49 protein-coding genes and 1 tRNA gene (1 of these 50 cut by a window edge) are annotated in these 56,548 nt (G+C 68.6%); 25 read left to right on the forward strand and 25 right to left on the reverse strand.

Annotated elements, in window-relative coordinates:
* Positions 1-98: 98 nt before the first annotated feature.
* Positions 99-1,892 carry a glycosyltransferase family 39 protein gene (locus U9J39_RS24215; protein WP_442784925.1) on the reverse strand — a complete coding sequence of 598 codons (1,794 nt, stop codon included), beginning with the start codon at positions 1,890-1,892 and terminating at the stop codon, positions 99-101.
* Positions 1,893-2,115: 223 nt separating this feature from the next.
* On the opposite strand from U9J39_RS24215, the gene U9J39_RS24220 reads away from it, so the two are divergent.
* Positions 2,116-2,787, forward strand: coding sequence for a response regulator (locus U9J39_RS24220; RefSeq protein WP_326348289.1), 672 nt, complete (start codon positions 2,116-2,118; stop codon positions 2,785-2,787).
* Positions 2,784-4,148, forward strand: a complete 1,365-nt coding sequence (locus U9J39_RS24225) for an ATP-binding protein (RefSeq protein WP_326348290.1) — start codon at positions 2,784-2,786, stop codon at positions 4,146-4,148. Before U9J39_RS24220 ends, U9J39_RS24225 begins: the two co-directional genes overlap by 4 nt.
* A gap of 57 nt (positions 4,149-4,205) precedes the next feature.
* Here the strand turns inward: U9J39_RS24225 and U9J39_RS24230 are convergent, their stop codons facing one another.
* Entirely contained in the window at positions 4,206-6,563 is a 2,358-nt protein-coding gene (locus U9J39_RS24230; protein WP_115709139.1) for a Tex family protein, read from the reverse strand.
* Positions 6,564-6,729: 166 nt separating this feature from the next.
* Here U9J39_RS24230 and U9J39_RS24235 point away from each other — a divergent pair, with 166 nt between their 5' ends.
* Genes U9J39_RS24235 through U9J39_RS24245 form a run of 3 tightly spaced genes read left to right on the forward strand, consistent with a single transcriptional unit; the run spans position 6,730 to position 10,021 of the window.
* Entirely contained in the window at positions 6,730-7,518 is a 789-nt protein-coding gene (locus U9J39_RS24235) for a hypothetical protein (RefSeq protein WP_115709141.1), read from the forward strand.
* A gap of 32 nt (positions 7,519-7,550) precedes the next feature.
* The gene (locus tag U9J39_RS24240; RefSeq protein ID WP_018004489.1) at positions 7,551-7,754 is read left to right on the forward strand and encodes a DUF465 domain-containing protein; all 204 of its coding nucleotides are present in this window, start codon (positions 7,551-7,553) and stop codon (positions 7,752-7,754) included.
* A 26-nt stretch (positions 7,755-7,780) separates the two neighbouring features.
* Positions 7,781-10,021, forward strand: a complete 2,241-nt coding sequence (locus U9J39_RS24245) for an ATP-dependent DNA helicase (RefSeq protein WP_373429499.1) — start codon at positions 7,781-7,783, stop codon at positions 10,019-10,021.
* 95 nt (positions 10,022-10,116) lie between these two features.
* Here U9J39_RS24245 and U9J39_RS24250 read toward each other — a convergent pair whose 3' ends face one another.
* On the reverse strand, positions 10,117-10,947 hold the full coding sequence (locus U9J39_RS24250) for an outer membrane protein assembly factor BamD (protein ID WP_115680050.1): 831 nt from the start codon (positions 10,945-10,947) through the stop codon (positions 10,117-10,119).
* A 17-nt stretch (positions 10,948-10,964) separates the two neighbouring features.
* On the opposite strand from U9J39_RS24250, the gene U9J39_RS24255 reads away from it, so the two are divergent.
* Positions 10,965-12,221: an RluA family pseudouridine synthase gene (locus U9J39_RS24255; protein WP_115709145.1), complete on the forward strand. Its 1,257-nt coding sequence runs from the start codon at positions 10,965-10,967 to the stop codon at positions 12,219-12,221.
* Positions 12,205-13,008 carry a peptidoglycan editing factor PgeF gene (pgeF, locus tag U9J39_RS24260; RefSeq protein WP_326348292.1) on the forward strand — a complete coding sequence of 268 codons (804 nt, stop codon included), beginning with the start codon at positions 12,205-12,207 and terminating at the stop codon, positions 13,006-13,008. The genes U9J39_RS24255 and pgeF overlap by 17 nt, the downstream gene beginning before the upstream one ends.
* A gap of 11 nt (positions 13,009-13,019) precedes the next feature.
* On the opposite strand, the gene U9J39_RS24265 is transcribed toward pgeF, so the two are convergent.
* A complete protein-coding gene (locus U9J39_RS24265; protein ID WP_115709149.1) occupies positions 13,020-13,247 on the reverse strand; it encodes a hypothetical protein in 228 nt (75 codons plus the stop codon).
* Positions 13,248-13,693: 446 nt separating this feature from the next.
* Between U9J39_RS24265 and phaC the strand changes: the two genes are divergently transcribed.
* The 4 genes from phaC to phaR all read left to right on the forward strand — a co-directional run bounded on the left by phaC (position 13,694) and on the right by phaR (position 18,520).
* Positions 13,694-15,475, forward strand: a complete 1,782-nt coding sequence (gene phaC / locus U9J39_RS24270; RefSeq protein ID WP_115709151.1) for a class I poly(R)-hydroxyalkanoic acid synthase — start codon at positions 13,694-13,696, stop codon at positions 15,473-15,475.
* 78 nt (positions 15,476-15,553) lie between these two features.
* A complete protein-coding gene (locus U9J39_RS24275) occupies positions 15,554-16,735 on the forward strand; it encodes an acetyl-CoA C-acetyltransferase (protein ID WP_115680055.1) in 1,182 nt (393 codons plus the stop codon).
* 71 nt (positions 16,736-16,806) lie between these two features.
* The gene (locus tag U9J39_RS24280; protein ID WP_115662314.1) at positions 16,807-17,547 is read left to right on the forward strand and encodes a 3-ketoacyl-ACP reductase; all 741 of its coding nucleotides are present in this window, start codon (positions 16,807-16,809) and stop codon (positions 17,545-17,547) included.
* A gap of 421 nt (positions 17,548-17,968) precedes the next feature.
* Positions 17,969-18,520, forward strand: a complete 552-nt coding sequence (gene phaR, locus U9J39_RS24285) for a polyhydroxyalkanoate synthesis repressor PhaR (protein ID WP_018004481.1) — start codon at positions 17,969-17,971, stop codon at positions 18,518-18,520.
* Between the two features lie 54 nt (positions 18,521-18,574).
* On the opposite strand, the gene U9J39_RS24290 is transcribed toward phaR, so the two are convergent.
* Entirely contained in the window at positions 18,575-18,865 is a 291-nt protein-coding gene (locus U9J39_RS24290) for an addiction module antidote protein (protein ID WP_326348294.1), read from the reverse strand.
* A gap of 3 nt (positions 18,866-18,868) precedes the next feature.
* Positions 18,869-19,168 carry a type II toxin-antitoxin system RelE/ParE family toxin gene (locus U9J39_RS24295; protein ID WP_326348295.1) on the reverse strand — a complete coding sequence of 100 codons (300 nt, stop codon included), beginning with the start codon at positions 19,166-19,168 and terminating at the stop codon, positions 18,869-18,871.
* 219 nt (positions 19,169-19,387) lie between these two features.
* Between U9J39_RS24295 and U9J39_RS24300 the strand changes: the two genes are divergently transcribed.
* The 5 genes from U9J39_RS24300 to U9J39_RS24320 all read left to right on the forward strand — a co-directional run bounded on the left by U9J39_RS24300 (position 19,388) and on the right by U9J39_RS24320 (position 25,198).
* Positions 19,388-20,332, forward strand: a complete 945-nt coding sequence (locus U9J39_RS24300) for a tRNA dihydrouridine synthase (RefSeq protein WP_326348296.1) — start codon at positions 19,388-19,390, stop codon at positions 20,330-20,332.
* Between the two features lie 170 nt (positions 20,333-20,502).
* On the forward strand, positions 20,503-21,882 hold the full coding sequence (gene rimO, locus U9J39_RS24305) for a 30S ribosomal protein S12 methylthiotransferase RimO (RefSeq protein ID WP_326348297.1): 1,380 nt from the start codon (positions 20,503-20,505) through the stop codon (positions 21,880-21,882).
* A gap of 115 nt (positions 21,883-21,997) precedes the next feature.
* Positions 21,998-23,182, forward strand: coding sequence for a beta-ketothiolase BktB (gene bktB, locus U9J39_RS24310; protein ID WP_115709161.1), 1,185 nt, complete (start codon positions 21,998-22,000; stop codon positions 23,180-23,182).
* Between the two features lie 8 nt (positions 23,183-23,190).
* Positions 23,191-23,814, forward strand: a complete 624-nt coding sequence (locus tag U9J39_RS24315; RefSeq protein WP_326348298.1) for a hypothetical protein — start codon at positions 23,191-23,193, stop codon at positions 23,812-23,814.
* A 166-nt stretch (positions 23,815-23,980) separates the two neighbouring features.
* Positions 23,981-25,198 (forward strand): cystathionine beta-lyase, encoded by a 1,218-nt coding sequence (locus U9J39_RS24320; protein ID WP_116312445.1) that lies wholly within the window; start codon positions 23,981-23,983, stop codon positions 25,196-25,198.
* A gap of 13 nt (positions 25,199-25,211) precedes the next feature.
* Here the strand turns inward: U9J39_RS24320 and U9J39_RS24325 are convergent, their stop codons facing one another.
* From U9J39_RS24325 to mfd, 8 genes are all read right to left on the reverse strand, one after another.
* The gene (locus U9J39_RS24325) at positions 25,212-25,451 is read right to left on the reverse strand and encodes a DUF2789 domain-containing protein (RefSeq protein ID WP_115709167.1); all 240 of its coding nucleotides are present in this window, start codon (positions 25,449-25,451) and stop codon (positions 25,212-25,214) included.
* A gap of 99 nt (positions 25,452-25,550) precedes the next feature.
* On the reverse strand, positions 25,551-27,200 hold the full coding sequence (locus U9J39_RS24330) for a PepSY-associated TM helix domain-containing protein (RefSeq protein ID WP_326348300.1): 1,650 nt from the start codon (positions 27,198-27,200) through the stop codon (positions 25,551-25,553).
* 10 nt (positions 27,201-27,210) lie between these two features.
* Positions 27,211-27,522 (reverse strand): hypothetical protein, encoded by a 312-nt coding sequence (locus tag U9J39_RS24335; RefSeq protein ID WP_116312447.1) that lies wholly within the window; start codon positions 27,520-27,522, stop codon positions 27,211-27,213.
* The gene (locus tag U9J39_RS24340; RefSeq protein WP_326348301.1) at positions 27,519-27,806 is read right to left on the reverse strand and encodes a hypothetical protein; all 288 of its coding nucleotides are present in this window, start codon (positions 27,804-27,806) and stop codon (positions 27,519-27,521) included. The genes U9J39_RS24335 and U9J39_RS24340 overlap by 4 nt, the downstream gene beginning before the upstream one ends.
* 278 nt (positions 27,807-28,084) lie before the next feature.
* Positions 28,085-28,939, reverse strand: coding sequence for a phosphoserine phosphatase SerB (serB, locus tag U9J39_RS24345; protein ID WP_326348302.1), 855 nt, complete (start codon positions 28,937-28,939; stop codon positions 28,085-28,087).
* A 107-nt stretch (positions 28,940-29,046) separates the two neighbouring features.
* Positions 29,047-30,426: an amidohydrolase gene (locus U9J39_RS24350; RefSeq protein ID WP_326348303.1), complete on the reverse strand. Its 1,380-nt coding sequence runs from the start codon at positions 30,424-30,426 to the stop codon at positions 29,047-29,049.
* Between the two features lie 139 nt (positions 30,427-30,565).
* Positions 30,566-31,801, reverse strand: a complete 1,236-nt coding sequence (argE, locus tag U9J39_RS24355) for an acetylornithine deacetylase (RefSeq protein ID WP_326348304.1) — start codon at positions 31,799-31,801, stop codon at positions 30,566-30,568.
* 79 nt (positions 31,802-31,880) lie between these two features.
* Positions 31,881-35,330: a transcription-repair coupling factor gene (mfd, locus tag U9J39_RS24360; protein WP_326348305.1), complete on the reverse strand. Its 3,450-nt coding sequence runs from the start codon at positions 35,328-35,330 to the stop codon at positions 31,881-31,883.
* A gap of 231 nt (positions 35,331-35,561) precedes the next feature.
* On the opposite strand from mfd, the gene ispD reads away from it, so the two are divergent.
* A complete protein-coding gene (ispD, locus tag U9J39_RS24365; protein WP_326348306.1) occupies positions 35,562-36,302 on the forward strand; it encodes a 2-C-methyl-D-erythritol 4-phosphate cytidylyltransferase in 741 nt (246 codons plus the stop codon).
* 4 nt (positions 36,303-36,306) lie between these two features.
* The gene (ispF, locus tag U9J39_RS24370) at positions 36,307-36,816 is read left to right on the forward strand and encodes a 2-C-methyl-D-erythritol 2,4-cyclodiphosphate synthase (protein ID WP_115706715.1); all 510 of its coding nucleotides are present in this window, start codon (positions 36,307-36,309) and stop codon (positions 36,814-36,816) included.
* A gap of 2 nt (positions 36,817-36,818) precedes the next feature.
* On the opposite strand, the gene U9J39_RS24375 is transcribed toward ispF, so the two are convergent.
* The 6 genes from U9J39_RS24375 to ompR form a co-directional block, all read right to left on the reverse strand.
* Positions 36,819-37,391 carry a GNAT family N-acetyltransferase gene (locus tag U9J39_RS24375; protein WP_115680074.1) on the reverse strand — a complete coding sequence of 191 codons (573 nt, stop codon included), beginning with the start codon at positions 37,389-37,391 and terminating at the stop codon, positions 36,819-36,821.
* Positions 37,392-37,571: 180 nt separating this feature from the next.
* The gene (locus tag U9J39_RS24380; protein WP_010810111.1) at positions 37,572-38,093 is read right to left on the reverse strand and encodes a carboxymuconolactone decarboxylase family protein; all 522 of its coding nucleotides are present in this window, start codon (positions 38,091-38,093) and stop codon (positions 37,572-37,574) included.
* 105 nt (positions 38,094-38,198) lie between these two features.
* On the reverse strand, positions 38,199-38,747 hold the full coding sequence (locus tag U9J39_RS24385) for a peroxiredoxin (protein WP_092317241.1): 549 nt from the start codon (positions 38,745-38,747) through the stop codon (positions 38,199-38,201).
* A 264-nt stretch (positions 38,748-39,011) separates the two neighbouring features.
* Positions 39,012-40,316, reverse strand: a complete 1,305-nt coding sequence (locus U9J39_RS24390) for an MFS transporter (RefSeq protein WP_115709176.1) — start codon at positions 40,314-40,316, stop codon at positions 39,012-39,014.
* A gap of 202 nt (positions 40,317-40,518) precedes the next feature.
* Positions 40,519-41,868, reverse strand: a complete 1,350-nt coding sequence (locus tag U9J39_RS24395) for an ATP-binding protein (protein ID WP_115709177.1) — start codon at positions 41,866-41,868, stop codon at positions 40,519-40,521.
* Positions 41,869-41,892: 24 nt separating this feature from the next.
* Entirely contained in the window at positions 41,893-42,615 is a 723-nt protein-coding gene (gene ompR, locus U9J39_RS24400; RefSeq protein WP_010810107.1) for an osmolarity response regulator transcription factor OmpR, read from the reverse strand.
* A 314-nt stretch (positions 42,616-42,929) separates the two neighbouring features.
* Between ompR and U9J39_RS24405 the strand changes: the two genes are divergently transcribed.
* A complete protein-coding gene (locus tag U9J39_RS24405; RefSeq protein WP_326348310.1) occupies positions 42,930-43,277 on the forward strand; it encodes a hypothetical protein in 348 nt (115 codons plus the stop codon).
* Here the strand turns inward: U9J39_RS24405 and U9J39_RS24410 are convergent.
* Positions 43,274-44,536 carry a Zn-dependent hydrolase gene (locus tag U9J39_RS24410; RefSeq protein ID WP_326348311.1) on the reverse strand — a complete coding sequence of 421 codons (1,263 nt, stop codon included), beginning with the start codon at positions 44,534-44,536 and terminating at the stop codon, positions 43,274-43,276. The two genes, U9J39_RS24405 and U9J39_RS24410, sit on opposite strands and share 4 nt — an antisense overlap.
* Before the next feature lie 51 nt (positions 44,537-44,587).
* A complete protein-coding gene (gene hpnD / locus U9J39_RS24415; RefSeq protein WP_111519829.1) occupies positions 44,588-45,424 on the reverse strand; it encodes a presqualene diphosphate synthase HpnD in 837 nt (278 codons plus the stop codon).
* Between the two features lie 414 nt (positions 45,425-45,838).
* Between hpnD and U9J39_RS24420 the strand changes: the two genes are divergently transcribed.
* Both U9J39_RS24420 and U9J39_RS24425 read left to right on the forward strand, forming a co-directional pair.
* A complete protein-coding gene (locus U9J39_RS24420; RefSeq protein WP_116312454.1) occupies positions 45,839-47,041 on the forward strand; it encodes an efflux RND transporter periplasmic adaptor subunit in 1,203 nt (400 codons plus the stop codon).
* Between the two features lie 4 nt (positions 47,042-47,045).
* A complete protein-coding gene (locus U9J39_RS24425) occupies positions 47,046-50,159 on the forward strand; it encodes an efflux RND transporter permease subunit (protein ID WP_326348312.1) in 3,114 nt (1,037 codons plus the stop codon).
* Between the two features lie 42 nt (positions 50,160-50,201).
* On the opposite strand, the gene U9J39_RS24430 is transcribed toward U9J39_RS24425, so the two are convergent.
* The gene (locus U9J39_RS24430; protein WP_115709184.1) at positions 50,202-50,642 is read right to left on the reverse strand and encodes a hypothetical protein; all 441 of its coding nucleotides are present in this window, start codon (positions 50,640-50,642) and stop codon (positions 50,202-50,204) included.
* 262 nt (positions 50,643-50,904) lie between these two features.
* Positions 50,905-50,991: transfer RNA gene (locus tag U9J39_RS24435), tRNA-Leu, on the reverse strand.
* Positions 50,992-51,235: 244 nt separating this feature from the next.
* Here U9J39_RS24435 and U9J39_RS24440 point away from each other — a divergent pair.
* On the forward strand, positions 51,236-51,604 hold the full coding sequence (locus tag U9J39_RS24440) for a VanZ family protein (RefSeq protein ID WP_115709186.1): 369 nt from the start codon (positions 51,236-51,238) through the stop codon (positions 51,602-51,604).
* Here U9J39_RS24440 and U9J39_RS24445 read toward each other — a convergent pair.
* On the reverse strand, positions 51,579-52,436 hold the full coding sequence (locus U9J39_RS24445; protein WP_115680083.1) for a 23S rRNA (adenine(2030)-N(6))-methyltransferase RlmJ: 858 nt from the start codon (positions 52,434-52,436) through the stop codon (positions 51,579-51,581). The genes U9J39_RS24440 and U9J39_RS24445 overlap by 26 nt on opposite strands.
* Positions 52,437-52,582: 146 nt before the next feature.
* Between U9J39_RS24445 and mnmC the strand changes: the two genes are divergently transcribed.
* From mnmC to clpP, 3 genes are all read left to right on the forward strand, one after another.
* A complete protein-coding gene (mnmC, locus tag U9J39_RS24450) occupies positions 52,583-54,556 on the forward strand; it encodes a bifunctional tRNA (5-methylaminomethyl-2-thiouridine)(34)-methyltransferase MnmD/FAD-dependent 5-carboxymethylaminomethyl-2-thiouridine(34) oxidoreductase MnmC (RefSeq protein WP_326348313.1) in 1,974 nt (657 codons plus the stop codon).
* Between the two features lie 230 nt (positions 54,557-54,786).
* On the forward strand, positions 54,787-56,142 hold the full coding sequence (gene tig, locus U9J39_RS24455) for a trigger factor (RefSeq protein WP_115709188.1): 1,356 nt from the start codon (positions 54,787-54,789) through the stop codon (positions 56,140-56,142).
* A gap of 99 nt (positions 56,143-56,241) precedes the next feature.
* Positions 56,242-56,548 carry the beginning of an ATP-dependent Clp endopeptidase proteolytic subunit ClpP gene (gene clpP, locus U9J39_RS24460; RefSeq protein ID WP_011615108.1) on the forward strand. Its footprint extends 344 nt past the window's final position, so only the first 307 of its 651 coding nucleotides appear in the window; its start codon is at positions 56,242-56,244; its stop codon lies off the right edge, out of view.

Below are 56,548 nucleotides of genomic sequence, written 5' to 3' on the forward strand. Positions count from 1 at the left end.
TAGACCTCCCACGGCGTGGTTTCCAGGATGCGGCGCGTCAGGTGGTGGCCGATGAAGCCGTTGACGCCGAGAATCAGTACTTTCTTGACTTGCATGCGTTAAGGAGTGGCAGGGGGAGTGGCAGGGAAATCGGAAACCAGCCGGCGCGTCTGGCGCTCGCCGGCCAGGGCAAAGTTGGCCACCGCAACGCGGCGCCAGTCGCGCGCGATGACATGCATCGGCACGCGCGCGCTCAGTTCGGCATACGCTTGCGGCGACAGCAGCGCGACGGCGCGCTGGCCATGCTGCCAGGCGTCGACGAAGGCATCGACGGTCGGCAGCCATTTTTGCGGCTCCTGCGCGGTGCCGAAGGCCAGCTCGTCGGCCTGCGCCACCATGGTCAGCGGATGGCGCAGGTAGAACGGCAGCGTGTGGTCGAGCATGCCGACACCGTACAGCGGCATGCCGGGCCGCAGCACGCGCCCGATCGGCGCGACCATGTCGATGCCGGAGGCGGACCGGCCGATGGCTTCGTGGCCGAGCAGCGCGACCGAAAACGCCAGCAGCATGCCGAACGCATAGCCCGTGACGCTGGCCATGCGCCCGTGGCGCCGAAGCAGCCACAAGGCCGCGGCGGCACTGGCCATCACCAGCGCGCAAGCCAGCGCCGCCCAGATCGCGTAGTGGCGGTACAGCGCATTGGGCGTGTTGTTGGCATCGAGGGAGGCCACCACCGGGCTGGCCAGCAGGCCGATGGCACCGAGGGCCAGCATGGCGCGCACTTGCCGGGTCCAGGCACGCTCTCCGGTGTGCGCCAGCGCCACGCCGCCCAGGATGCCGAGCGCGGGGAACATCGGCACGATGTAGCCCGGCAGCTTCGAACCCGACAGGCTGAAGAAGCCGAAGATGGCCAGTGCCCACAGGGCCGCCAGCAGCGCGGGCTGGAACGGCAGGTGATTGCCGGCTGTGTGCGCCACGCCGGCGCGCTGCGTGACCGCGCGCACCATGCCCGGCAGCAGGCCTAGCCATGGCAGGAAGCCGCCGGCCAGCAGTGGCACGAAGTACCACGGCGCGCCGGTGCGCGCGTGCGCGGTCGAGGTATAGCGCTGCCAGTGCTCATGGATAAAGAAGAAGCGCAGGAATTCCGGATTGCGCCGTGCCACCAGCCAGTACCACGGCACCGCCACCAGCAGCATCAGCGCGATCCCGGCCCGCGCATGCAGGCGCCGCCACAGGGCCAGGTCGCGCGTCACGGCGGTGTAGAGCATCAGCACCAGCCCCGGCAGCGCCACGCCGACCAGCCCCTTGGTCAGCACCGCCACGCCCATGGCCGCCCAGCACGCCTGCATCCAGCGGCGGCGCGCGGCCGGCGTCGCCGCCGGATGCTGCGCCAGCAGCAGGCTGGCCAGCACGCAGGCCATGGCGCCGGACAGCGTCATGTCGAGCGTGTTGAAATGCGCCGCGATATTCCACATCGGCGCACTGGCCAGCACCAGCCCGGCCATCAACCCGGCGCGCGCGCCGAACCAGCGCGCGGCCGCGAGCATCGATACCCCCATCCCCGCGGCGCCGGCCAGCGCCACGCACAGCCGCGCCTGCCAGTCGCCGATGCCGAACAGCGCATACGACACCGCCGTCATCCACATGTGGAACGGCGGCTTTTCAAAGTACTTCAGGCCGTCGTAGCGGATCGTGACCCAGTCGCCGCTGCGCAGCATCTCGCGCGCGATCTCGGCATAGCGGCCTTCGTCCGGACCCAGCAGGTGGCGCATGCCGAGCGTGCCGAACCACAGCAGCGCGAAGGCCAGCACCACCAGCATCGGCATCGCGGCGGCGCGCGCGGCATGCCCGGGCACGGCGGCCCGGGGGAGCAGCCCGGGCGCGGCGGCAAGGCGGTCGTAACGGTGCGGCATGCGGAAGCGGGACAGCATGGGCAGAGCAGGGTGGCGCGGCTCGCGGGACGCGGCGGGGGGCGGCCGGGCCGGCGCGGGCGCAGACGCCATGTCCACGCCGGCGAGGCGCGCCGCGTTGTACGGGCAGGCAATTGAAAGGTGAGCGGAGCATAATCCGCGAACCTTAATGGCACATTAAGCGGCGCGCGCACCGGGCCGTGATACCTCCGGGCCACTCCAGAGCATGAAACTCCTGATTGTTGAAGACGACCCGATGCTGGGCGACGGCTTGCGGCGAGGCCTGCAGCTGCTCGACTACGCGGTCGACTGGTTCCGCAACGGCACCGATGCCGAGCATGCGCTCGGCCTGGCCCACTACGATGCCGTGGTGCTGGACCTGGGCCTGCCGGGCGACGACGGCATGACGCTGCTGGCGCGCTGGCGCACGCGCGGCAGCCGCATCCCGGTGATCGTGCTGACCGCGCGCGACGCCGTCGACAGCCGCATCGGCGGGCTCGATGCCGGTGCCGACGACTACCTGGTCAAGCCGGTCGCGCTCGACGAGCTGGCGGCGCGGCTGCGGGCGGTCACGCGCCGCGCGGCGGGCATGTCGGCGCCGGTGTGGCAGCACGGCGCGCTGGCCTTCCACCCGGCCGCGCGCCAGGCGTACTGGCAGGGCAAGCCGGTCGAGCTGACCAGCCGCGAAGCCATGCTGCTGGAACTGCTGCTGGCGCATCCCAACCGGCTGCTGACGCGCGAGGTGCTGCGCGACAAGCTCTATGACTGGCAGGGCGGCATCGAGAGCAACGCGCTCGAAGTCCATATCCACCACCTGCGCCGCAAGATCCATCCGAAGATCGTGCGCACCTTCCGCGGCGCCGGCTACACGCTGGGCGCGGCCGAGGATTGCGCATGACGCTGCAGCGCAGGCTGGTGCTGGCGGTGCTGGTCGCCGCGCCGGTGGTATGGCTGTTGACGCTGGGGATGACCTATGTGCGCGCGCGGCACGAGATCAACGAGCTCTATGACACCGACATGGTGCGCATGGCGCTGCAGATGCAGTCGGTGGTGCCGCTGGTCGACATCGCCGCCGGCATGTCGCGCGCGCGCGTGCCGCGGCTCGACGAAGGCGACCTGGGCGATGCCGGCCTGGGCGACCTCGCCATCGCCGCCTGGCTGCCCGACGGCAAGCCGCTGCATATCGATCCCGACGGCGACAAGCTGCCGCGCGCCGAGGGCGTCAAGGGCTTTACCGACGTCACGCTGGATCAGCAGCGCTGGCGGCTCTATTACCTCGACGATCCCGACACCGGCTGGCGCGTGTGCGTGGGCCAGCAGCTGGGCGAGCGCAATGAGCTGATCCTGTCCTACATTGCCGCGCAGGTGCTGCCATGGGCGGTGGGCCTGCCGCTGCTGATCGGCCTGCTGATCGGCTTCATGCGCCGCGCGATGGCGCCGGTGCGCACGCTGTCCGCGGATATCGAGGCCCGCGCCGCGGACGATCGCCGCCCGCTCAGCCTCGATGCCGTGCCGGGCGAACTGGTGCCGCTGGTGCACGCGATGAACCGGCTGCTGGCGCGCGTTTCCGATTCGATCGAACATGAGCGGCGCCTGACCGCCGATGCCGCGCACGAGATGCGCACGCCGCTGGCGGCGCTCAAGGCGCAGTGGGAAATCGCCGAGCGCTCGCCCGACCGCGACGAACGCGCGCTGGCGCGGGCCAATGTCGCCGCCGGCATCGACCGTATTGGCCGGCTGGTATCGCAGTTGCTGACGCTGAGCCGGCTCGAAGATGCCGCCGGGCTGCCGTCGCGCCAGCCGGTCAACTGGGTGCCGGTGGCACAGCAGGCGCTGTCCGACTGCCTGCTGCTGGCGCAGCAGAAGCAGGTCGACGTGGAGCTGGCCTGGCCGCCGCCGGACCAGGCTGCGTTGCCGGTGGCGGGCGATCCCGCGCTGCTGTCGCTGCTGCTGCGCAACCTGCTCGACAATGCGATCCGCTACAGCCCGCCGGGCGCGCTGGTGCTGGTCGATTTCCGGCCCGACAGCATCACCGTGCGCGACCAGGGGCCCGGCGTCGCGCCGGCGCTGCTGGCGCGCCTCGGTGACCGCTTTTTCCGCGGCGGCGCCGGGCAGCACGAGCAGGGCCACGGCCTGGGCATTTCCATCGCGCGACGGGTGGCGCGGCTGCATGGGCTGGAGCTGGCGTTTGCCAACCGGGCCGGCAGTGGCGACGGTACAGACAGGGGCCTGTCCGTGCGCATCGCCCGCGGCGCCTGAAACGAAAACGCCCCGCACGGCAAACCGTGCGGGGCGTTGTACCCGGGGCAGGCGCGCTCAGCGCTTGAGCTTGGCGAACGCGGCGGCCATGGCGCCGGCCGGCTCCGGCTCGCGACGGCCGCCGCCGAAGCCCTTGCCGCCGCCATTGCGCTGGCCGCCACGGTCGTTGCGGTCGCCGCCCCCCGCGCGCGCCGCGGCCTGGCCGGGCTCGTCGTCTAGCCGCATCGACAGGCCGATGCGGTTGCGCTTGACGTCCACCTCCATCACCTTGACCTTGACGATCTGGCCGGCCTTGACCACTTCGTGCGCGTCCTTGACGAACTTGTTCGACAGCGCCGAGATATGGACCAGGCCGTCCTGGTGCACGCCGATATCGACGAACGCGCCGAACGCGGCCACGTTGGTGACCACGCCTTCGAGCACCATGCCGGGCTGCAGGTCCTTCACGTCCTCCACGCCATCCTGGAAGGTCGCGGTCTTGAACTCGGGACGCGGGTCGCGGCCGGGCTTTTCCAGCTCGGACAGGATGTCGCGCACCGTCGGCAGGCCGAACGATTCGTCGGTGAACTTCTCCGGCGCCAGGCCGCGCAGCGCCTCGCGGTTACCCATCACGTCGCGCAGGCCTTTCTTGACGTGGTCCAGGATGCGCTGCACCACCGGGTACGCTTCCGGGTGCACCGAGGAGCGGTCGAGCGGATTGTCGCCGTCGTTGATGCGCAGGAAGCCCGCGGCCTGCTCGAAGGTCTTGTCGCCCAGGCGCGGCACCTGCTTCAACGCGTTGCGGTTGGCGAAGGCGCCGTTGGCGTCGCGGAACTCGACGATATTGCGCGCCAGCACCGAATTCAGGCCCGACACGCGCGCCAGCAGCGGCGCCGAGGCAGTGTTGACGTCGACGCCCACGGCATTGACGCAGTCCTCGACCACCGCGTCGAGCGCGCGCGCCAGTTCGCGCTGGTTGACGTCGTGCTGGTACTGGCCCACGCCGATCGATTTCGGATCGATCTTGACCAGCTCGGCCAGCGGATCCTGCAGCCGCCGCGCGATCGACACCGCCCCGCGCAGCGACACGTCCAGGTCCGGGAATTCCTTGGCGGCCAGCTCCGACGCCGAATAGACCGACGCGCCGGCTTCGCTGACCACGATCTTGGTCAGCTTGAGCTCGGGCATCTGCTTCATCAGGTCCTGCACCAGCTTGTCGGTCTCGCGGCTGGCGGTGCCATTGCCGATCGAGACCAGCGCCACGTTGTGCTGCTTGGCCAGGCGCGCCAGCGCGGCGAGCGAGCCGTTCCAGTCGCGGCGCGGCTCGTGCGGATAGATGGTGGCGGTCTCCAGCAGCTTGCCGGTGCTGTCCACCACGGCCACCTTGCAGCCGGTGCGGATGCCCGGATCGATGCCCATCACCGACTTGGGACCGGCCGGCGCGGCCAGCAGCAGCTCATGCAGGTTGCGGCCGAACACCTTGATGGCCTCGCTCTCGGCGGTTTCGCGCAGCTGCGTCAGCAGCTCGGTCTCCAGGTGCGGCTGCACCTTGACGCGCCAGCACCAGCGGCACACGTCGCCCAGCCACTTGTCGGCGGGGCGGCCCAGCTGCTGGATGCCGACATGGCGCGCAATCATGCCTTCGCACGGGTGCGGCACCAGCGCGTCCTGCTCTTCGCCCAGGCCCAGCTTGACCATCAGCACGCCGGCATTGCGGCCGCGGAACAGCGCCAGCGCGCGATGCGACGGCACCGTGCGCAGGGTCTCGCTGTAGTTGTAGTAGTCGCGGAATTTCTCTTCCTCCGCGGTTTCCTTGCCTTCCATCACCGACGAGGCGACCACGCCGTGGTTCCACAGGTGCTCGCGCAGCTTGCCCAGCAGTTCGGCGGTTTCACCGAACTGTTCCGACAGGATGTCGCGCGCGCCGTCCAGGGCCGCCTTGACGTCGGGCACGCCGCCGTCGGCGGTGGGGTTGCCGTTGACGTACTTCGCCGCTTCGGCCTGCGGGTCGAGCGTAGGGTCTGCCAGCAAGGCCAGCGCCAGCGGCTCCAGCCCGCATTCGCGCGCGATCTGGGCGCGGGTGCGGCGCTTGGGCTTGTAGGGCAGGTAGAGGTCTTCCAGCGCCTGCTTGGTCTGCGCGGCTTCGATGGCGGCCTGCAGCTCGGGGGTGAGCTTGCCTTGCTCCTCGATCGACGCCAGGATCGCGGCGCGGCGGTCTTCCATGTCGCGCAGGTACAGCAGGCGCTCTTCCAGGTTGCGCAGCTGCGTGTCGTCGAGGTTGCCGGTCACTTCCTTGCGGTAGCGGGCGATGAAGGGGACGGTGGCGCCTTCATCGAGCAGCGCCACGGCCGCGGCCACCTGGCGGGGCTGCACGGACAGTTCGGCCGCGATGAGCGCGACGATCTTTTGCGAGACGGATGCGGGCAGGTTGGACATCTTGGAACGCAGCGTGAGACGCAGTCAGTCGAAAGCGGGGCATTTTGCCACAAGCGCGCGGGCGTCCGGTGGGGCCCGTGCCGCGGGTCGGGCGGGCGGCGTTGCGCGCACGTGCGCGGGCGCCCGGGGGCGGGCCGCGGTCCGGCCCGGATGCTAGAATCCGGACATGATCGTCAAGTCCCGCCCGGCCGTCGCCAAGGCCACCCTCCCGGCCATGCCAACCTTCGCCAACGTGCCCGATGTCTTCCTGATCCGCCGCGGCGCCCTGGCCGCCGTGGCCGTGGCGGCGTGCGCCGCGCTGATGCCGCTGCGCGCGGCGCAGGCGCAGGCCTCGGCGCCCGGCGCCGCACCCGCTGCCGCGCGCGATTTTGCCGCCGAGCGCAAGGCCATCGGCGATTCGCGCGCCTGGACCAACTACCGCTTTGCCGCCGCCGAGCGCGAGTGCTACAGCAAGTTCTTCGTCACCCGCTGCATCGACAACGCCAAGGAAATCCAGCGCGAGGAGCTGCAGGTGCTGCGCAAGCGCGAGCTGGAAGTGGGCGAGGCCGAGCGTGCCCACCGCGCCGCCGAGCGCGACCGCGAGCAGGCCCTGCGCCGCGCCGAGTTCGAGGCCAGCCAGCCGCGGCGCGCCGCCAGCGAGCAGTCCAGCCGCGAGGCGTACGACAAAAAGCAGCAGGAACAGCAGCTGCGCGACGCGCAGCGCCAGGCCGAGGCCCCGCAGCGCGCCGCCAACGCGCAGGCCTACGAGCAGAAGCAGTCCGACTTCGATGCCCGCATGCGCGAGGCGCAGCAGCAGGGCGCGGAACAGGCCCGCCAGCGCCAGGAGAACGTGAAGGCATACGAAGCCAAGCAGCGCGACCTCGAACAGCGCCAGAAGGCGCTGGAAGAGCGGCGCGCCAAGGCCAGGGAGCAGCAACAGGGCGCGGCGTCGGCGCCGCGCCCGTTCGGCTTCTGAGCCCCGGCACGGTGATGGCAGCGGAGGCATAGATGGACAGCAACCTCAATACCCTGGAACGGCGCATCATGGAGCTGCAGATCGAGCACCGCGATCTCGATTTCCTGATCGACCGGCTGGCCGGCGATGTGGTCCATGACGAATTGCAGCTGCGCCGGCTGAAGAAGCGCCGTCTCAAGCTGAAGGACGCCATCACGCTGCTGCAGCTCCAGCTCGAACCCGACGTGCCGGCCTGAGCGCCGACGCGCCCCGGGGCGCGGCGATGGCCGGCAATTGCTGCCGGTTTGCCGCAGCCCATACAACATTCCCCACCTTGTCCGATCTTCCCGATTCCCGCCAGTTGTCCCTGGACAGCGATTCCAGCGACCCCAGCGACGCCGCGGCGCCCGCCCATGCCGCGCAGGCCGATGCCGCCGCCAGCCGCGGCGCCGAGCTTGCCACCATCTTTGCCGATACCGGCACGCTGGCCCAGGCCATTCCCGGCTACCGCCCGCGTGCGTCGCAGCACAAGATGGCCGAGGCCGTCGCCGGTGCGATCGCGCAGTACGATTCCGTGATCGTCGAGGCCGGCACCGGCACCGGCAAGACCTACGCCTACCTGGTGCCGGCGATGCTGTGGGGCGGCAAGGTGATCCTGTCCACCGGCACCAAGAACCTGCAGGACCAGCTGTTCCTGCGCGACATCCCGACCGTGCGCCACGCGCTCAACGTGCCGGTCTCGGTGGCGCTGCTCAAGGGCCGCGCCAACTACGTCTGCCACTACCACCTGGAACGCGCGCAGGCCGGCGGGCGCCTGGCCTCGCGCCAGGATGCGGCGTGGCTGCGCGAGATCGGGCGCTTTATCAAGGAAACCGCCACCGGCGACAAGGCGGAACTGGCGTCGGTGCCCGAGAACGCCCCCGTGTGGCAGATGGTGACCTCCACGCGCGACAACTGCCTCGGTTCGGAATGCCCGTATTACAAGGACTGCTTCGTGATGCGCGCGCGCAAGGAAGCGCAGCAGGCCGACGTGGTGGTGGTCAACCACCACCTGTTCTTTGCCGACGTGGTGCTGCGCGACACCGGCATGGCCGAGCTGCTGCCCGCGGCCAATACGGTGATCTTCGACGAAGCGCACCAGCTGCCCGAGACCGCCACGCTGTTCTTCGGCGAGACCCTGTCGACCAGCCAGTTGCTGGAGATCGCGCGCGATACCGTGGCCGAGGGCCTGTCGCATGCGCGCGATGCGGTCGACTGGGTGGCGCTGGGCGCGCCGCTGGAACGCGCCGCGCGCGACCTGCGCCTGGCCTTCGGCAAGGACAACGCGCGCCTGGCGTTGGGCCAGATCGAGGCCGACCGTCGCATCGCCGAACCCTTCAACGAGACCCTCGATGCGCTCGACGCGGCGCTGTCCGACTTCGTCGAGATGCTCGAGAGCCAGGCCGAGCGCGCCGAATCGCTGCAGCAATGCCACCGCCGCGCGCTCGAGCTGGCCAACAAGCTGGCCGCCTGGCGCACCGATGCCCCGGCCGCGCCGGCACCGCAGCCAGCCGACGGCGAGGAGCAGGGGCAGGAGCAGGGCGGGGCCGCGCCATCCGCCGGCCCGGAAACCGTGCGCTGGGTCGAGGTGTTCTCGCACACCGTGCAGCTGCACCGTACGCCGCTGTCGATCGCGCCTATCTTCACGCGGCAGCGCGGCGGGCAGCCGCGCGCGTGGGTCTTCACCTCGGCGACGCTGTCGGTGAAGGGCAATTTCACCCACTACGCCGCGCAGCTGGGGCTCGATAAGGACCGTTCGCTGACGTTGCCCAGCCCGTTCGACTACGCGAAGCAGGGCCTGCTGTACGTGCCGCGCGACATGCCTGCGCCGCAGTCGCCGCAGTTCACCGATGCAGTGGTGCAGGCCGCGCTGCCGCTGATCGAGGCGGCCGGCGGGCGCACCTTCCTGCTGTGCACCACGCTGCGCGCGGTGCAGCGGGCCTCGGACCTGCTCTACGATGCCTTTGCCGAGCGCGGCCTGAACCTGCCGCTGCTGGTGCAGGGCCAGGCCAGCCGCACCGAGCTGCTGGACCGCTTCCGCGAGCTTGGCAATGCGGTGCTGGTCGGCAGCCAGAGCTTCTGGGAGGGCGTGGACGTGCGCGGCGAGGCGCTGTCGCTGGTGATCATCGACAAGCTGCCGTTCGCGCCGCCCGACGATCCGGTGCTGGCCGCGCGCATGGAAGTGCTGCAGAAGAAGGGCCTGAGCCCGTTTGCCGTGCACCAGCTGCCGCATGCGGTGATCACGCTCAAGCAGGGGGCGGGGCGGTTGATCCGTTCCGAATCGGACCGCGGCGTGCTGGCGATCTTCGACACGCGCCTGGTCGAGAAGCCCTATGGGCGCCAGATCTGGCAGAGCCTGCCGCCCTTCACGCGCACGCGCGAGGCGGCCACGGTGGTGCGCTTCCTGGAGTCGCTGCGCGGGGCCGGTAAGACAAGCGCGGGTGAGCCGGCTGAAACCGGTGACGAGGATCCGGCCGCCGACTGAGCACGACGGGCCGCAGGCAAAAGAAAAACGGGACGGTCATCCGACACGTCCCGTTTTTTATCGCTGCCGGCGCAGCGGCATCTGGTCACTTCCCGTCAGAACACTTCCCACCAGGACTTGTCCTTGCGGCGTGCGCCGTACTTGATGAAGTCGCTCTCCGGGAAGTTCTTCTCCATCACGCGTGCGGTGTCGTCGCGCAGGTCCTTCATGCCCATCGCGTCGTACGAGCGGATCATGATGTACAGCGCCTCTTCGTTGGCGGGTGCGCCGTCGTAGTCCTTCAGCGACTGCTGGGCGCGGTTGACCGCGGCCAGGTAGGCGCCGCGCCGGTAGTAGTAGCGCGCGGCGTGCACTTCATGCTGGGCCAGCGAGTTGACGATGTACTGCATGCGCAGCGTGGCGTCCGGCGTGTACTTGCTTTCCGGGTAGCGCGTGATCAGCGTATGGAAGGCATCGTAGGCGGCGCGCGCGGCCTTGGGATCGCGCTCGCTCAGGTCCTGCCCCGAGAAGCGGCCCAGCCAGCCGAGGTTGTCGTTGAAGTTGATCAGCCCCTTCAGGTAGTAGGCGTAATCGATGGTGGGATGGTTCGGGTGCAGCTGGATGAAGCGGTCCACTGCCGCCAGCGCGGCCGCGGTCTCGCCGTCCTTGTAGTTGGCGTAGGCGGTGTCGATCTGCGCCTGCTGCGCATAGCGCCCGAACGGATAGCGGCCCTCGAGCTTTTCATACAGCTTGACGGCGCGGGTGTAGTCGCCGCCATCCAGGGCATCCTTGGCTTCCGAATATAATTTGTTGGCCGACCAGCCGGCGGTCTCGTCGGGCTGGTCCGCTAGCAGGCCGCATGCCGACAGCATGACGCAGCCGCCTGCGAGCAGAACCGCTCCAATTGTCGTGCGCCAGCGCGCGCGTTTCATGCTCTGCAATTGCATGGGCAATCGTATCCCGGATGAAGAAAAATAGCGTCAAGCATTATAGCCCAAGCCCCCAGCCCAACCCGCAAGCCGGAGATGGCGTGGGAGGACTGCCACCCGAACGGGTGCGCGCCGCCGCGGTGGTGGCCGATTTCGAGGCCAGCGCGGAAGCATTCGACGATGCCGCCGACGCGCCGGCTGCCGCGGCCGACCCGGCCGTGACCCTGTCGCTGGAGGTGGACAGCGCCTCGCATGGCGAGCGTCTCGACAAATTGCTGGCGCGTCACTTCAGCGAGTTTTCGCGCAGCCGCCTGCAGCAATGGATCGAAAGCGGCGCGGTGCGCGTCGACGGGCAGGTGCGCCGTCCGCGCGACGCGGTGCAGATGGGCAACCGGATCGAGGTCCGGCCGCAGGCCGCGCCGGAATCGTCGGCGTTCGCCCCCGAGGACGTGCCGCTCGACGTGGTCTACGAGGACGACACCCTGCTGGTGATCAACAAGCCCGCCGGGCTGGTGGTGCATCCTGCCGCCGGCAACTGGAGCGGCACCGTGCTCAATGGCCTGCTGCATCGCGACCCCGGCGCCGCGTCGCTGCCGCGCGCGGGCATCGTGCACCGGCTCGACAAGGAGACCTCGGGGCTGATGGTGGTGGCGCGCACGCTCACCGCGCAGACCGACCTGGTGCGGCAGCTGCAGGCGCGCACGGTCAAGCGCACCTATATCGCGCTGGTGTGGGGCCGCACCTATGACGAGGGCACCATCGACGCGCCCATCGGCCGCGACCCGCGCGAGCGCACGCGCATGGCGATCGTGCAGACCGCCAGCGGCAAGCCGTCGCGCACGCATTTCCGCACGCTGGCGACGGTGCCGCTGGGGCGGGGTTTCGTGTCGATGGTGATGTGCAAGCTCGAGACCGGCCGCACCCACCAGATCCGCGTGCATTTCGAATCGATCGGCCATCCGCTGGTGGGCGACCCGGTCTATTTCCGCGCCACCCAGCGCGGCCAGCGTCCCGCCATCCGCGTGCCGCTGCCGGTGCCGTACGAGCGCCAGGCGCTGCATGCGTACAAGCTCGGCCTGGTGCATCCGGCCACCGGCAAGCACATGTCGTGGACCGCGCAGCCGCCCGAGGACCTGCAGGCACTGATCGATGCGCTCGACTTTGAAAGCGCGCAGGCCGACGACGAAGACGACGCCTGGGACGAAGTGTGGGAAGGCGGCGAAGCCCACTGGGAATACGCCGGCGATGATGACGATGACGACGACGGTGACGGCGATGAGCGCGACGCCTGATCCCGCCTGGCTGGTGCCGGACTGGCCGGCGCCGGCGCGCGTGCGCGCGCTGTCGACCACGCGCCAGGGCGGGGTCAGCCAGGGGCCGTACGGACTCGCCGGCGGCATGCCCGGCGGCCTGAACCTGGGCACCCACGTCGGCGACGATCCGGCCGACGTCGCGCGCAACCGCGCGCGGCTGGCCGCGTGCCTGCCGTCGATGCCGCAATGGCTGGAACAGGTGCATGGTTGCGCGGTTGCCACCGTCGACCATGTGGGCGCACCGGGCGATCCCGTGCCGCAGGCCGATGCGAGCCTGGCGCTGGCGCCGGGCCACGTCTGCGCCGTGATGACGGCCGACTGCCTGCCGGTGCTGCTGTGCGATACGCAGGGGACGGTGGTGGGCGCCGCGCATGCGGGCTGGCGCGGCCTGTGCAATGGCGTGATCGAGGCCACGCTGGCGCGGATGCAGGCGGCCGCCGGCGGCGCTGCCACGCGCTGGCTGGCATGGCTGGGTCCGGCGATCGGCCCCGAGTCCTTCGAGGTCGGCGCCGAGGTGCGCGAGGCCTTCCTCGCGCAGGCACGCCCGGACGAGCAGGCTGCGGTGGCCGCGGCGTTTCGCGCCGGCGCTCCGGGCAAGTACTTCGCCGACATCTATGCGCTGGCGCGCACACGCCTGGCCCGCGCCGGCTGCGTCGACATCCACGGCGGCGCTGCCTGCACCGTTACCGATGCCGAACGCTTCTACTCCTACCGGCGCGACGGCGTGACCGGGCGCATGGCCAGCCTGGTCTGGCTGGCCGACTGAGCGGCGCTGCCTTACTCGTCCGCGCGCTTCGCCGCCTCGCCGGCCGGGGCGCTTTGCTCCAGCGCGCGTTCGGCCTCGGCCTTGCGCCGGCGCCGGCCGGGCGTGCCCATGATGTAGAGCACCAGCGCCACCGGCGCGACCCCATACATCAGGAAGGTGGCGATCCCCGCCACCACGTTGTGCTCGGTGATCGCCATCATCAGCGCCACGTAGAGCCAGCCAATGGCCACGATGTACATCAGAATTTCATCCTTCTCGACTATGCTCGATGGCCTCGGCAGGTGCGTGTGCTGCATTACCGTCCGGTAGGTCGGGCAGCGCGCGGCGCCGGGGCGGATTTCCGCATTGACAGCGCGCGCGTTGCAAGGCAACAATGGCCTCGAATGTCTCGGAATCGCTGACGATTCCCAGGTTTTTCCGGCAAGCATAACGCATGGCGCTGGCAACCAAGGCGCCGCGCCCGCCGGATAAAAGGGAGCCGCTATCGGAATGGATGCAAGCCCTGGCCGCAGCTTGTGCGAGCCTGGGTTCCAGGCCAGTTCCAGGGCAGATGTGCCGGCTGACCCTCCCGCTTGGGAAGGGCTGGAGCCGGATCCAATCGGATAGCATCTCCCCATGCATAGTGCCGGCCAGGGCAATGCCCGGAGCCGGTTCGAATAGTGACGGCAGAGAGACAAAACTGATCATGGCGACCGGCAAAGGTGCGGCAGCTTCCACGCAGGAAGGCAAGTCCCAACCACCCAAGTTCACGCCGGGGCCATTCGATCCAGCCACCTGGCTGGAATGGTCCCGCCAGTGGCAGGGCACTGAAGGCAACGGCCACGCGGCCGCATCCGGCATGATGGCCGGCATCCCGGGCCTCGATTCGCTGGCAGGCGTCAAGATCGCGCCGGCCCAGCTGGCCGACATCCAGCAGCGCTACATGAAGGACTTCGCCGCCCTGTGGCAGGCGCTGGCCGAGGGCAAGCCCGACGGCACCGGGCCGCTGCACGATCGCCGCTTTGCCGGCGACGCGTGGCGCAACAACGTGCCGTACCGTTACGCCGCCGCTTTCTACCTGCTCAACGCCCGCGCGCTGACCGAACTCGCCGACGCGGTCGAGGCCGATGCCAAGACACGCCAGCGCATCCGCTTCGCGATCTCGCAGTGGGTCGATGCGATGTCGCCCGCCAACTTCCTCGCCACCAATCCCGAAGCGCAGCGCCTGCTGATCGAATCGGGCGGTGAATCGCTGCGCGCCGGCGTGCGCAACATGATGGAGGACCTCACGCGGGGCAAGATCTCGCAGACCGACGAGACCGCGTTCGAGGTGGGCCGCAATGTTGCGGTGACCGAAGGCGCGGTGGTCTACGAGAACGAATACTTCCAGCTGCTGCAGTACAAGCCGCTCACCGCCAAGGTCCATGCGCGCCCGCTGCTGATGGTGCCGCCTTGCATCAACAAGTACTACATCCTTGACCTGCAGCCGGAAAGCTCGCTGGTGCGGCATACGGTGGAGCAGGGCCATACGGTATTCCTGGTGTCGTGGCGCAATCCCGATGCCAGCATGGCGTCGCGCACCTGGGACGACTACATCGAGCACGCCGCCATCCGCGCCATCGAAGTCGCGCGCGACATCAGCGGGGAGGACCAGATCAACGTGCTCGGCTTCTGCGTCGGTGGCACCATCATTTCCACCGCGCTCGCGGTGCTGGCCGCGCGCGGCGAGCATCCGGCCGCAAGCCTGACGCTGCTGACCACGCTGCTGGACTTTGCCGACACCGGCATCCTCGACGTCTTCGTCGACGACGGCCACGTGCAGCTGCGCGAAGCCACGCTGGGCGGCGGGGCCGGCGCGCCGTGCGCGCTGCTGCGCGGGCTGGAGCTGGCCAACACCTTCTCGTTCCTGCGCCCGAACGACCTGGTGTGGAACTACGTGGTCGACAACTACCTGAAGGGCAATACCCCGGTGCCGTTCGACCTGCTGTTCTGGAACGGCGACGCGACCAACCTGCCGGGGCCGTGGTACTGCTGGTACCTGCGCCACACCTACCTGCAGAACGAGCTGAAGGTGCCCGGCAAGCTGACCGTATGCGATGCGCCGGTGGACCTGGGCAGCATCGACGTGCCGACTTATCTCTACGGCTCGCGCGAGGACCATATCGTGCCGTGGACCGCGGCCTATGCCTCGACCGCGCTGCTGAAGAACAAGCTGCGCTTCGTGCTGGGCGCCTCCGGCCATATCGCCGGCGTGATCAATCCGCCGGCAAAGAAAAAGCGCAGCCACTGGACCAATGACGCCTTGCCGGCGTCGCCGCAGCAATGGCTCGCCGGCGCCACCGAGCATCCCGGCAGCTGGTGGCCGGACTGGTCGGCATGGCTGGCCAGCCATGCCGGAGCCAAGCGCGCCGCGCCTGCGCAGTACGGCAACGCGCGCTTCCCTGCGATCGAACCCGCGCCTGGGCGCTACGTCAAGGCCAAGGCATGATGCCCGCGCGTCCGCCGGCGTGCGCCCCGCGCGCGCCGGCGGGCTGCGGGTCCCTGTTTCCATTGAGAGGACTACACCATGACTGACGTTGTCATCGTATCCGCGGCCCGTACCGCGGTTGGCAAATTTGGCGGCTCGCTGGCGAAGATTCCGGCGCCGGAACTGGGGGCGATCGTGATCAAGGCCGCGCTGGAGCGTGCCGGCATCCAGCCGGACCAGGTCAGCGAAGTGATCATGGGCCAGGTGCTCACCGCCGGCTCGGGCCAGAACCCGGCGCGCCAGGCTTCGATCAAGGCCGGCCTGCCGGCGATGGTGCCGGCCATGACCATCAACAAGGTATGCGGCTCGGGCCTGAAGGCTGTGATGCTGGCCGCCAACGCGATCATGGCGGGCGACGCCGAGATCGTGGTGGCCGGCGGCCAGGAAAACATGAGCGCCGCGCCGCACGTGCTGCCGGGCTCGCGCGACGGCTTCCGCATGGGCGACACCAAGCTGGTCGACACCATGATCGTCGACGGCCTGTGGGACGTGTACAACCAGTACCACATGGGCATCACCGCCGAGAACGTGGCCAAGGAATACGGCATCACGCGTGAAGCGCAGGACGAATTCGCGGTGGGCTCGCAGAACAAGGCCGAGGCTGCGCAGAAGGCCGGCAAGTTCGACGAAGAGATCGTGCCGGTGCTGATCCCGCAGCGCAAGGGCGATCCGGTGGCCTTCAAGACCGACGAGTTCGTGCGCCACGGCGCCACGCTGGACAGCATGGCCGGCCTCAAGCCCGCCTTCGACAAGGCCGGCTCGGTGACCGCGGCCAACGCCTCGGGCCTGAACGACGGCGCCGCCGCGGTAGTGGTGATGTCGGCCGCCAAGGCCAAGGAACTGGGCCTGACCCCGCTCGCCACCATCAAGAGCTACGCCAACGCCGGCGTGGACCCGAAGGTGATGGGCATGGGCCCGGTGCCGGCGTCCAAGCGCGCGCTATCGCGCGCGGGCTGGACCCCGCAGGACCTGGACCTGATGGAAATCAACGAGGCCTTCGCCGCGCAGGCGCTGGCGGTGCACCAGCAGATGGGCTGGGATACCTCCAAGGTCAACGTCAACGGCGGCGCCATTGCCATCGGCCACCCGATCGGCGCGTCTGGCTGCCGTATCCTGGTGACGCTGCTGCACGAGATGAAGCGCCGCGATGCCAGGAAGGGCCTGGCATCGCTGTGCATCGGCGGCGGCATGGGCGTGGCGCTGGCGGTCGAGCGCAATTAAGAAGGGGTGCGCCGGGCGCGCGCATGGCGCGGCCTGGCGGCAAATAACGAAAAGCCAATCAAGGAGTGGACATGACTCAGCGCATTGCGTATGTGACCGGCGGCATGGGTGGTATCGGGACCGCCATTTGCCAGCGGCTGGCCAGGGATGGCTTTCGCGTGGTGGCCGGCTGCGGCCCCAACTCGCCGCGCCGTGAAAAGTGGCTGGAGCAGCAGAAGGCCCTGGGTTTCGACTTCGTCGCCTCCGAAGGCAACGTGGCGGACTGGGACTCGACCAAGGCGGCCTTCGACAAGGTCAAGGCCGAGGTCGGCGAAGTCGATGTGCTGATCAACAATGCCGGCATCACGCGCGACGTGGTGTTCCGCAAGATGACCCGCGCCGACTGGGATGCGGTGATCGACACCAACCTGACCTCGCTGTTCAACGTCACCAAGCAGGTGATCGACGGCATGGCCGATCGCGGCTGGGGCCGCATCGTCAATATCTCGTCGGTGAACGGGCAGAAGGGCCAGTTTGGCCAGACCAACTACTCCACCGCCAAGGCCGGCCTGCACGGCTTCACCATGGCGCTGGCGCAGGAAGTGGCGACCAAGGGCGTGACGGTGAACACGGTGTCGCCGGGCTATATCGCCACGGATATGGTCAAGGCCATCCGCCAGGACGTGCTCGACAAGATCGTCGGCACGATCCCGGTGAAGCGCCTGGGCGAGCCCGAAGAGATCGCCTCGATCTGCGCCTGGCTGTCCTCGGATGAGTCCGGGTTCTCGACCGGCGCCGACTTCTCGCTCAACGGCGGCCTGCACATGGGCTGACCCTGGCACCCAGCCAGCCGCGCCGGCGACCGCGTTTTGCGGTGCAGCCAGCGCGGCGCACAAGGCGGCGGAGCTTGTATTTCGCCGCCGGTTTCGCGGGCCGTCATGGCCCGTGAATCATTTCCGGGCGTGCAGCATCGGCTTCGCGGCGCGCCGGTCTACCGGGTTTTCCTTAAGCCTCGTCGCTTTTCTTAGTGCTTTGTTGGGCATAGAATCAGGGCAGCGGCGCAGCCAGCACCATAGTCGTGCAGCATCGCCCTCGCGGGGGCGAGACGGCGGGCCGCGGCGCGCAGCCATGCGCGAACAGCCGCAACACGGCCGGCACGACTACAGCAGATGGCGCGGGCGGTACCGATTTGCGCACTGCACCCCATGCGGTGCAGCAGCGCGCAATCAGCGACGACACAAGGACAGAGCACCGATGGCCACGACCAAAAAAGGCGCAGAGCGACTGATCAAAAAGTATCCCAATCGCAGGCTCTACGATACCCAGACCAGCACCTACATCACCCTGGCCGACGTCAAACAGCTGGTGATGGATTCCGAGGAGTTCAAGGTCGTCGACGCCAAGTCAGGTGACGAACTGACGCGCAGCATCCTGCTGCAGATCATCCTGGAAGAAGAGACCGGCGGCGTGCCGATGTTCTCCAGCGCGATGCTGTCGCAGATCATCCGCTTCTACGGCCATGCCATGCAGGGCATGATGGGCACCTACCTGGAAAAGAACATCCAGGCCTTCATCGACATCCAGAACAAGCTGGCCGAGAACTCCAAGGGCCTGTATTCCGGCGAAGCGTTCAGCCCCGACATGTGGTCGCAGTTCATGAACATGCAGGGCCCGATGATGCAGGGCATGATGAGCAACTACATCGAGCAGAGCAAGAACCTGTTCGTGCAGATGCAGGAGCAGATGCAGAACCAGGCCAAGAACATGTTCGGCACCTTCCCGTTCAACCAGCCGGACAAGAAGTAGCAACAAGCGGCGGCGGGCCGGGTGCCCGCCACGCATCCGCACCCGGGCCGGCGCTCAGCCGGCGCTTGCGTGCAGGCGAATCCCCAGCGCCCGCATCACCTTCCAGATCGTCCCGAATTCCGGATTGCCTTCGCCCGACAGCGAACGGTAGAGGCTTTCGCGCGACAGGCCGGTTTCGCGGGCCAGCCGCGTCATGCCGCGGGCGCGTGCGACCACGCCGAGCGCGTAAGCAATGAAGCGATCGTCGTCGCCGGCCTCGGCCAGGCAGGCGTCCAGGTAGGCGGCGATTTCTTTTTCGTTGCGCAGTTGTGCGGCCGAGTCCCAAGGGCGGGTTGGTTCTTTCATGGCTCACTCCAGGTCAAGATTCACCGCGAGGTGGCGTGCCCGTTCGATATCAGCGCGCTGGGTCGACTTGTTGCCACCGCAGAGAAGAACGACAAGAACTTCGTCGCGTCGCTGAAAATAGATGCGGTAGCCGGGACCATGATCCACCCGCATTTCGAAGATGCCACCGCCAAGGGCTTTCACGTCGCCTGGATTTCCGTTCAGCATGCGGTCGATTCGGACCTGGATGCGAATCCTGGCGGCGTTGTCGCGCAAGGCGGAGCACCAGCGGTCGAACGTTTGGGTTGTGCGGATGCTGAGCATACCACACCGTAGCCTTTAGGCTACAGGTGTGGAATCACCGATTCCCGAAAAACCGCCCCATCCCAAAGCAGGTAGAATGCGCGCTTTGCCCCATCCGGGGCCTCGGTATCGCATCTTTGGGCGGCTCAGTCTGGGACTCGCCTTGTTTGCGCGGCGTCCCATGTTCCACCTTCTCCAATCTTCCTGTCCGACGCCGGTGCCCGCGGCGCGGTGCCTGCCATGAGCCGGCTGTTCCTGGCCCCGATGGAGGGGCTTGCCGATTATGTGCTGCGCGATGTGCTGACCGATACCGGCGGTTACGACGGCTGCGTGTCGGAATTCGTGCGGGTGACGGGATCGCTGCTGCCGGCGCGGGTCTATGAGCGCGACACGCCCGAGATCCTGTCCGGCGGCTATACCCGCAGCGGCACGCCGATGGTGATCCAGCTGCTCGGCAGCGATCCCGAGTGGCTGGCGCGCAATGCCGCCTATGCCGCGACCCTGTCGCCGCACGGCATCGACCTGAACTTCGGTTGTCCCGCCAAGGTGGTCAACCGGCATGGCGGCGGGGCGATGCTGCTGGCCGATCCGCCGCTGCTTAACCGGATCGTCGCGTCGGTGCGCGCCGCGGTGCCGGCCAATATTCCGGTGACTGCCAAGATGCGGCTGGGCGTGTCGGATACCGCGCTGGCCATCGATTGCGCCACCGCGCTGGCCGAAGGCGGCGCGGCCTCGCTGGTGGTGCATGCCCGCACGCGCGACCACGGCTACCGGCCGCCGGCCCACTGGGACTGGATCGCGCGCATTGCGGCGGCCGTCGACATACCCGTGATAGCGAATGGCGACGTCTGGACCGTCTCGGACTGGGCGCGCTGCCGCGAAGTCAGCGGCTGCGACGACGTCATGATTGGCCGCGGCGCGGTCTCGGACCCGTTCCTGGCCCAGCGCATTCGCGGCCAGATGGCCAGCACGCCGTCCGCCGAAGAATGGCCGCTGGTGCTGGGCCAGATCGCAACGTACCTGAACAAGCTGCATGCGCGCATCGCCTCGTGCCACGAGCATGGACGCGTCAAGCTCTGGCTCAGCTACCTGAAGCGGACCTGGCCGCAGGCGGACGAACTGCATGCGGCGATCCGGCGGATGCAGGACTCGCTGCAGATCGCGCAGGTCCTGCAAGGCATGTAACGCGCGGAGTGACTTCGGCGTAACCGTGGCCCGGCAGCATGTCGTGCGTCAGGCGCCGGCAAATTCCGGCAAACGGTTAAAATGCGCGATTGCCTGTTTCGCGCCTGGCGGCCTTGTCTCAGTGATCGACGGTCCGGCCGCCGCGCCTTGCCCCACATTCGGATTCCAACGTGAAAAACCCCTCAGAAGCAACGAACCAGAAAGACCATAGTCCGCGTGTGGGATTCGTTTCCCTTGGCTGCCCGAAAGCGCTGGTCGACTCCGAGCAGATCATCACCCAGCTGCGCGCCGAGGGCTACGCCATCAGCGGCACCTATGACGGCGCCGACCTGGTCGTGGTCAACACCTGCGGCTTTATCGACGAAGCGGTGCAGGAAAGCCTGGACGCGATCGGTGAAGCGCTGACCGAGAACGGCAAGGTCATCGTCACCGGCTGCCTCGGCGCGAAGAAGGATGCGGCAGGACACGACATCGTGTCGTCGGTGCATCCCAAGGTGCTGGCCGTGACCGGCCCGCACGCACTGGGCGAGGTGATGCAGGCGGTGCACACGCACCTGCCCAAGCCGCACGACCCGTTTACCGACCTGGTGCCGGCCGCGGGCATCAAGCTCACGCCCAAGCACTACGCCTACCTGAAGATCTCCGAGGGCTGCAACCACCGCTGCTCGTTCTGCATCATCCCGTCGATGCGCGGCGACCTGGTCTCGCGCCCGGTGGCCGAGGTCATGCTGGAGGCCGAGAACCTGTTCAAGGCCGGGGTCAAGGAACTGCTGGTGATCTCGCAGGACACCAGCGCCTACGGCGTCGACGTCAAGTACCGGACCGGTTTCTGGAACGGCCGTCCGCTCAAGACCCGCATGACCGAGCTGGTGGCGGCGCTGGGCGAGCTGGCGGCGCAGTACGGCGCCTGGGTGCGCTTGCACTATGTGTACCCGTACCCGCACGTCGACGAGATCATCCCGCTGATGAACAATGGCCACGTGCTGCCGTACCTCGACGTGCCGCTGCAGCATGCCCACCCGGACGTGCTCAAGCGCATGAAGCGCCCGGCCAACGCCGAGAAGACCATGGACCGCATCCGCGCCTGGCGCGAGATCTGTCCGGAACTGACCATCCGCAGCACCTTTATCGCCGGCTTCCCGGGCGAGACCGAGGCCGAGTTCCAGACGCTGCTGGATTTCATTGCCGAGGCCGAACTGGACCGCGTCGGCTGCTTCGCGTATTCGCCGGTGGAAGGCGCCACGGCCAACGACCTGCCGGGCGCGCTGCCCGACGAAGTGCGCGAGGAACGCCGCGCCCGCTTCATGGAAGTGGCCGAGGCGGTGTCCGCCCGTCGCCTGCAGCGCAAGGTCGGCCAGATCCTGCGCGTGCTGGTCGACGAGGTCAACCAGGATGGCGGCATCGGCCGCTCGTCGGCGGATGCGCCGGAAATCGACGGTCTGGTCTATATCGCGCCGCCGCAACGGACTTCGCAACGCTACCGCGCCGGCGAGTTCGTCGATGTGAAGATCACCGGCGCCGACGGCCACGACCTGTGGGGCGAGGTCTGAGCTAGTCCCGGCGGACGATGCCGGCAAGGCGGCCATTAGGTAAAAGTACGACCGTTCGCTTCGGCTGCGCTGCGGCTATACTGTGCGGTGCAACATAACCTGGATGGAGACAGTCATGACGCGTGAAGTGGTAGTAGTGAGCGGTGTCCGCACCGCGATCGGAACCTTTGGCGGTAGCCTGAAGGACGTGGCCCCGGCCGAGCTGGGCGCGCTGGTGGTGCGCGAGGCGCTGGCCCGCGCGCAGGTATCGGGCGACGACGTCGGCCATGTGGTGTTCGGCAACGTGATCCAGACCGAGCCGCGCGACATGTACCTCGGCCGCGTCGCCGCCGTCAACGGCGGCGTTTCCACAAATGCCCCGGCGTTGACCGTCAACCGGCTGTGCGGCTCGGGCCTGCAGGCCATCGTCAGCGCCGCGCAGACCATCCTGCTGGGCGATGCCGACGTCGCCATCGGTGGCGGTGCCGAAAGCATGAGCCGCGCCCCCTACCTGGCCCCGGCGGCACGCTGGGGCGCGCGCATGGGCGATGCCGGCCTGGTCGACATGATGCTGGGCGCGCTGCACGACCCGTTCCACCGCATCCACATGGGCGTGACCGCCGAAAACGTCGCCAAGGAATACGAGATCTCGCGCACGCAGCAGGACGAGGCCGCGCTGGAATCGCACCGCCGCGCCTCCGCCGCGATCAAGGCCGGTTACTTCAAGGATCAGATCGTCCCGGTGGTGACCAAGGGCCGCAAGGGCGAGGTCAGCTTCGACACCGACGAGCATGTGCGCCATGACGCCACCATGGACGACATGACCAAGCTCAAACCCGTCTTCGTCAAGGAAAACGGCACCGTCACCGCCGGCAATGCCTCGGGCCTGAACGACGCCGCCGCCGCCGTGGTGATGATGGAGCGCGCCGAGGCCGAGCGCCGCGGCCTGAAGCCGCTGGCGCGCCTGGTGTCCTACGGCCATGCCGGCGTCGACCCCAAGACCATGGGCATCGGCCCGGTGCCGGCGACCAAGATCGCGCTGGAGCGTGCCGGCCTGCAGGTGTCGGACCTGGACGTGATCGAAGCCAACGAGGCCTTTGCCGCGCAGGCCTGTGCGGTCAGCAAGGCGCTTGGCCTGGACCCGGCCAAGGTCAACCCGAACGGCTCGGGCATCTCGCTGGGCCACCCGATCGGCGCCACCGGCGCGCTGATCACGGTCAAGGCGCTGCATGAGCTGAACCGCGTGCAAGGCCGCTACGCGCTGGTGACGATGTGCATCGGCGGCGGGCAGGGCATTGCCGCCATCTTCGAACGGATCTGAGGATTGCCTTGCGCGTGGCCCGGCTGACCGACCTTTGCACGACCCTTGGCGCCGCCGCCGTGCTCGCCCTGGCGGGCGCGGCGCAGGCGGCGCCGGCCACCGAGCTGTCGAGCGGCCCGGTGAGCGGCGCCACCGCTGGCGGTGAAGCGCTGGGCCTGAACCAGGCCATCCGCGACGGCGAGGCCCGCCGCGGCGCGGCGCTGTCGACCGGCGCCGCCCGGCCGCTGGCGCCGCGGCCGGAGTACGCGTCGCTGCCGGTCTATGTCGGCAAGGTCGGCGACCAGCCGGTGCGCCTGCGCCTGGGCCCCAAGCCCGACGAACGCGACAGCGTGCGCGGCGAATACAGCGGCCGCGGCGCCGGCGTGCGGCTGCTGGCCGGCGAGTGGGAGGACGGCGCCTTCCTGATGGAGGAGTCCGACGACGGCACCCGGGTGTCGGGCAACTGGGAAGGCAGCATCGACGCCAGCGGCGCGGTGCGCGGCACCTGGACCGATGCCTTCAATCCGGCCATCGTGCTGCCGTTCTTTATCCGCCCGCTCGGCATGCTGGTGATTCCCCCGTTCGACATGACGCCCAACAGCGGCGTCACCTACGCGCCGCCGCCGCCAAAGTCGTCGATTTCCGGCTGGTAAGCCTTTTCCGGCGCTACGCGCTGAAGCCTCCCGGTGGCGCGGGCGGCATTTGCTGGTAAGCTCGGAGGCTCATCGCGTCTCATGCCTGACTGTGCCGCACTCTAAAGCACTCCGCCGCATTGGCTGGGTGACGCGGCCCCGCCCGGCAGCCAGCAAGGAAACCGCCGTGTCCGATTCCCCATCCGACAAGCCCGCATCCCATTACCTGCAGACCGTCGCGGTCCAGCCTGAGCTGGACATCGCTCCTGGCTTTGCCTCGTTCTCCCCGGCCACGCACCGCGGCTCGACCGTGGTGTTCCGCAACCTTGCCGAACTGCGCGCGCATGGCGACGGTGCCACCACCTACTGGCGCTACGGCCTGCATGCCACGCCGACCAGCGAGGCGCTGTGCCAGCACCTGGCGCTGCTCGAGGGCGCGCGCCACACGCTGCTGCAGCCGTCGGGCCTGGCGGCGATCTCGCTGGTGTATTTCGCGCTGCTCAAGAGCGGCGACGACGTGCTGGTGCCGCATAACGTCTACGGCCCCAACCGCGACCACGGCGAGTGGCTGGCGCGCGACTTCGGCGTGACCGTGCGCTACTACGATCCCATGGACGCCGCCGCGGTGCCCGGGCTGATCCAGCCCAACACGCGTCTGATCTGGATGGAGTCGCCCGGCTCGGTGACGATGGAAGTGCCCGACTGCGGCGCCATCGTCGCCGCGGCGCGTGCGCGCGGCGTGCTGACCGCGATCGACAATACCTGGTCGGCCGGCGTCTACTTCCGCCCGTTCGAGCACGGCATCGATATCTCGGTGCAGGCGCTGACCAAGTACCAGTCGGGCGGCAGCGACGTGCTGATGGGCGCGGTGCTGACCTGCGACGATGCCCTGCACGGCCGGCTCAAGCGCGCCCGCATGCTGATGGGCTGGGGCGTGTCCGCCGACGACTGCCACCTGGTGCTGCGCGCGCTGCCGAGCCTGCCGGTGCGGCTGGCGGCGCATGACCGCGCCGCACGCGAGGTGGCCGAATGGCTGCGCCAGCGGCCGGAGGTGGCCCGCGTGCTGCATCCCGCGCTGCCGGATTGTCCCGGCCATGCCAACTGGCGCCGCGAATTCACCGGCGCCAGCGGGCTGTTTGCCATCGTGCTGCGCGAGCGCTATACGCGCCAGCAGGTCGATGCCTTCGTCGAGGCCCTGCAGCTGTTTGCCATCGGCTGGTCGTGGGGCGGCGCGCACAGCCTGGCGGTGCCGTACCACGTGCAGGGCATGCGCCCGGCCGGCACCTGGCCGCCGGCGGGCTGGCACGATACCGGCGAGCTGGTGCGGCTCTATATCGGCCTGGAAGACACGCGCGACCTGATCGCCGACCTGCGCCAGGCGATCGAGGCCACGCTGTCCGCCTGAGCGGGCGACAATTTCAGGCTGGCTGCCTCAGCGCCAGGTTGAGCTGGTCGACGACTTCGGCCCAGTCGGCGTCGTCGAGCAGCTCGTCGCGCAGCAGGGCGGCCTGGGCGGGCGTCCAGAACGGGGCTTCGGCCAGCTCGAGGGTCTCGGGCAGCGGCGCATGCTTGCCGATGAAGTTGCGGATGCTGGCTTCGTCGGACGCCAGGCCAAGCTGGTCGAACAGTTCTGAAAACTGGTGGAAGGTCGGTTCCATGATGGTTGGGCTCGCGGTGGTTGACCTTTGCTAGTGTAGGGCAGTCCCGACAACAAAAAACGGACGCCGCGGCGTCCGTTTTTTTATTGCGGCAGCGCTTCAGCGCGACTCGGTGCCGGACATCGCCTTGGCCCCGGCAGCGGCGCTGGCGCCTGGTTGCGCCAGCCCTGCCCGCGGCATGGCCCAGACCGACTCCGCCGGCCCGCTGCGGGCGCGCCGCGCGGTGGCGCGGGCGAGGGCGACAAAACCCGCGGCCAGTGCGATCGCGCCGAGGTCGAAGCCGGCGATGATCCAGTGCCCGCTGGGGATGCTGTGCAGCAGGTGGTCGCCGGTCAGGATCGCGTTCGACAGCGGCACCGTCAGCGCGGCCAGCGCGGCGGCATAGAGCAGCTCCACCGCGGCGCGCACGGGCGCGCGCAGCAGCGCCCAGGCGCAGGCCAGGCCGAACACGATGAAATAGGTCTGGCTGACGGCGCGCTCGGGCCACAGCAGCGCCGCCGGGAAGCACAGCGCCACGCCGATGCAGCAGCCGATGCAGACGCCCACGGTGGCCTGCGCCAGCAGGCGATGCACGCGCGGCTGCTCGGCCTGGCGCAGCTTGCGCCGCGATTCGATCCACAGCAGGTTGCCCGAATAGAACAGGAAGGCGCCGGCCAGGCCGGCCAGCAGGTAGACCAGCCGCACCGGCAGCTCGCCGAAGGTGCCGAAATGCAGCGCGTACAGCGCGCTGTAGAGCCCGTGGTTGCCGTCGCGCGCGCCGGCGGTCTGGTTGGCCGTCAGCTGGCCGGCATTGGGTTCGCCGCTGGCGGCGTGGATGCCGACCGAGCCCAGGTTGCCGAGCGCCCGCGTGCTGGTGCCGCGCACTTCGACCACGGCGTTGGCGTCGCCGTAGCGCTGGAAGCGGAACGATTCTGGCGTGAAGCGCTCGCCGCCGTGTTCGCGCGCAATCTGCATCAGCGTGGCGGTGGGCAGCGTCGGCACCGCGCGCCCTGCGGCGACAACTTCCGGCACCGCGGTGGTGGCGGTCGGCACCGCCTCGAACAGGCGGCCGTTGAAGGTCAGCGTGTTGAACACCATCATCAGCACCAGCGACAGGCAGAACAGCGCCCCGGTGATGGCAAAGACCAGGTGGAAGGGCAGGCTGAACAGGCCCAGCACGTTGTGCGTGTCCATCCAGAAGCGCTTGAGGTTGCGCCCGGGGCGCACCGCGAACAGGTCCTTCTTCAGCCGCGGCAGGTGCAGCAGCACGCCGGACACCAGCGCCAGCCCGTACAGCACCGAGATCGCGCCCATGAAATAGATGCCACCGACCGGGATGCCGAGCGAATAGTGCAGGCTGTTCAGGAACGCCGACAGCTCGCCCATGACGTGGTCGCGCGAGGTGTCGCGCTGCATCGCCGCGTTGCCGGCCAGGCGCGCATCGGTGGTCATCTGCCACTCGCCGGCCTTGTCCTGCCAGTAGGCAGAGATACTGGGCTCGCCCTCCGACGGCATGATCACGTAGGCACTGGCCGCGGCTTCGGGATGGATCGCGACCAGCTTCTGCATGAAGCGGTCGACCGCGGCCGGGTCCGCCTGGGCCTCGACCGGCGCGCTGCCCTTGAGCCGTGACGGCGACTGCCAGACATGCAGCTCGTGGTGGAATACGGTGATCGCCCCGGCAAAGAAGGCGATAAACAGGGCCCAGCCGGCCATCAGGCCGACCCAGGTGTGCAGCGTCTGGTACAGGCGCAGGGTTGCGGTTTTCATGATGGCAATCTCAGGGAGTGGGCAGGGCGGCCAGTGCGGCCGGCGCCAGGCCGGCCAGGCGCAGCGCCCACAGCACGCCGAAGCCGAGCAGGTTGGCGCCGCCCAGCCATAGCCACGCACTGCGGCTGGAACGGAACAGCAGGCTGGCGCTGATGATCGCTACCCACACCGGCAGGCAGGCCGTCACGGATGCGACGATGCCGGTTTGCCAGCCGCCCGGCAGGGCCAGGATCGCCAGCGTGCACAGCACCATCGCCAGCGGCAGGCCGAGCAGCGTGCCGGCCAGCCACTTGGTACCCATGCCGGAGGTGTCCGCGCTCATGCTTGCTGCCCCCGCGCGCCGTGGCGCTTGCCTGCCGCCCAGGTGCCGATGAATGGCCATACCGACAGGGCGCACGGCACCGTGACCAGGCTGGCGGCGATGGCGACCGGCCAGCCATCGCTGAGGCTCCACAGCCAGGTGCTGACACAGGTCAGCGCCAGCCCCAGCCAGCCGGCCAGCCGCGGGCGGGTCAGGATGCCAGGCGGCAGCAACACCTGGTTGGGCGCAGCCAGGTACAGGCACGCGGCCGCAGCCAGGCCAAGAAGGACGGCCAGAACTTGCATGGGGCAATGTCAGATCAACGAAACATTAATAATAATGATTCGCATTTGTGTGCGCAAGCACCGGCTTGGGGGGTGTTCAGTTTGCCACTGTCGTTGCCGCGCCAGCGGGAACCCCGTGACAGCAAAAGACGCTGGATTCCCGCCTGCGCGGGAATGACGACGGTGCCTGATACCTTTTCGGGGAGTTCACTGCACCGGGAACGTCCCGCGCGGCGACGGCGCGCGAGCGGCGTCCGCGCGCGGCGGACGCTTCAGAAGGCGAGGCGCCTGGCGGGGGATCAGTGCGGGAACAGCGCCAGCAGGCCGTCGAGGCCGACGTGGTTGAAGGCGACGCTGGCCTGTGCGCGTACCACCGGCTTGGCGCGGAACGCCACCGACAGCCCGGCCACGGCCATCATCTTCAGGTCGTTCGAGCCATCGCCCATGACGATGGCCTGGTCCGGCGTGGCGCCGATCTGCGCGCAGATTTCCTGCACGGTGCGGGCCTTGACGTCGGCGTTGACGATCTCGCCGACGACGTTGCCGGTCAGCTTGCCGTCGACGATCTCGAGCGTGTTGGCGCGGGTGAAATCGAGCTGCAGGCGCGGCTTGAGCTGGTCGGTGAAGTGCACGAAGCCGCCGGATACCAGCAGCGTCTTCAGGCCCAGCGCGCGCACCGATTCCAGCATGCGCTCCGCGCCCGGCGACAGCCGCAGGCGCTCGGCATAGACGCGCTCCAGCACGGTGGCGTCCAGCCCCTTGAGCAGCGCCACGCGGCGGCGCAGGCTTTCGTTGAAGTCGGTGATCTCGCCGCGCATGGCGGCTTCGGTGATGGCGGAAACCTCGGCCTTGAGGCCGCAGAAGTCTGCGATCTCGTCGATGCACTCGATCGTGATCAGGGTCGAGTCCATATCCATCGCCACCAGGCGGAAGTCGGACAGTTTGCGCCCGGCCGGCACCACTGCCCAGTCGATCGCGCGCGGGCCGCAGAAATCATCGAGCGCGTCGCGCAGCGCCGGCGTCAGTGGTGCGCAGTCCTCGGCCACGGCCACGGTGTCGCTGCGCGGCACCAGTGCGGAAGCACGGGCCAGGGTGCGGGCGGTGTCGAGGTCGGCGGGGGACAGCGGGGCGAGGCTCTGCAGGATCAGGGGCATGGCGGACGGAAAATCGGGCGCTTGCCGCGGTCGTCGGCAAGGCGGAGGGGGCTGCAACGCGGCAAAAACGCTATTGTAGCCCCCCGCGGCGCGCACGGGCGATGCGCTCAGCGCTGCGCCATCACCATGTAGTCCACGGTCAGGCTCGACAGCGCGCGCACGCCGTTGATCAGCGCCGGCTCATCCACATAGAACTCTGGCGAGTGGTTCGACGGCGCCTTGGTCACATCCTGTCCCTTGGGCGTCACGCCGAGATTGAAGAACAGGCCCGGCACCTTCTCCTGGTAGAACGAAAAGTCCTCGGAGGCGGTGGCCTTGGGCGTGATCATCCAGTTGCCGTCGCCGGCCACGCGCTGCAGCGTGGGCGCCATCTTCTCGGTCAGCGCCGGCTGGTTGATGGTGGCGTTGTACAGCTCGACCACGCGGAAATTCGCCTCGGCGCCGGCGCTCGACGCAATCGCCTCGGTGGTGCGCTTCATGCGGGCGTGGATGTCCTTCTTCATGCCTTCGTCATAGGTGCGGATGGTGCCCATCATCTCGACCTTTTCCGGCACGATATTCATGCGGTTGCCGCCGTGGAAGGTGCCCACGGTGATCACCGACGGTTCCAGCATGGCGTTGACCTGGCGGCTCTGGATGGTCTGCAGCCCCATCACGATCTGCGACGCCACCACGATCGGGTCGATCCCGCCCCACGGCCGCGCGCCGTGCGTCTGGCGGCCCTTGACGTCGATCCAGAACTGGTCGGCCGCGGCCATCGACGCGCCGCTGCGCCAGCCCAGCTTGCCCGATTCGATGCCGCTGGTGACGTGCAGGCCGAAGATCGCGTCGACCTTCGGGTTGTCCAGCACGCCCTCGGCCACCATCTGCTTGGCACCCCACATGTTCGAGCCGTTGGGCTCGAAGTCGGCGGGGCTTTCCTCGGCCGGCTGGAAGATGAACTTGACCGAGCCGGGCAGCTGGTCCTTCATGCCGGCCAGCACCTCGGCCGTGGCCATCAGGATTGCCACGTGCGTGTCATGGCCGCAGGCGTGCATCACGTCGACTTCCTTGCCCAGGTACTGGCCCTTGGCCTTGGACGCGAACGGCACGTCGACGCGCTCCTTCACCGGCAGCGCGTCCATGTCGGCGCGCAGCGCCACCACCGGTCCGGGCTTGCCGCCCTTGAGCACGCCGACCACGCCGGTCTTGGCCACGCCGGTCTTTACCTCCATGCCGAGCTTGCGCAGGTGGTCCGCCACCAGCTTTGCGGTGCGGGTTTCGTAGTTGCCCAGTTCGGGATGCTGGTGGATATCGCGGCGCCAGGCGATCAGCTGCTTTTCCACCGCCCTGGCGCGGGTTTCGATCTGGGCATGCAGCGCATCGGCGCCGGCGGGTGCGGCAGGCGTCTGCGCCTGCGCGCTGTGGCACAGCAGGCCGGCGGCCAGGGCCAGGCCGGCGAGGGCGAAGCGGGTGGTGGAGCGGGATGCGGTGCGACGTACGGCCATGCAGGATCTCCTTCGTTGTTGTTGGTCTGATGCTGGCGGTGTGGTCGGCGCTCTGCAAAATGCAATGCACCGTGGAATGCAAAGTGGTTGCTCCCCTCTCCCAAAGGGAGAGGGGAGCAAGGGTTCGATACGCCGGCAGTCAGCTCACGCGCAGGCTGTCCACCACCTTGTGCAGGAACGCCTCGCACGCGGCCAGCTGTTCCAGCGCAACGAACTCGTCCGGCTTGTGCGCCTGCTGGATATCGCCGGGCCCGCATACCACCGCCGGAATGCCCGCGCGCTGGAACAGCCCGGCCTCGGTGCCGTAGGCCACCTTGTTGGTGTCGCGGTCCGCGGTCAGCGCGCGTACCAGTTGCGTGATCGCTTCCTGCTCGGCCACGTCGAGCGACGGCGCGGCGGCGATCTTGCTCAGCGTCAGGTCGGCATCGGCATGTTCGGCGCGCATCTTCGGCAGCAGCACGTCGTTGGCGTAGGCCTGGATGCGCGCGTAGATCGCTTCCGGATCGACGCCGGGCAGGTTGCGGAACTCGAACACGAACTCGCACAGCGCCGGGATCGTGTTGAGCGCAATGCCGCCCTGGATGGTGCCGGTCTGCGCGGTGGTGTAGGGCACGTCGAAGGCCTGGTCGTAGGGGCCGTTGGCCTTGAACTCGTCGGCGATGTCGCGGATGAAGCAGATCAGCCGCGCCGCGTATTCGATGGCGTTGACGCCGCGCGGCGTCAGCGACGAATGCGCGGCCTGGCCGCGCACGCAGCAGCGGTAGGCATTGATGCCCTTGTGCGCGACGATCACGCGCATGCTGGTGGGTTCGCCGACGATGCAGCCGCCGGGAGTCACGCCGCGCTCGCGCAGTTCGGCCAGCAGGTAGGGCGCGCCCATGCAGCCGATCTCTTCGTCGAACGACAGCGCGTAGTGCACCGGCTCGCGCAGGCGGGCCTCGAGGATGGCGGGCAGCAGCGACAGGCTGGTGCCGATAAAGCCCTTCATGTCGCAGGTGCCGCGGCCGTACAGCTTGCCGTCGCGCACCACCGGCTTGAACGGGTCGGTGGTCCAGGCCTGGCCGTCCACCGGCACCACGTCGGTATGGCCGGACAGCACGATGCCGCCGTTGGTTTCGCCATTGGCCGCGGGCACGGTGACGAACAGGTTGGCCTTGTCCCGTTGCGGGTTGTAGCTCAGATGCGGCTTCAACCCCTTGGCCAGGAAATGGTCGCGCACCGACTCGATCAGTCCCAGGTTGGAATTGCGGCTGGTGGTGTCGTACGCGACCAGACGCTGGGTCCATTCCAGCGCGCTGCCGCGCGCGGCGGTTTCAGGGACGGGCTGGCGGGAATGGGCTGGAGCGGCTTGGGCGGGGGCGGCTTGGGTCGGCATGGGGCGTTATCGCTAACTTGTTAAGGAATCGATGCTACACCCGGCCGCGCGCCGCGTCCATGCACGCCCGGCATCGGCGCTACGCCAGTTGCCGCAGCGTATGCTTGATGGTCTGCGCGCGCACCGCCACGTCCGGCATCTTGGCCTCGATGCGCAGCTTGTCCTGACCCGCCAGCTTGATATGGCGGTTCTTCTGGACCAGGTCGATGATGCGCATCGCGTCGATCGGCGGGTTGGGCACGAACTGCACGCTGATGGCGGCTTCGCCGGCGTCGATCTTGCGCACGCCCAGTGGCGCCGCGGCGATGCGCAGACGGTGCGTTTCCACCAGCGCCTGCGCCTGCGCCGGCAGCCGGCCGAAGCGGTCGACCAGCTCTTCCTGGATATCGTCGACGCGCTCGGGGGTCTCGCAGTTGGCTAGCCGCTTGTACAGCGACAGGCGCTCGTGCACGTCGGCGCAGTAGTCGTTGGGCAGCAGCGCCGGCGTGCCCAGGTTGATCTCGGTGGTGGCGGCCAGCGGCGCCATCAGGTCGGGCTCCTTGCCGGCCTTCAGCGCCTTGACCGCATGGTTGAGCATGTCGGTGTATAGCTGGAAGCCGATCTCGTGGATCTCGCCCGACTGCTTGTCGCCCAGCACCTCGCCGGCGCCGCGGATTTCCAGGTCATGCATGGCCAGGTAGAAGCCCGAGCCCAGTTCCTCCATCTGCTGGATCGCCTCGAGCCGGCGCTGCGCCTGCTTGGTCAGGCCGTCGACGTCATGCACCAGCAGGTAGGCATAGGCCTGGTGGTGCGAACGCCCGACGCGGCCGCGCAGCTGGTGCAGCTGCGCCAGCCCGAACTTGTCTGAGCGGTGGATCAGGATGGTGTTGGCGGTCGGCACGTCGATGCCGGTCTCGATGATGGTGGTGCACAGCAGGATGTTGTCGCGGCGCGAGACGAAGTCGCGCATCACGCGCTCCAGCTCGCGCTCGTGCATCTGGCCGTGCGCCACCGCGATGCGCGCCTCGGGCACCAGCTCGGCGAGCTTCGCGCGCTTGTTCTCGATGGTCTCGACCTCGTTGTGCAGGAAGTAGACCTGCCCGCCGCGCTTGAGCTCGCGCAGGATGGCCTCGCGGATCACGCCGTCTTCCTCGCGCCGCACGAAGGTCTTGATCGCCAGCCGCTTCTGCGGCGCGGTAGCGATCACCGAGAAGTCGCGCAGCCCTTCCAGCGCCATGCCCAGCGTGCGCGGGATCGGCGTGGCGGTCAGCGTCAGCACGTCGACCTCGGCGCGCAGCGACTTCAGCGCTTCCTTCTGGCGCACGCCGAAGCGGTGCTCCTCGTCGATGATGACCAGGCCCAGGCGCTGGAATTTCACCTGGTCGGACAGGATCTTGTGGGTGCCGATGACGATGTCGACGCTGCCCTCGTTGATCTGTTTGATGGCCGCGTCGATCTCTTTCTTGGTCTTGAAGCGCGACAGCTCGACGATGCGCACCGGCCATTCGGCGAAGCGGTCGGACAGCGTCTGGAAATGCTGTTCGGCCAGCAGCGTGGTCGGCGCCAGCATCGCCACCTGCTTGCCGCCGAGCACGGCGACAAAGGCCGCGCGCAGCGCCACCTCGGTCTTGCCGAAGCCGACGTCGCCACAGACCAGCCGGTCCATCGGCTTGCCCGAAGTCATGTCGGCGATCACCGCGGCGATCGCGGCGGCCTGGTCGGGGGTTTCCTCGAAGCCGAAGCTTTCGGCGAAGGTCTCGTAGTCTTTCGGCGAGAGCGGGAAGGCGAAACCCTCGCGCGCGGCGCGGCGCGCGTACAGGTTGAGCAGTTCGGCGGCAGTGTCGCGGATCTGCTGCGCAGCGCGGCGCTTGGCCTTGTCCCATTGGCCCGAGCCGAGGTGGTGCAGCGGGGCGGTATCGGGATCGGCGCCCGAATAGCGCGAGATCACGTGCAGCTGGTGCACCGGCACGTACAGCTTGCTGCCCTTGTCGTAGTCCAGGTGCAGGAACTCTTCGTCGCCCTGGCCCATGTCCAGCGTCACCAGGCCCTGGTAGCGGCCGATGCCGTGCTCGCTGTGCACCACCGGGTCGCCGATCTTCAGCTCGGCCAGGTCGCGCACCATCGAATCGACGGCCGAGGCCTGCTCCTGCTTGCGGCGGCCGGTGCGGCGCGCGGTGCCGGCGTAGAGCTCGGCTTCGGTGACGAAGGCCAGTTGCGCCTGCGGCAGCGCAAAGCCGCTCTGCAGCGGCGCCACCGCGATCGAGAAATGCGCGTCGCCGGCCAGGAACGCGGCAAAGTCATCGACCGGATGCGGACGCAGGCCGCTTTCGGCAAACAGCTGCAGCAGCGTCTCGCGCCGGCCGGCGGAGTCGGCGCACATCAGCACGCGGGTCTGCCGGTCGAGCAGCAGCGACTCCAGGTTGACCAGCGGGTCTTCGGCGCGGCGGTTGACCGCGACGTCGGGCAGGATGCCCGAGAACGCCGGCATCTCCGCGCCGGCTTCCACCTGCAGCACCAGCCGCGCCATCGGCTTGGCGGCGACGAAGAACTGCTCCTCGGACAGGAACAGGTCCGCGGGCGGCAGCAGCGGGCGCTCGCGGTCGTGGCGCATGAAGTTGTAGCGCTGCGTGGTGTCGGCCCAGAAGCGGCGGATGGCCTCGTCGATGTTGCCGGCGAATACCAGCTGGGTGTCGGCGGGCAGGTAGTCGAACACGGTGGCGCTGTGCTCGAAGAACAGCGGCAGGTAGTATTCGATGCCGGCCGACGGCACGCCGTTGCCGATGTCCTTGTAGATCGGCGACTTGGTCGGGTCGCCTTCGAACACCTCGCGCCAGCGGCCGCGGAAGGCGGTGCGCGCGGCTTCGTCGAGCGGGAACTCGCGCCCGGGCAGCAGCCGCACTTCCTTGACCGGATACAGGCTGCGCTGCGTGTCCGGATCGAAGGCGCGGATGGTCTCGATCTCGTCGCCGAACAGGTCGATGCGGTATGGCAGCGCCGAGCCCATCGGGTACAGGTCGATCAGGCCGCCGCGCACGCTGTATTCGCCGGGCCGCATCACCGCGCTGACGTGCTCGTAGCCGGCCAGCGTGAACTGTGCCTTGAGCGCGGCCTCGTCGAGCCGCTCGCCCTGCTTGAAGAAGAAGGTGTAGGCGGCCAGGAAGGCCGGCGGCGCGAGCCGGTACAGCGCGGTGGTGGCGGGCACCAGCATCACGTCGCACTGGCCGGTCTGGATGTCGTGCAGGGTCGCCAGGCGCTCGGACACCAGGTCCTGGTGCGGCGAAAAGCTGTCGTAGGGCAGGGTTTCCCAGTCGGGCAGCAGGCGCACGCGCAGCTCCGGCGCGAACCACGGGATCTCCTCGGCCAGGCGCTGCGCATCGACCGCATGCGAGCACACCACCGCCAGCATCGGCGCGCGCTCGCGGTGCTGGCGCGCATAAGCGGCCACCGCGAGCGCATCGGCGGAGCCGCGCAGGCCGGCCACGCTGTGGCGCAGCCCCGGCTTGACCAGCGGCAGGTTGACAAAGGGAAAGGCGGGCGTGGCGTCAGGCATGTCGGCAGGGGGCGTTCAAAACGACGACGCCCCGCCGGCATTGCGGGCGGGGGTCGGAACCGGGGACTCCAGGTGCCGGTGGCGCCCTGCCGGTTACGGCGAAGCGGCATGGCGACCGGCAAGGGCCGTATTATAGAATGCGCACCGGTTGTCCCGCAGCCGCCCGTGGTGCCGCACCATTGGCCGGGCCGGCCGGCAGTCCCGCGCTTCTTTTCACTCCACGCCGATCCTGTGTCCGCTCGCCGCTTTGCCCTGATTCCCTGTGCCGGTACCGGCAGCCGTGCCGGCGGCGCCGTGCCCAAGCAATACCAGACCGTGGCCGGCCGGCCGATGATCTGGTACGCGCTGGCGGCGTTCTCGGCGTGCGACGCCATCAGCGCCAGCGCGCTGGTACTGGCCCCCGACGACATGCCGCTGGAATCGCGCTTCGGCGCGGCCGCCTTTGCCGGGCTGCGCTTCGATACCGCCTTTGTCGGCGGCGACAGCCGCCATGCCTCGGTGCTGGCGGGCCTGCACCACCTGGCGCAGCTGGGCGCGACCGACGCCGACTGGGTGCTGGTGCACGATGCCGCGCGCCCGGGCCTGACCCCGGCGATGATCCACGCGCTGGTGCGCGCGGTGGAAAGCGACGGCGACGACGATCCCGACGCCGCCATCGGCGGCATCCTGGCGGTGCCGGTGCCGGATACGCTGAAGCGGGCCCAGGACGATGCCCGTATCGGCGCCACGGTGCCGCGCGAAGGGCTGTGGCAGGCCCAGACGCCGCAGATGTTCCGCCTGGGCGTGCTGCGCCAGGCGCTGCAGGACGCCATGGCGGCCGGCGCGGTGGTGACCGACGAGGCCAGCGCGATCGAGCGCCTGGGCTTGCATCCGCGGCTGGTCAACGGCTCGCTGCGCAATTTCAAGGTGACTTACCCGGAGGACTTCGCGCTGGCCGAAGTGCTGCTGGGCAGCCACGCCAAAGGAGCATGACCGCATGATGCCTTTCGATATCCGGGTGGGACAGGGCTATGACGTCCACGCGCTGGTGCCCGGCCGCAAGCTGATCCTGGGTGGGGTCGAGATCCCGCACGACCGTGGCCTGCTGGGCCATTCCGATGCCGATGCGCTGCTGCACGCGGTCACCGACGCGCTCTTCGGCGCGGCCGCGCTGGGCGATATCGGCCGTCATTTCCCCGACACCGACGCACGCTTCGCTGGCGCCGACAGCCGCGCGCTGCTGCGCGAGGCGGCACGCCGCGTGCGCGAGGCCGGCTATGAGATCGGCAATGTCGACGCCACGGTGATCGCGCAGGCGCCCAAGCTGGCGCCGCATATCGGCGCCATGGTGGCCAACCTGGCCGAAGACCTGGCGATTGCGCGCGGGCGCTGCAACGTCAAGGCCAAGACCAACGAGAAGCTGGGCTTCGAAGGCCGCCAGGAAGGCATCGTGGCGCAGGCCGCGGTGTTGCTCTGGCGCGCCTCGGTGGCGGACGCGCAGGACTGAACTCAGGCGCGCGGCGTGTCCGCCGCGGTGTCTTCGGGCGGGATGGCGTAGGTGTAGTCGATCAGCCGCGCCATCGCGCCGCTGCGTGCGCCGGCCTCGGTGCGCTTGGTGAATCCCATTTGCTGGCACAGGCGGTTGGCCGACGCCATTTCGGGCATGGTGCGCACCACCAGCGTCGACGCGCCGATATCGCGCGCGCGCTGGATGCAGATCTGCATGAGCGTGCGGCCCAGCCCCAGGCCGCGCGCCTGCGGGCTGACCGACAGCAGCCGTGCTTCGGGCTGGGTCAGGGTGATGGTGCTGCCGTCCAGCGCCGGCAGTGTCGCGCCCGGGTGGCAGAACAGCACCGCGCCCATGATGCCGTGATCGGTCTCCGCCACCCACCATTCCATGTCCGGGTGGCTGGTCGCCAGCACGGCCTGCATGCCGCGCTGGAACGAGGCGCGGCAATCTTCCATGATGGCGAGCTCGTATTGCCCGTAGGCCTGTTGCGTGACGGCGGCGATATCGCCCCAGTCATGCACCGCCGCCAGGCGGTAATGGAAGCGGGGGGAAGTCGGCGAAGGCAGGGTCATGGCAGGCTGAAAGTGCGGATCCTGCCTGGATTGTAGGCGGATCGCCGCGCCCGCGCAGGATGCGGCCATGACGGTTGCAGGATGGGGACAGCCGGCAAGTTCCGATGGGAAGCTGCCGGCTGTTGTGCTACGGCGCCCGTTGCCGGGCCGCCAGGGAGGGCGCGGGGGCGCGCGGATGCCTTACTGGGCCGCGATCACGTTGGCCGCGGCCACGATCACCGCGGCAATGCGGCCGACGTCGCGCAGCTGCTGCGCGGTCATGCCCTGTTCATTCTTCAGCAGCTGGTAGTGCGACTTCACGCAGAAGTGGCACTTGCCCACGATCGATGCGGCCAGCGCGTACATCTCGAAACGGCGCTTGTCCACGCCGCCATGGGTGGCGTAGGCGTTCATGCGCAGCCCGGCCGGCTGGCTGGCCAGGTCCGGATCGTCGGCCATCTCGACATACGGATACCAGGTGTTGTTCATGCCCATCAGCGCGGCCGCGGTCAGCGCGCCGTTGGTTTCCTCGGGCGACAGCACGCCGGCATTGCGGATGGCGTCCACCAGCACCTTGCTCTGCGCCGCGAATGCCGCCGCCAGCGCCACGCCGACCGCATCGTTGCCTTCCAGCGAGGAACGGGCGATGGTGCCGTCGACGTTCAGGCGGATGTCCTTGGCGTAGTCGGGGATAAGATTCTTAATCGTGCTGAGGAATTCCATTTATTTCTCCTATCGATCAGGGCTCAAAAAACCCGCGCAAGCGGGTTTCGATGCGGAGGGCGGGGCCCTCCGCGGATCGCCACGGCGTCTGGCGACGGTCAGAAATTACAGCGTGGCGCCACCAACCGCACGGTTGCACGGGCACAGCTCGTCCGTTTGCAGGCCGTCCAGGATACGCAGGACTTCGTCCGGGTTGCGGCCGACGTTCAGGTTGTTCACCGAAACGTGCTGGATGGTGTTTTCCGGGTCGACGATGAAGGTCGCGCGCAGGGCAACGCCGGCGGCGTGGTCACGCACGCCCAGCTGGTCGATCAGCGAACCGGTCACGTCGGCGAATTGCCACTGGTTCAGCTTGTTCAGGTCCTTGTGTTCGCGGCGCCATGCCAGCTTGACGAACTCGTTGTCGGTCGAGCCGCCCAGCACGATCGCATCGCGGTCGGCGAAGTCGCCATTCAGCTTGGCAAAGGCCACGATTTCCGTCGGGCACACGAAGGTGAAGTCCTTCGGGTAGAAGTAGATGATCTTCCACTTGCCTTCGAACGACTTCTCAGTGATGTCTTCGAAAGCCGACTGGCCGTTCTCTTCGTGATTGTTGAAACCCGGCTTGACACCGACGACGTGGAAGGCTTCGAGCTTGTCACCAACGGTCTTCATAGACTTCTCCTGATACGGTTGCAATGAGAGCGGTGCCGCTGCCGCGTGCCCCGGCGTGGGACCGGTGAGTCGGCTGCTGCGGCGGCGTACCGCGACAAAACGTGATTATGCGTCATCATCCGGGCCCGGGCTAATTGATATTCTCAAACGGCCCGATAGGCAAAGCATGTGGCGCGTCGTCGCGCCAGCCCCGCCGATCCGATGGGGCAGTATGCCATGCACGATGACACCGTACATGGCAACTTGGTGACGGTTACGGGGAAATCAAGCCGCCTGCATCGCCGCCTCGCTGCCGCGGCGCGCGCGGAAGATCACCAGCGTGGCAACCAGCCCGCACAGCGCGGCGAACATCAGCCACAGCCCGGGCGCGGCCTTGTTGCCGGTGGCGTGGATCAGGTAGGTCGAGATCGCCGGCGTGAAGCCGCCGAACAGCGCGGTCGCAAGGCTGTAGGCCAGCGAGAAGCCGGTGGTGCGCACCGCGGGCGGCATGATCTCGGTCAGCGCCACCACCATCGCGCCGTTATAGCTGCCATACAGGAACGACAGCCACAGCTCCACCATCAGCAGCCGCGCGAACGACGGCTCGGCCACCAGCCACGACACCGCCGGATACGCGGTCAGCAGCGTCGCCACCGTGAAGCCCAGCAGCAGCGGCTTGCGCCCGACCCGGTCCGACAGCGCGCCCATCAGCGGCAGCCAGATGAAGTTGGACAGGCCCACGCACATGGTGACGATGAGGTTGTCGGTGTCGTCCAGCTTCAGCACGGTCTTGCCGAAGGTCGGCGTGTACGCGGTAATCATGTAGAACGACACCGTGGTCATCACCACCATCATGCAGCCGGCCAGGATGATGCGCCAGTTCTGCAGCATCGAGCGGTAGATCTCGCCGATCGCCGGGCGGTGCTTGCGCGCCTTGAAGGCCTCGGTCTCTTCGAGCGAACGGCGGATCAGGAACAGGAACGGCACGATCAGGCAGCCGACCAGGAACGGGATGCGCCAGCCCCATTCGTCCATCTGCGCCGGCGCCAGCGTGGCGTGCAGGATCACGCCGAGCAAGCCGGCGAAGATCACCGCCACCTGCTGGCTGCCCGATTGCCATGCGACATAGAAGCCCTTGCGCCCGGGTTTGGCGATCTCGGACAGGTAGACCGAGACCCCGCCCAGCTCCACCCCCGCGGAAAAGCCCTGCAGCAGCCGGCCGGCCAGCACCAGCAGCGGCGCGGCCACGCCGATGGTGGCATAGCCCGGCACGCAGGCGATCAGCAGCGTGCCCATGGCCATCAGCACCAGCGTCATGATCAGCCCCTTGCGGCGGCCATGGTGGTCGATATACGCGCCCAGCACGATCGCGCCCAGCGGCCGCATCAGGAAGCCCGCGCCAAAGGTGGCGAGCGAAAGCATCAGCGAGGCAAACTCGTTGCCGCTCGGGAAGAACGTCCTGGCAATGGCGGCGGCGTAGAAGCCGTACACCATGAAGTCGTACATTTCCAGGAAGTTGCCGCTGACGACGCGAAACACGGTGCGGAACCCGTGCTGCGAGCCGGCGGACGCTGCGGTGGTCTCTGACATGGCTGTCTCTCAGTCACCGCCGGTGCGATCCGGCGGCATGATTCTCGGGAGGTATCAGCCAGGCGCGCGCGGGCCGCGCCATGTGGGAGGGGAGTTGCCGCGGGCCTGACGGGCGCCAGTGTGCGCCGCGCCCCTGTCATTGCCCTGTCAAATGCCTTTCAGGAAGCTATCAGCGGCTGTCGAAAACCTGTCAGTGCGCCGCTCAGGCGCGCCGGAAGCATGCGCTGACCACCAGGCCGGTGGCCGGCGCGGCGCGGTTGGCCAGCAGCAGCCGGCCGCCGTTGCGCTGCATGATGCGGTTGACGATGGACATGCCCAGCCCGGCGCCCTTGGCCTCGCTGCGCGCGGCGTCGAGCCGGTAGAATGGCCGCGTCAGCAGCGACAGCTGGCCGTCGGGCACGCCGTTGCCGTGGTCGGCCACGGTCAGCACGGCTTCCTTGTCATCCACGCGCGTGGAGATTTCCACCACCGCCATGCCGGTCTGCTCGTCCTTGGCATAGCGGCGCGCGTTCTCGACCAGGTTGTCGAGGATGCGCTGCACTTCCATGCGGTTGGCCACCGCCATCACCGGCTCCTTCGCGCGCACATGCACGCGCACGTCGTCGTGGGCGGCATAGACGCCGACCGCATCGTGCACCAGCGCCGACAGGTCCACCGGCTCGACTGTCTCCAGCGGCGGGCGGGCGTAATTGAGGAACTGGCCGATGATGGCGTCCATCTGCTCGATGTCGGCGATCATGGCGTCGCGCGTGGTGCCGTCCATCGGCGACATCTCGGTTTCCAGCCGCAGCCGCGTCAGCGGCGTGCGCAGGTCATGCGAGATGCCGGCCAGCATCACCACGCGGTCGTCGTCGAGCTGGCGCAGGTCGCGCACCATCTGGTTGAAGCTGTGGTTGGCCAGCGCCACTTCGCTGGCGCCATGCTCGGGCAGCGGCGGCGGATCGCCGCCGGCGCCGATGGCGCGCGCGGCGTTGGCCAGCCGCTTGAGCGGGTAGTTGACGCGCGCGGTGATAAAGGCCGCGCCGATGATCGACAGCAGCAGCGCGGCGATACTCCACCACAGCCACTGGATGCCGGGCACGCGCTCGAAGCGTTCCGGGCTGATCGCGACCCAGTAGTCATCGCCCTCGATCTCGAAGCTGACCCACACGCCGGGGATGTCGTTGACGGTGGTGGCCAGCACGGTGTCCTCGCCCAGGCGGCTGCGGATCTCCTGCTGCACCAGCGAGGTCAGGAACGGGTTGGCGGTGGGCGCGGCGAAGTCGTCGTCCTTCTCGCGCGGATAGACCTTGATGCCTTCGTTCTGCACCAGGTCCAGCAACAGGAAGCGACGCCGCGCGGGATCGGAATAGAGCAGCGCGGCGCGCGTGAGCTTGACCACGCTGACCACCTGCATGGCGATCTGCTGCGCGCGCGGGGCGCGTTCGAACAGCCGGTAGCTCTGGAACCAGATGCCCAGCGAGATGGCCAGCAGCAGGGCGATCAGCATGAAGGTCCGCCAGAACAGCGAACCAAAGAACCGCGTTGCGGTACGGCCGATTACGGTCGCCACGATAGGAACAGCGGCCGCAATCGGTTATTTCACGCCATCGGGAATGAAGACGTAGCCCAGGCCCCATACCGTCTGGATGAAACGGGGGTTGCTGGGATCCGGCTCGATCAGCTTGCGCAGGCGCGAGATCTGCACGTCCAGGCTGCGGTCGAATACTTCGTATTCGCGGCCGCGCGCCATTTCCATCAGCTTCTCGCGCGACAGCGGCTGGCGCGGATGGCGCGCGAACACCTTCAGCACCGAGAACTCGCCGGTGGTCAGCGTGATCTCTTCGTCGTTCTTGGTCAGCGTGCGCGTCGCCAGGTTCAGCACGAAGTCGCCGAAGGCAAAGGTCTCGGGCGTTTCCGACGGGGCGCCTGGCACTTCGGCCGGGCCCTTGCGGCGCAGCACCGCATGGATGCGCGCGATCAGCTCGCGCGGGTTGAACGGCTTGGGCAGGTAATCGTCCGCGCCCATCTCCAGGCCGACGATGCGGTCCACGTCCTCGCCCTTGGCGGTGAGCATGATGATCGGGGTCTGGTCATTGGCGCCGCGCAGCCGGCGGCAGATCGACAGGCCGTCTTCGCCGGGCATCATCAGGTCCAGCACCAGCAGGTCGAAACGCTCGCGCAGCCAGAGCTTGTTCATCGCGGTGGCGTTCTCCGCCACCAGCACGGTAAAACCCTGTTCGCCCAGATAGCGGCGCAGCAGATCGCGCAGACGCGGGTCATCGTCGACGACAAGAATCTTGTGGCTGGTATTTTCCATGGCGGTATCTTAGCGACTATCGCTTTCGCTCAAAATGGCTTAACAAAACGTTACATACTTTACCCCGTGGTATGGCAGTGTGCATCAATCGTGCGATTACACTGCGCAATCCGTCCATTTCGGCGCCGTGCGCGGCGGTTTTCCGCGCATTTTCGCCGGACGCTCCACGGCTTCCGCCAGCCCGTCCAGCGCCAGCTGGCGCAATGCTTGCAGAGGGCGCGGTGCCGGACGGGGTACCGGAATTCCCGGCTTCAGGGCAGTCCAACAGGCAGTCCAACCACTGCCTTTTCGCGAAGCCAAGACCGCCATTATCAATGAAAGTGAACCGAACCCGGCACGGGCATCCGCAGCATGGTATCGCCGGCGCATGCCTTGCGCTGGCGCTGGCCGTGCTGGCGCTGTGCATGCCGGGCGGGACGGCACTGGCGCAATCGGCGGGTATGGCCAACCTGCTCAAGCGCTATCCGTCGGCGCAGGCGAGCGACCCGAGCAACAGCCAGCGCGAAGCGCGCGCCCGTGCCGAGCGCCACCGCACCGAACAGCGCGAGGCCGAGCGCCGGCGCGGCGAGGAACGCGGCGGCTCGCGGCTGTCGCCGGACGAACGCCGCCGGCTGCGCAAGAATCTCTACGACTTCGGACGCGACATCTACCAGGGCGGCTAGCCGCGCGGCTGGAAGTGGCGCAGGAAATCCACAAAAACCTCCGCGGCCAGCTGCGCATCTTCGGCGGCGATGGTCTCCAGCGGGTTGTGGCTGATGCCGCCGTTGCCGCAGCGCACGAACAGCATCGCCACGTCGGTGACCCGCTGCATCATCATGGCGTCATGGCCGGCCCCTGACGGCAGCTCGAACGCCTGCAGTCCGCGCTTTTTCAGCACCGCCCCGAACTGATCCATCAGCCAGCGCGCGCACGGCGCGTTGTTGACCGGCGGCACGCGCTCCACCTGCGCGCTCAGGCCGCGGCGTTCGGCAATCTGCGCGATGCCGGCGACGATGTCGGCGATAGCGGCCTCGCGGATGGCATCCTCGCCGGCGCGAATATCCATCGAGAAGGTGCAGGCCGCGGGGATGACATTGCTCGAGCCGTCCGGCACCTGCAACTGGCCGACGGTGCCGACCAGCGTCGGCGCCGCCGCGCAGCGCTGCTCCACCAGCAGGATCATTTCGGCCGCGCCCGCCGCGGCGTCGCGGCGCATGCCCATCGGCGTGGTGCCGGCGTGGCTGGCCAGGCCTTCGACGCGCACCGAGAATCGGCTGCTGCCGGCAATCTGCGTGACCACGCCCAACGGCAGCTCATGGTGCAGCAGCACCGGACCCTGTTCGATATGCACTTCGACAAAGCCCAGCAGCGACGCCGGATCGAGCGCCGCGTCGCGCAGCGCCTGCAGCTCGCCGGCGCCGGGCAGGCCGGATGCGGCCAGCGCTTCGCGCAGGGTTACGCCGTCGGCGTCCTGTCGTTCGAGCAGCGCGGCGTCGAAGCGGCCGGCCAGCACGCTGCTGGCCAGGAAGCTGGTCTTGAAGCGCAGTCCTTCTTCCTCGGCGAAGGCCACCACGTCGACGTGATAGGGCAGGCGGATGCCGGCCCGGTTGAGCGCGCCGAGCACGGCGATCGGCAGCAGGATGCCAAGGCGGCCGTCATAGCGCCCGCCATTGCGCACAGTGTCGAAATGCGAGCCGGTCAGCAGCACGCGCGCGTCACGCACTGCGGGATCGGCGGCATAGCGGCCGATGACATTGCCGATGGCATCGATGCGCACCTGCATGCCGGCGGCTTCCATCCACTGCGCCAGCAGGGCCTGCGCAGAGCGGTGGGCGGGCGTCAGGTAGGCGCAGGTCAGGCCGCCCTCCATGTCGGAGAAACGGGCGAGTTCGTCGGCATGGGCGAGGATGGTGTCGCCGAGGGAGGCGGAGGTCTGCGTCATGGCGGTACGGCTTGGGACAGGTGGTCGGAAAAAGGGGGCGTAGTCCGCGCGCTAGCTGTTGCGCACCCAGGTCTTCCAGGCGATCCACAACTTGCGCAGCGGCGTCAGCGCAATGCGCTGGTTCAGCACCTGGAACTGGCTGGCTTCGAGTTCGTCGAGCAGCGCGTGGTAGATCGCGCCCATCAGCAGGCCGGCGCGCTGGGCGCGACGGTCCTGCCGCGGCAGCAGCGCGAGCGCCTCATGGTACAGCGCGCGGGCCCGGCCGGCGTGGTACTGCATCAGCGCGACAAAGCGACCGGAATGCTCGCCCTTCAGGATCTCGGAAGCCGGCACCTGGAACTGCTGCAAGGTATTGACCGGCAGGTAGATGCGCCCGCGCCGGGCGTCCTCGCCGACATCGCGCAGGATATTGACCAGCTGCAGCGACTGGCCCAGCTTTTCGGCAAAGACCAGCGTCTGCGGATCGGTGTAGCCGAACAGGCGCGCGCTCAGCGTGCCGACCACGCCGGCCACGCAGTGGCAGTAGCGCGCCAGGCCGGCCTCGTCCAGGTAGCGGGTCTGGGTCAGGTCCATTTCCATGCCCTCCAGCACCTCGGCCATCTCGGCCTGGCTCAGGCCGGCGCTGGCGACATGCGGCTGCAGGGCCTGGGTGGTGGGGTGGGTCGGCGCGCCGTCGAACAGGCGGCGCAGCTCGGCACGCCACCAGTCGAGCTGCTGGTGCGCCAGGCCGGCGTCATGGGTGTCGTCGACCACGTCGTCGACTTCGCGGCACCACGCGTACAGCGCGGTGATCGCGCGGCGGCGCTCGGCCGGCAGGAACAGGAAGCTGTAATAGAAGCTCGAGCCGCTCTGGGCGACTTTCTCTTGGCAATACTGATCGGGCGTCACGCCGGTCTCGGGTCGAAGAAGTGGGGAAACCGCTGGGGAACCGCTGGGGAACCGCGCCGGATAAGCGGGGTGCCCGGTCGATGGGGGCAGCCGCGTCGCGGTGCGCCGCCGGCGCGCCGGATTGTAGCACCGCGGCATGGCTGGCCCGCGCGCGTCCGGCGCGGTTCGCCACCCTGTAGGCCGCTTGAAGCTTCATTCCAGGCGTTTCGTCGCCTGCCGTTTGACGCACCCCGGGGCGGTCGTTATATTACTGACCGGCAAGTTATTTAGTGCCCGTGCCGGCGTCCGGACACCCGCCGGCTGCCCGCCGGCCTGCGTCAAGCTGCCACCTCGGCCCGCCCGATCGGGCGGCGTGAACCATGGTGGAGCGCGGCCCGCCCAGCAGTTGTACCCATTCCGACTCGTTGCCTACCGATGCCAGTGCTTTGCCAAGTGCCGGAAGTTGCGGCTGCAGATTCCTCTGTCACCTCCGTCGTCACCACGCCGCAGCGGCAGGCCAGGCGCCCCGGCCCGGTCGTGGCGGCGCTGTCGCTGGCCGGTGCGCTGGTCCTGGCCGGCTGCGGCAAGGCGCCCGAGCCCGCGCCGGAGATCCGCCCGGTGCGCATGATGCAGCTCAGTCCGCACAGTGGCAAGACCGCCTTCGAGTTTTCCGGCGACGTGCGCCCGCGCGTGGAGTCGCGGCTCGGCTTCCGCGTCGGCGGCAAGATCGCGGCGCGGCTGGTGGACGTCGGCGCCGTGGTCAGCAAGGGACAGCCGCTGGCCCGGCTCGATCCCGCCGACCTGTCGCTGGCCGAAGCGGGCTCGCGCGCGCAGTTCGAGGCCGCCCGCACCGATCGCGACCTCGCCGCGGCCGACCTGAAGCGCTACAACGACCTGTTCGCGAAGGGCTTTATCAGCGCCGCCGAGCAGCACCGGCGCCAGGCCAGTTTCGACGCCGCCGAAGCGCGGCTGCGCCAGGCGCAGGCCGGGCTGCGCAGCCAGTCCAACCAGACCGCCTATGCCGTGCTGCATGCCGACGCCGACGGCGTGGTCACCGCCATCGACGCCGAGGTGGGCCAGGTGGTCACCCCTGGCCAGCCGGTGGTGCGGGTGGCGCAGACCGCCGAGAAGGAAGTCGCGATCGGCCTGCCCGAGGACCAGGTCGGCCTGCTGCGCGGGCTGACCGAGGTGACCGTCCATACCTGGGCCGAGCCGCAGCGCGCGCTGCCCGGCCGCGTGCGCGAGATCGCCGCCGCGGCCGACCCGGTCACGCGTACCTACGCCACCCGCGTAAGCGTGCCCAATCCGCCCGCCGACCTCAAGCTGGGCATGACCGCGGTGGTGACCTTCGTTCGCAACGGCGCCGCGCCGGCGCTGCGCGTGCCGCTGACCGCGCTGCTGCAGGAGCAGGGCCGCGACATGGTCTGGATCTACGATGCCGCGTCGGGCACGGTCAAGCCGGTGGCCGTGACGTTGGGCGAAGCCTTCGGCAATGAGATCGAGGTTCGCCAGGGCCTGGCGCCGGGCCAGACCATCGTTACCGCCGGCGCGCACCTGCTGCGCCCGGGGCAGAAGGTGCGACCGCTGCAGACGGTCGCGCCGGCGTCGGCGGCGGCCGCCACCCCGAAGCAGGGGTGAGCGGATGGACCATTCCCGCTTCAACCTGTCACGCTGGGCGCTGGAACACCAGCCGCTGACCCGTTACCTGCTGGTGGTGCTGCTGCTAGGCGGCCTGCTGGCGTTTTTCCAGCTGGGCCAGGACGAGGACCCGCCGTTTACCTTCCGCGTGATGGTGGTGCAGGCCTTCTGGCCCGGCGCCACCGCCGAGCAGATCGCAATCCAGGTCACCGACAAGATCGAGCGCCAGCTGCAGGAAGTGCCCTATGCGGACAAGATCCGCAGCTTCTCCAAGCCCGGCGAGACCACGGTGATCTTCCAGCTCAAGGACACCTCGCCCGCGAAGGAGACCGCGCAGGTCTGGTACACCGTGCGCAAGAAGATCGGCGACATCCAGCAGACCCTGCCGGCCGGCGTGCGCGGGCCGTTCTTCAACGACGAGTTCGGCGACGTCTACGGCACCATCTACGCGCTCTCGGCCGATGGCTTCAATTACAAGGAGCTGCGCGAATATGCCGACCTGGTGCGCCAGGAACTGCTGCGCGTGCCGTCGGTGGCCAAGGTCTCGCTGATCGGACTGCAGGACGAGAAGGTCTATATCGAATTCAACCAGGCGCGCTTTGCCCAGCTGGGGCTGGACATCAACGCCATCGCCGACCAGATCTCGCAGCAGAACAACCTGACCGGCAGCGGCGTGCTGGTGACCCCGAGCGACAACCTGCAGGTGCGCCTGTCGGGCCAGTTCGCCAGCGTGGCAGACCTGGAGAACCTGGTGCTGCGCGGGCCCAACGGCATCGCCAATATCCGCCTGGGCGACATCGCGCACGTATACCGCGGCTATGTCGACCCTACCCAGCAGCGCATGCGCTTCAACGGCAAGGACGTAATCGGGCTCGGTATCTCGATGCAGAAGGGCGGCGACATCATCGAGCTGGGCAAGAACCTGCGCAGCGCCTTCGAGCGGCTGCGCGGCCAGTTGCCGGTGGGCATCGAGATGGACCAGGTGCAGGACCAGCCCGAGGCGGTGCAGCGCTCGGTCGGCGAGTTCGTGCGGGTGCTGATCGAGGCAGTGGTGATCGTGCTGGCGGTGAGCTTTGTCTCGCTCGGCCTGCACACGCGGCCGCTGCGGCTCGATGTGCGCCCCGGGCTGGTGGTGGCGCTGACCATCCCGCTGGTGCTGGCGGTGACGTTCCTGTTCATGAACATCTTCGGCATCGGCCTGCACAAGATCTCGCTGGGCGCGCTGATCGTGGCGCTGGGGCTGCTGGTCGACGACGCCATCATCGCGGTCGAGATGATGGTGCGCAAGCTGGAAGAGGGCTTCTCCAAGATGGAGGCCGCCACCTTTGCCTATACCTCGACCGCGATGCCGATGCTGACCGGCACCCTGATCACCGCGGCCGGCTTCCTGCCGGTGGGGCTGGCGCGTTCGACGGTGGGCGAGTACACCTTCGCCATCTTCGCGGTGACGGCACTGGCGCTGGTGCTGTCGTGGCTGGCGGCGGTCTACTTCACACCATACCTGGGCTACCTGCTGCTCAAGACCCGCGGCCCGGGCGCGGGCGAGGCCCACGAGGTCTTCGACACGCCGTTCTACGCGCGCTTCCGCCGGCTGGTGGACTGGTGCGTCACCTGGCGCAAGCTGGTGATCGCGATCACGCTGGTGGCCTTCGCGCTGGGCATCTACGCCTTCAAGTTCGTCGAGAAGCAGTTCTTCCCGGATTCCAGCCGCCCGGAACTGATGGTGGAGCTGTGGATGCCGGAGGGCACCAGCTTCGCCCAGATGGAGACCGAAGCCAAGCGCTTCGAGCAACGGATCGGCAAGGACCGCGACGTCGCCAGCCTGACCACCTTCGTCGGCACCGGCGCGCCGCGCTTCTACCTGCCGCTGGACCAGATCTTCCCGCAGTCCAACGTGGCGCAGGTGATCGTGATGCCGGCCAGCACCGAAGTGCGCGACGCGCTGCGCCGCCGCGTCATCCAACTGCTCGATGCCGAGTTCCCGTACCTGCGCGGGCGCGTCAAGCTGCTGCCCAACGGGCCGCCGGTGGCCTATCCGGTGCAGTTCCGCGTGATCGGCCCAGACGCCGCCGCCGTGCGCCGGCTGGCCGACCAGGTCAAGGCCGAGATGCGCGCCAACCCCAACACCGTCGGCGTCAACGACAACTGGAACGAGAACGTCAAGATGCTGCGCCTGGAGATCGACCAGGACAAGGCGCGCGCGCTGGGCGTGACCACCCAGGCCATCGCCCGCGTCACGCAGACGGTGCTGAGCGGCGTGCCGGTAGGGCAATACCGCGACGGCGACAAGCTGATCGACATCCTGATGCGCACGCCGCGCAACGAGCGCGATGCAATCTCGGACCTTAACAACATGCTGGTGCCGACCAACACCGGCCGCGTGGTGCCGCTGACGCAGGTGGCACGCGTGACGCTGCGCGCCGAGCCCGGCGTGGTCTGGCGCGAGAACCGCGACTTCGGCGTGACCGTGCAGGCCGACGTGGTCGACGGCATCCAGGGCCCGACCGTCACCGCGCAGATCAACCCGAAGCTGGACGCGCTGCGCGCGCAGCTGCCGCCGGGCTACCGCATCACCGTGGCGGGGGCGGAAGAAGAGAGCGGCAAGGCCGGGGCCTCGATCGCGGCGCAGCTGCCGCTGTGCATCTTCATCATCTTCACGCTGCTGATGCTGCAGCTCCACAGCTTCTCGCGCGCGGCGATGGTGTTCCTGACCGGCCCGCTCGGGCTGATCGGCGCCGCGGCCACGCTATTGCTGCTGCGGGCGCCGATGGGCTTCGTGGCGCAGCTGGGCATCACCGCGCTGCTTGGCATGATCATCCGAAACTCGGTGATTCTGGTCGATCAGATCGAGCAGGACATCCGCGCCGGCGTGCCGCAATGGACTGCGATCGTCGAAGCCGCGGTGCGCCGCTTCCGCCCGATCATCCTGACGGCGGCCGCGGCCGTGCTGGCGATGATCCCGCTGTCGCGCTCGATGTTCTGGGGGCCGATGGCGGTGGCCATCATGGGCGGGCTGATCATCGCCACGGTGCTGACGCTGCTGTTCCTGCCGGCGCTGTACGCGGCCTGGTTCCGCGTGCGGCGGCCCGAAGACGGACCGGGCGCCGTGGCCGTGTGACGGCCGGCGCCAGGGTCCTGCGCTACGTCACCAGGCGTGCGCCTAGTTGCAGATCGTGCCGGGAACCGGCTTGCCGGAGGCGGTCAGCCCCTGGCATGCGTCGCCGCTGGCCAGGCTGGTATCCGACGCCGAGGCCGGCGACAGCTTCAGCTTGCCGGCCACGGTGCAGCAGCCGCGCGGCGGTGGCGGGTAGGGGCTGCGTTTGATAGTGGTCCCGGTTATCGTGGCTGGGGCGCTCGGGGTTACCGAAGTGGTCGGTACCGGAGTCACCTCCGCCGCCGGCACGGCAGCCGCTGCGGCAGCACCGGACTTTGGCGGACCGCCCGCTTCGGCGGACTCTTCCACTTCGGGATAGACGCATTGCCCGTGGTGGCAGATCCGCTCACCTTTGCACTGCATGTCGTACTGGCATCCGGCGGCCTGTGCGAGCGATGTCCAGCCAGCGGCCATCGACGCTGCCAACAGCAAGGCAGGGAATTTCATATGCCCTCCGCGGGGCTGAGGTGATCATGCCGGGCACCACCTGCGCAGTGCGCACGGCGGCTCCGACATCTTCAGCATAGATCGCCGCACGGGTCCGCGAAAGGCGCTGCCACTCAGGTGTTCTACCACCTGCGCCAAGCGCCGCGAATCGGCGCAAACGCGGGCGTCGTCGCTTCGACACGCAGCGGTTGCCGCATGGCCGATCGAAGTCAATCGAACTCTTTTTGGGGGGAGGTTGTCAGCCCGCCACTTGTCGGGCGGGTGGTGCGAGGGAGGGGACTCGAACCCCTACACCATTGCTGGCGTCAGGACCTAAACCTGGTGCGTCTACCAATTTCGCCACCCTCGCGGTCCTTGCGGCGCTGCCCGGGCGGGCGGCCGCGATGCTCGTTGCCGGAGACGAAAGCAAAAAAGGCGGCTGGAAGTGCCCGCCTTTGCCGTCTTCTTGCCGGATCTGCCGCAGGCAGCCCGCAGTGCAACGAGGTTGCGGATTGTAGCGCAAGGCGCGGGGGGAATCCAGCCCCGTGGCGACTGCGCGCCCCGGCGGGCCCGTGCGGCTATATTGTCGGCTTTCCAGACCTTGGTCCCCGCCCATGATTGCCGTTCCGACCCTGACCCCGCTGCGCTGGCGCCTGCTGTTCTGGGCCTGCGCCGCCGCCGTGCTGGCGCTGTCGCTGATGCCGCCGACGCAGCCGCTGCCGACCACCGGCTGGGACAAGGCCAACCACGCGCTCGGGTTTGCGCTGCTGGGCCTGCTGGGCGCTCGCGCCTACGCCGCGCGCGGCTGGCCGCTATGGCTGGGCCTGGTCGCGTATGGCGGCGTGATCGAGCTGTTGCAAGGGCAGACCGGCTACCGCGAGGCCGACTGGCTCGACCTGCTCGCCGACACGGTCGGCGTGGCCGCGGCCATGGCGCTGGACTGGCTGGTGCGCCGGCTCAGCGCTCCTCGGCTTCGAGCGTAAAGCCCGCGCCGTCGTCCTGGCCGAGCAGGTCGACCAGCACGGGCATGGCCTGGCGCAGCGATTCCTGCAGCCGCCACGGCGGGTTGACGATGAACATGCCGCTGCCGTGCAGGCCCAGGCCGCCCTCGACCGGGCGCTTGACCGTCAGGGTCACGTGCAGCCAGCTCTTGAGCGGCAGGCCCTGCAGCTGCACCGGCAACTGCACCGCCTCGCGCCGCTGCACCTGCGGGTACCAGACCGCGTAGACGCCGGTGGCAAAGCGCTCCAGCCCGTCGCGCACGGTCTGCACGGTGCGCGCGTAGTCCTGCTTGTCTTCGTACGACGGATCGACCAGCACCAGCGCGCGCCGCGGCGGCGGCGGCAGGATCGCCTTGATGCCGCCGAAGCCGTCGCCGTCGTACAGCATCACGCGGCGGCCGGCGCCACGGAAGTTGTCGCGCAGCACCTGGATCTCGGTGCTGTGCAGCTCGAACAGCCGCAGGCGGTCGTGCTCGCGCAGCATTTGCCAGGCCAGCCAGGGCGAGCCCGGGTAGTGGCGCAGGTTGCCGTCCGGGTTGAGCGCGCGCACCTGGTCCAGGTATTCGTCCAGCATCGGCGGCAGCGGGGTGCCGCTTGCCGCGGCGCGCCACAGCGGCGCGATGCCGGTCTCGAATTCCGCCTTCTTCTGCGCGTAGGCGTGGTCCAGCGCATAGAGGCCGGCGCCGGCATGGGTGTCGATGTACCAGAACGCCTTGTCCTTCTGCGTCAGGTGCTCCAGCAGTTGCACCACGACGGCGTGCTTGAGGACATCGGCGTGATTGCCGGCATGGAAGGCGTGACGATAGCTGAGCATGTGGAGCAGGGCGCCCTGGCGGCGCAAGATTCGGGGCAGACGGCGGCGTCCGCGGAAAGGCCGCTATGCTACCATCCGCCGCGAGTCGCCCCTGCCACGCTCCCGACGCTGCGTCCGGGGCATTCCGCTTTCGAATTTCCTGTCCCATGCCGCGCGCACTCGAGCCCGCCGAGCCCATCCTGTCCGCCCAGGGCACCCCGTATTCGCCCCGCTACGACGACGTCTACCACAGCACCGAAGGCGGCCTGGCGCAGGCCGCCCATGTCTTCCTCGGCGGCAATGGCTTGCCGGATGCGTGGGCCGGGCAACGGCAGTTCGTCATCGTCGAGACCGGCTTCGGCCAGGGGTTGAATTTCCTCGCGACCTGGCAGGCGTGGCGCGACCATCCGCAGCGCTGCGGCACGTTGCATTTCGTCTCGATCGAAAAGCATCCGTTCACGCGCGACGGGCTGGCGCAACTGCATGCCAGCCTGGAGGCGTTGCAGCCCCTGGCGCAGGCGCTGCAGGCGCAATGGCCGCTGGCGCTGCCGGGCCTGCACCGGCTCGCGTTCGACCAGGGCCGCGTGGTGCTGACGCTGGCGCTGGGCGATGCCGAAGCGATGCTGCCGCGGCTGGCCGCGGGGGCAGATGCCTTCTATCTGGACGGCTTCTCGCCGGCGCGCAATGCCGAGATGTGGTCGGTGCCGGTGTTCCGCGGCCTGGCGCGGCTGGCGCGTCCCGGTGCCACGCTGGCGACGTATACCGCCGCGGGCTTTGTGCGGCGCGGGCTGAAGGAGGTCGGCTTCGAGGTCGCCAAGGTCCCCGGTTTTGGCGGCAAGCGCGACATGACCGTCGCGCGCTTTCGCCCGCAATGGAAATCGCGTCGCCACGCGCCGCCGCTGCCGGCGCAATGGGCCGAGCGCCATGCCATCGTGATCGGCGCCGGACTGGCCGGCTGCGCCGTGACCGAGCGCCTGGCCGCGCGCGGCTGGCGCGTGACCCTGTTCGATGCCCATGACGGGCCGGCGCGGCAGACCTCGGCGCATCGCGCCGCGGCCATGCATGCGCATGTGTCGGCCGACGACAGCCTGCTGTCGCGGCTGTCGCGCGCCGGCAACCAGTACGCGCTGCGCGCCTGGGCGGCGCTGGCCGAGGCCGGGCACGCGGTCGGCTGGCACGGCTGCGGCGTGCTGCAGATCGGCGCGGACGAGGCCGAGGGCGAGGCCCAGCGCGCGGCGCTGGACGCCATGGGCTTGCCGCAGGATTTCGTGCGCTGGATGAGCGCTGATGAGGCGGCCTCGGCGCACCACGCCGGCGTGCCGCGCGGCGGTCTGTGGTTCCCGCTGGGCGGATGGGTGGCGCCGCCGGACATCTGCGCGGCGCAGCTTGCGCGCGCCGGCGAGGCGGTGGCGACGCGCTTCGGCTGCCGGGTCGGCGCGATCGCGCGCGTCGACGGGCAATGGCGGGCGCTGGCGCCGGGCGGCGCCGTGCTGGCGTCGGCACCGGTACTGGTGTTGGCCAACGCACACGAGGCACAGCAACTGCTGCCGCAGCAACACTGGACCCTGCGGCGCGTGCGCGGACAGCTGACCACGCTCGCGGCCGCGCAGGTCGACGCGCTCGGCGGCTGGCCCGACTGCGTGGTGACCGGTGCCGGCTACCTGTTGCCGCGTGCCGCCGACGGCAGCGGCCGCGTCGGCTCGAGCTATGACGAAGATGTCGGTCCGCTGGTGGCGCAGCCGGCGGTCCACGCCGCCAACCTGGCCCGGCTGGCCGGGCTGCTGCCCGGCCAGGCCGACGCGGTGGCCGCGATCGATCCCGCCAACGTGTCGGGCTATGTCGGCGTGCGCACGGTCACGCACAACCGGCTGCCGCTGATCGGGCAAGTGCCGGACGGGGCCGCCGCGGTGGCGCAGGCCGCGTCGCTGCGCGGCGCGCACCTGCGCGACCTGCCGCGCCAGCCCGGGCTCTATGCGGCGCTGGCCTATGCCTCGCGCGGCCTTACCTGGGCCGCGCTGGGCGCGGAACTGCTGGCCAGCCAGATCGAAGGCGAGCCGCTGCCGCTGGAGTCGGACCTGGCCGATGCGGTGGATCCGGCACGCCTGCTGCTGCGCGCGCTGCGCCATGGGCAGGCGGCGTAGCGCGGCGCGGCCAGGCAGCGGGGGCGGGGCGCGTTCCGGGCAAAATCTGCCGGAAGCGAATCAAAACCGTGCGATAATCCCCGTTTTCCGTTTGCGCGGAGCTTTCCGTTCGCCGGTGCGCTGCCCTGGCCGTCCTCTGGTGACGGCGCCGTGGCGGTAAAGCGGGCGGTACGCGTACAAGACGGCAGCACCTACGAACACAACTACATTTCTGGATTGGATCTACGACCATGTCGAACGTGATTGAGAACCTCGGCAAGCTGGACCGCAAGGTGACCCTGGCCATCCCCAAGGCCGAAGTGGAGAAGGAAAAGCAGGAGCGCCTGGTTCGCCTGTCGAAGACCGTGAAGATGTCGGGCTTCCGTCCGGGCAAGGTGCCGATGAAGATGGTCGAGAAGCAGTACGGCCAGCAGGTCGAGTTCGAAGTGCGCTTCGACAAGGCCGCACGCAAGTTCTTCGACATCACCAAGGAACAGGACGTCAAGGTTGCCGGCCAGCCCAAGTTCGAGATCAAGAACGAAGGCGTGGGCGAGGACGAAGTCGCCTTCGACGCCACCTTCGAGGTGTACCCGGAAGTGAAGATCGGCGACCTGTCGGCTGCCGAAGTCACCCGCACCGGCACTGAAATCACCGATGCCGAAGTCGACAAGACCATCGACATCCTGCGCAAGCAGCGCGTGCACTACCACGCCCGCGGCGAAGCCGGCGAGCATGGCGACGGCGGTGCCGACGTCACCGCGCAGAACGGCGACCGCGTGACGCTGGACTTCGTCGGCAAGATCGACGGCGAAGAGTTCGCCGGCGGCAAGGCCGAGGACTTCCCGTTCGTGCTGGGCGAAGGCCGCATGCTGCCCGAGTTCGAGCAGGCCGCGCTGGGCCTGAAGGTCGGCGAAAGCAAGACCTTCCCGCTGGCCTTCCCGGCCGACTACCACGGCAAGGAAGTGGCCGGCAAGACCGCCGAGTTCACCGTGACCCTGAAGAAGATCGAGTGGGCCCACCTGCCGGAAGTGAATGAAGCCTTCGCCAAGTCGCTCGGCATCGCCGACGGCAGCGTCGACAAGATGCGCGCCGACATCCGCGAGAACCTCGAGCGCGAAGTGAAGCGCCGCACGCACGCCATGCTGAAGGACCAGGTCATGGAAGCGCTGCTGAAGGCCAGCGAGCTGGACGTGCCCAAGGCCCTGATCGAGCAGGACCAGGAGCGCCTGGTGGAAATGGCCCGCCGCGACCTCGAGCAGCGTGGCATGCCCAACGCCAAGGACATGCCGATCCCGGCCGAGATGTTCGCGCAGCAGGCCGAGCGCCGCGTCAAGCTGGGCCTGATCCTGGCCGAGATCGTCAAGGCCAACGGCCTGGAAGCCAAGGCCGACCAGATCAAGGCCGAGATCGAGGACTTCGCCAAGAGCTACGAGGACCCGAAGGAAGTCATGCGCTGGTACTACGGCGACCAGCAGCGCCTGGCCGAAATGGAAGCCTACGTGCTCGAAAACAACGTGGTAAATTTCGTGTGCGGCAAGGCCAAGGTCACCGACAAGAAGGTGTCCTTCGAGGAACTCACCGCCGAAGGCAACGCGCAGCAAGCCTGAGGCCGGAAGTGACCGGCAGCCCCGCGCCACGGTGCGGGGCCGGAACTTCCCGAGTTACCCGGATTGCCTTGCGATCCGACGAATCCATGGAGAACATGCATGACCCGCAATGATTTGCTTGACCGTCTCGCCACCACGCAGGCTTCGGCACTGGAAACCCAGGGCCTGGGGCTGGTGCCGATGGTCGTCGAGCAGTCCGGCCGGGGCGAGCGCGCCTATGACATCTACTCGCGCCTGCTGAAGGAGCGCGTGGTGTTCATGGTGGGCGAGGTCAACGACCAGACCGCCAACCTGGTGGTGGCACAGCTGCTGTTTCTGGAAAGCGAGAACCCCGACAAGGACGTGTCCCTGTACATCAACTCGCCGGGCGGTTCGGTGTCGGCGGGGCTGGCCATCTACGACACCA

It is taken from the genome of Cupriavidus sp. SS-3 (genome assembly GCF_035818815.1).
GTDB classification, from domain to species: Bacteria; Pseudomonadota; Gammaproteobacteria; order Burkholderiales; family Burkholderiaceae; genus Cupriavidus; species Cupriavidus taiwanensis_C.

Coding starts and splice junctions, on each gene's coding strand:
- U9J39_RS24380 (WP_010810111.1), bottom strand. CDS start 38,093: ATGGAATTCCTCAGCACGATTAAGAATCTTATCCCCGACTACGCCAAG.
- U9J39_RS24425 (WP_326348312.1), top strand. CDS start 47,046: ATGGACCATTCCCGCTTCAACCTGTCACGCTGGGCGCTGGAACACCAG.
- U9J39_RS24325 (WP_115709167.1), bottom strand. CDS start 25,451: ATGGAACCGACCTTCCACCAGTTTTCAGAACTGTTCGACCAGCTTGGC.
- U9J39_RS24240 (WP_018004489.1), top strand. CDS start 7,551: ATGGACAGCAACCTCAATACCCTGGAACGGCGCATCATGGAGCTGCAG.
- ispF (WP_115706715.1), top strand. CDS start 36,307: ATGATGCCTTTCGATATCCGGGTGGGACAGGGCTATGACGTCCACGCG.
- tig (WP_115709188.1), top strand. CDS start 54,787: ATGTCGAACGTGATTGAGAACCTCGGCAAGCTGGACCGCAAGGTGACC.
- U9J39_RS24280 (WP_115662314.1), top strand. CDS start 16,807: ATGACTCAGCGCATTGCGTATGTGACCGGCGGCATGGGTGGTATCGGG.
- U9J39_RS24295 (WP_326348295.1), bottom strand. CDS start 19,168: ATGCTCAGCATCCGCACAACCCAAACGTTCGACCGCTGGTGCTCCGCC.
- phaC (WP_115709151.1), top strand. CDS start 13,694: ATGGCGACCGGCAAAGGTGCGGCAGCTTCCACGCAGGAAGGCAAGTCC.
- U9J39_RS24220 (WP_326348289.1), top strand. CDS start 2,116: ATGAAACTCCTGATTGTTGAAGACGACCCGATGCTGGGCGACGGCTTG.
- bktB (WP_115709161.1), top strand. CDS start 21,998: ATGACGCGTGAAGTGGTAGTAGTGAGCGGTGTCCGCACCGCGATCGGA.
- serB (WP_326348302.1), bottom strand. CDS start 28,939: ATGCCCCTGATCCTGCAGAGCCTCGCCCCGCTGTCCCCCGCCGACCTC.
- U9J39_RS24290 (WP_326348294.1), bottom strand. CDS start 18,865: ATGAAAGAACCAACCCGCCCTTGGGACTCGGCCGCACAACTGCGCAAC.
- U9J39_RS24430 (WP_115709184.1), bottom strand. CDS start 50,642: ATGAAATTCCCTGCCTTGCTGTTGGCAGCGTCGATGGCCGCTGGCTGG.
- U9J39_RS24350 (WP_326348303.1), bottom strand. CDS start 30,426: ATGGCCGTACGTCGCACCGCATCCCGCTCCACCACCCGCTTCGCCCTC.
- argE (WP_326348304.1), bottom strand. CDS start 31,801: ATGCCGACCCAAGCCGCCCCCGCCCAAGCCGCTCCAGCCCATTCCCGC.
- U9J39_RS24250 (WP_115680050.1), bottom strand. CDS start 10,947: ATGCAATTGCAGAGCATGAAACGCGCGCGCTGGCGCACGACAATTGGA.
- U9J39_RS24420 (WP_116312454.1), top strand. CDS start 45,839: ATGCCAGTGCTTTGCCAAGTGCCGGAAGTTGCGGCTGCAGATTCCTCT.
- U9J39_RS24265 (WP_115709149.1), bottom strand. CDS start 13,247: ATGTACATCGTGGCCATTGGCTGGCTCTACGTGGCGCTGATGATGGCG.
- U9J39_RS24410 (WP_326348311.1), bottom strand. CDS start 44,536: ATGACGCAGACCTCCGCCTCCCTCGGCGACACCATCCTCGCCCATGCC.
- U9J39_RS24375 (WP_115680074.1), bottom strand. CDS start 37,391: ATGACCCTGCCTTCGCCGACTTCCCCCCGCTTCCATTACCGCCTGGCG.
- mnmC (WP_326348313.1), top strand. CDS start 52,583: ATGCCGCGCGCACTCGAGCCCGCCGAGCCCATCCTGTCCGCCCAGGGC.
- U9J39_RS24390 (WP_115709176.1), bottom strand. CDS start 40,316: ATGTCAGAGACCACCGCAGCGTCCGCCGGCTCGCAGCACGGGTTCCGC.
- phaR (WP_018004481.1), top strand. CDS start 17,969: ATGGCCACGACCAAAAAAGGCGCAGAGCGACTGATCAAAAAGTATCCC.
- U9J39_RS24335 (WP_116312447.1), bottom strand. CDS start 27,522: ATGAGCGCGGACACCTCCGGCATGGGTACCAAGTGGCTGGCCGGCACG.
- U9J39_RS24225 (WP_326348290.1), top strand. CDS start 2,784: ATGACGCTGCAGCGCAGGCTGGTGCTGGCGGTGCTGGTCGCCGCGCCG.
- U9J39_RS24445 (WP_115680083.1), bottom strand. CDS start 52,436: ATGCTCAGCTATCGTCACGCCTTCCATGCCGGCAATCACGCCGATGTC.
- ompR (WP_010810107.1), bottom strand. CDS start 42,615: ATGGAAAATACCAGCCACAAGATTCTTGTCGTCGACGATGACCCGCGT.
- U9J39_RS24300 (WP_326348296.1), top strand. CDS start 19,388: ATGAGCCGGCTGTTCCTGGCCCCGATGGAGGGGCTTGCCGATTATGTG.
- U9J39_RS24405 (WP_326348310.1), top strand. CDS start 42,930: ATGAAAGTGAACCGAACCCGGCACGGGCATCCGCAGCATGGTATCGCC.
- U9J39_RS24440 (WP_115709186.1), top strand. CDS start 51,236: ATGATTGCCGTTCCGACCCTGACCCCGCTGCGCTGGCGCCTGCTGTTC.
- U9J39_RS24235 (WP_115709141.1), top strand. CDS start 6,730: ATGATCGTCAAGTCCCGCCCGGCCGTCGCCAAGGCCACCCTCCCGGCC.
- U9J39_RS24255 (WP_115709145.1), top strand. CDS start 10,965: ATGAAGAAAAATAGCGTCAAGCATTATAGCCCAAGCCCCCAGCCCAAC.
- mfd (WP_326348305.1), bottom strand. CDS start 35,330: ATGCCTGACGCCACGCCCGCCTTTCCCTTTGTCAACCTGCCGCTGGTC.
- U9J39_RS24385 (WP_092317241.1), bottom strand. CDS start 38,747: ATGAAGACCGTTGGTGACAAGCTCGAAGCCTTCCACGTCGTCGGTGTC.
- U9J39_RS24245 (WP_373429499.1), top strand. CDS start 7,781: ATGGCCGGCAATTGCTGCCGGTTTGCCGCAGCCCATACAACATTCCCC.
- U9J39_RS24275 (WP_115680055.1), top strand. CDS start 15,554: ATGACTGACGTTGTCATCGTATCCGCGGCCCGTACCGCGGTTGGCAAA.
- U9J39_RS24340 (WP_326348301.1), bottom strand. CDS start 27,806: ATGCAAGTTCTGGCCGTCCTTCTTGGCCTGGCTGCGGCCGCGTGCCTG.
- U9J39_RS24330 (WP_326348300.1), bottom strand. CDS start 27,200: ATGAAAACCGCAACCCTGCGCCTGTACCAGACGCTGCACACCTGGGTC.
- U9J39_RS24230 (WP_115709139.1), bottom strand. CDS start 6,563: ATGTCCAACCTGCCCGCATCCGTCTCGCAAAAGATCGTCGCGCTCATC.
- U9J39_RS24215 (WP_442784925.1), bottom strand. CDS start 1,892: ATGCCGCACCGTTACGACCGCCTTGCCGCCGCGCCCGGGCTGCTCCCC.
- pgeF (WP_326348292.1), top strand. CDS start 12,205: ATGAGCGCGACGCCTGATCCCGCCTGGCTGGTGCCGGACTGGCCGGCG.